The sequence below is a fragment of the Flavobacterium sp. PLA-DH12 genome (assembly GCF_059511845.1).
Genome location: NZ_JCAMPD010000001.1, coordinates 692,057 through 749,727 on the forward strand (window position 1 = coordinate 692,057; position 57,671 = coordinate 749,727).

A 57,671-nucleotide genomic window follows, 5' to 3' on the forward strand; every position below is an offset into this window, starting at 1 on the left:
TACTGCAGAATAACTCAAACTTTGGCTAGCGTACAAATTATTACTGTCATTAAATATATCCTGTGGTGTAACCGAAAGTCCGACATACGCCGCTAAACCTGTAACAGCAATAGTCAAGACACTTCTATTATCAAAATAATAAGCACAAAAGAAACTTACTATTGTTGGAATTAAAGTAGCCAACCCGTAGTGATCTCCAAAAGGTTTGTACTGAAATTGCAGATATCCGATAAAGATACAAGTTAGAATGTTTCCCGCCAAAACCAGATATTCTAAAACCGGATGCTCAAAAGTAACTTCGCCTTTCTGGAAACCTTTAGAATATTTAAAACAATAAAAAAAACAAACTGCAATAACTATTAAAAGCAATGATAGAATGGCGATATGTCCAATTGTATCAATATTTTCATAAATCAGAATTCCAATTCCTGAAGTAAATAACAATACTGACAAATAAAGAAATAGCTTTAATTCTGCATTTAACGAAAAGATATTTAGGTTTCGATAGGTCTTAACTTCTTCGAATTGATTTTCTGTAATCAAACCTTTCTCAAAAAGATCTAAGGTAGATTGTTCATTGAATTTTTTCATTGATATGTTTTAAACTGGCATATCAAATATATGTATTTAGCATGAAAATTCTGCTTTTAATTTTAAAACCTTTTTTTGTTTTCTAAAACATTATCACAGATTGTTTTGCAAATTATTGCTGTTAAAACAAAATTTACAATTCTAGATATCAAAAGTTTAAAACATAAATATTTAATAAATTAATTTGAAATTATTTTAATTCTTTTACATTTGTGCAATCGATTACATTAACTATTGAAACCACAAAAACCACGCTTAAAATGAAAACAAAACTTATTTTATTAGCATTGCTTCTGCCTTGCTCCTTTTTGTTTGCTCAAAATTATTACATGAGCGCTCCTGAAGGATTTGGTGCATCTGCAACTGGCGGAGGAACCGCAACTCCAGTCACTGTAACAAACCTGACTGATTTAACAGCAAAATTAAAATTAACTACTCCGCAAGTAATTTTGGTCTCAGGAACCATAAATTGCACTTACACCAGTCTTCAAGTAAATGACAAAACTATTATCGGACTTCCTGGTGCTCGTTTGGTTAATCTGGATCAAACTGCAGCCGGTTCAGGAATTTTAAATCTTAAACCAGGTTCAAATAATATTATCATAAGGAATTTAATTTTTGAAGGCCCAGGCGCTTACGATGTTGACGGACGTGATAATCTTACTTCAGAAGCGACTAATATCTGGGTCGACCATTGTGAATTTCAGGACGGAATGGACGGAAATTTCGACAACAAAGGCGCTGCTGATAACGTAACGGTTTCATGGTGTAAATTTATTTATCTGAAAGCACCAAAAGCTGGAGGATCTGGCGGTGCTGATGATCACCGTTTTTCTGACTTAGTAGGTTCTTCTAAAACCGATGCTCCTTCTGACGGACATTATAGCATTACTTTTAAAAACTGTTACTGGGCAGAAGGCTGTAAAGAAAGAATGCCAAGAGCCAGAAATGCTGAACTTCATATTTTAAATTGCTATTATAACACTTCTGTATCGGGTTCACTTGCAATTGGTTTAGGCGGTGGAAGCAATAATACAACTTGTTACGTAGAAGGGACTGATTTTGCTAAAATCGGAACTGCTTTTAAAAATTACGTGAGTACTGACGGTGGTACAATCGGAATTGCTTTTACAGATTGTTTGAATGCTCCAACCAATTCAGGAACAGCAGTAACAAAACCTTCATACACGTATAGCGTTTTGCCTATCGCTAATGTTGCGGGATATATTTCTAACGTTTCATGCGGTGCTGGTGCAACGCTTCAGGTTACCGCTCAAGGTGCCGTATCTACAAGCTGCAATAATTTAGGACTAAACGACAATGCAAATAATCTGGATTTGAAGTATTATCCATCAATTATAAATCGTTTGTTAAATATCGATTTTTCAAGTTCTGATAATGGTTTAGCTGAAGTGAATCTGTTTTCATCTAATGGATCAAAAATATATTCACATTCCCAAAATGTTTCTCCAGATGAAAAATTAGAATTAAACGTCGGAAATCTTGCAAAAGGCATTTATGTATGCAAAGTTCAAATAGACAACAGAAGCAAAACTTTTAAACTCGTAAAAAATTAAACCTTAAAAAAAGCAAAAGGTCATTGAAATAATCAATGACCTTTTGCTTTTTACTGCTTACTTTTTACAATTTCACGAAAACATTAAAAAGCAGCTTTCATTTTATCTTTAATCGCATCAAGACATAAATTATTAATACTGCCTTCATGCGTATGTTTTGTTTCTTTTGGAGATTTGTATGTTCCTGCTTCTAGTTGTTCAGCAACTGCTTTGTAAGCATCTCTAAACGGCATTCCTTCTACTACCATTTCGTTTAAAGTATCTACCGTAAACAAATAATCATATTTTTTATCTTCTAAAATATGATCTTTAACCGTAATATCTTTTATTGAAAATATAGCAATATCCAAACAAGCTTTCAAATTTTGAATCGCTGGAAATAAACCTTCTTTTAAAAGCTGTAAATCTCTATGATAACCACTTGGAAGATTATTCGTAATTAAAGTAATCTCGTAAGGAAGTGCTTGAATCTTATTGCATTTTCCTCTGATTAACTCGAAAACGTCTGGGTTTTTCTTATGAGGCATAATGCTTGAACCTGTTGTAAGATGTGCTGGAAGACCAATGAAATCGAAATTCTGACTCATATACAAACAAACATCCATCGCAAATTTTGATAATGTTCCTGCAACACTTGTCATCGCAAAAGCAACCGTTTTTTCTGCTTTTCCGCGGCTCATTTGTGCTGCAACGGCATTGTATTTTAAGGTTTCGAAGCCTAATTCTTTCGTTGTAAAGGTTCTGTTGATTGGGAAAGAACTTCCGTAACCTGCAGCAGAACCTAACGGATTTTGGTCTACAATTTTAGACGCAGCGTTCAACATTGTAATATCATCAATTAAACTTTCGGCGTAAGCAGAAAACCACATTCCGAAAGACGATGGCATTGCGATTTGTAAATGTGTATAACCTGGCAATAGTACATTTTGATGTTTTTCTGCCGATTCCATCAACAAATCAAACAAAGTTTTTACCTGCTCTTTGATTGCTTTTAATTCATCTTTTAAGTACAGATGAACATCGACTAAAACTTGATCGTTACGAGAACGTGCGGTGTGGATTTTCTTTCCTGCATCGCCTAGTTTTACTGTTAAAAGATATTCGATTTTAGAATGCACGTCTTCAAAACTGTCTTCGATTTCGAAATTTCCAACTACAATATCAGCGATAATTTCGTTTAATGCATCAACTAAAGATGTTGTTTCGTCAGCAGTTAATAAACCAATCTGTCCCAACATTTTGGCGTGCGCGATTGAACCTAAAGCATCGTATTTTGCTAAAACTAAATCCAGTTCACGATCGTTCCCTACTGTGAATTGTTCGATTTGTTTATCTGTTGGTATTCCTTTTTCCCAAAGTTTCATAGGTTATGTTTTTTTTCGCCACGAATTCACGAATTATTTTTTTCAAATCTTTACGATTATTTTTTTTCGAATTAATTCGAATTAATATCTTGTTCAAATAATAAAAAACAATTCGTGAATTCGTGGCGGTTTTTCTTTTCTTATAATTTAAAGAAATCGGTTAGTATTTTAATGTACAAATCGACTCCTTCTTCAATTTCATTTACAAAAATAAATTCGTCTGCTGAGTGCGAACGCAATGTTTCTCCTGGTCCTAATTTTAATGACTGACAGCTTAAAACTGATTGATCTGAAAGCGTTGGCGAACCATACGTTGTTCTTCCTAAAGCAATTCCTGCCTGAACTAAACCGTGCGAAACTGGAATAGAAGATGCGTTTAAATGCATTGATCTTGGCGTTACTTCGGCGTTTACATTTGCTTTTACAACTTCCAAAATTTCAGCATTTGTATAACGATCTGTTACACGAATATCTACTACCAAATCACATTCTGATGGCACGACATTGTGCTGTTTTCCTGCATTAATCTGTGTTACGGTCATTTTTACGGGACCTAAAACGTCAGATATTTTGTCGAATTTATAGTTTTTAAACCATTCCATTACTGGAATTGATTTGTATAATGCATTATCATCATTTTGATGTGCGGCGTGGCTTGCGGTTCCTTTTACTTTTACATCTAAAACTAAAAGACCTTTTTCTGCAACTGCTAATTGCATTAAAGTTGGCTCACCTACAATTGCGCAATCTAGTTCTGGTAAATGTTTTAAAACGCTGTTTAACCCATTTTTACCGCTACTTTCTTCTTCCGCAGAAGCTACAATTACAATATTGTGAGAAAGATTTTGATTTTCGTAGAAATGTACAAATGTCGCTAATAATGAAACTAAGCATCCACCAGCATCATTACTTCCTAATCCGAATAATTTACCATCTTTTTCAATCGCTTTAAACGGATCATTAGTATACGCCTGATTAGGACGTACGGTATCGTGATGTGAGTTTAGTAAAAGTGTTGGTTTGTTCTCGTCGAAATATTTGTTGAAAGCCCACACATTATTGTTTTCTCTCTTGAAAGGAATTTCATTCTGATTGAACCAATTTTCAATTAAAAGAGCCGTCTGATCTTCTTCACTTGAAAATGAAGGGGTTTCGATTAAGCTTTTTAATAAACTAATTGCTTCCTGAGTAAGCGTATCTATACTTTTCATAAGTTTGGTTTCTTTGCCGCTAAGGCTCGAAGTCACAAAGTTTTTAATAAAATCGTGACAATTTTAATTTGCGCAAATTTCTTAAATTAATATTTAAAAGTACTGCGCAGTTCTCTTTTTTTGCCACTAATTGCACGAATTTTCACAAATTATCTTTTTGTAACAGATTTAAAATCAAAATAAACTTTTTACTGTCTGTTTAAAATTATTTTCTCTTTTTTAAGCCAAAAAAAATTAGCGTTAATTTGTGTAATTCGTGGCTATATCTTTACAACGTAATCGTTGTATGCGGAATATCTGAATTTTCAAGCATTCTGTGATGTCCAATTTTAATTTTCTGCACACCTCTTGATAAACTATTGAAACAGTTATCCAGTTTTGGAATCATACCAGAATGGATTACTTTTTCTTCTTTCAGCTTATTGTATAAGGCTTCGTTGATTTCTGTTATTACAGATGAATCGTCTTCTGAATCTTGCAAAACACCTTGTTTTTCAAAACAATACGTTAGCGTCACATCAAAAAGTTCTGACAATGCAATTGATAATTCACTTGCAATAGTGTCGGCATTGGTGTTTAACAATTGTCCATTTTTATCGTGTGTAATCGCACAAAAAACAGGGACAACTCCAGCTTCTAACAACGTTGCTAGTAATTTGGTGTTGACTTGTTTTACATCGCCTACAAAACCGTAATCAATTGTTGGGTGATTTCTTTTTGTGGATTGAACTAAATTTCCATCTGCTCCAGAAAAACCGATCGTGTTATTGTCTTTTGCCTGCAATTGTGCCACAATATGTTTGTTGATTTGCCCAGCGTAAATCATGACCACAACATCAAGCATTGGAGCATCTGTAATTCGGCGTCCATCAATCATTTGCGGAACTAATCCAATACTCTGCGCCATCTTTGTAGCCGATTTTCCACCACCATGAACTAAAACTTTATAGCCTTCAATTTTAGAAAAATCGGTTAAAAATTGTTCTAATTCTGCTGGATTATCGATGATGTTTCCACCTATTTTTATTACGGTAACTTTCATGAGGTTCTAAGTTGCTAAGGTTCTAAGGTACTAAGGTTTTTGCTCATAGTTCCTTAGTATCTTAGAAACTTAGAACCTTAGCACCTCAAAAAATTATATTTTTTTAAGAATCTTTTGTAAAACTAATTGTGCTGAATACGTTCTGTTATTCGCTTGTTCAATTACGATTGAATTTTCTCCGTCAAGAACTTCGTCGCTTACAATAACGTTACGACGAACTGGAAGACAGTGCATGAATTTTCCGTTGTTGGTTAAAGCCATTTTTTCGGCCGTCACTGTCCAGTTTGGATCGCTGTTGGTTACTTTCCCGTAATCGTTAAAATTGCTCCAGTTTTTAACGTAAACGAAATCGGCATTTTCAAACGCTTTGTCTTGATCGTATTCGATTTTGCAGTCTTTTGTTATTTCCGGGCTCAATTCATAACCTTCCGGATGTGTGATTACAAAATCCATTTCTTTTTGCAACTGCATCATTTCTACGAAAGAATTGGCTACAGCCTGAGGCAAAGCTTTTGGGTGCGGTGCCCAAGAAAGAACCACTTTTGGTTTGTTTTTGTGTCTAGGTTTGAATTCTTCCATCGTAATAGCATCAGCTAATGATTGCAACGGATGACGAATAGCACTTTCCATATTTACAATCGGCACTGTAGCGTATTTCAAAAATCCTGAAATTACAGTTTCCTGATAATCTTTTTCTTTGTCTACCAAACCTGCAAAAGCACGAATCGCGATAATATCACAGTATTGAGAAACTACTTCTGCGGCTTCTTTTATGTGTTCTGAAGCCCCAGAATTCATAACCGCTCCGTCTTCAAATTCTAATGTCCATCCTTCATTGGTAAAATTCATTACCATAACGTTCATTCCCAAGTTCATTGCCGCTTTTTGAGTACTCAAACGCGTTCTTAAACTCGGATTGAAAAATAACATTCCAAGGGTTTTATTCTTTCCTAAACTTTGATTTTTCAGCGGATTTTTTTTGATTTTAATCGCTTGTTTTACCCATTTTGATAATGAGTTGATGTCTTTTATTGATATGTAGTTCATTTGTTTTCTTTATTAATTTAGATAATGTGATAATTAGAAAATTTGATAATTGTGCATTATCTAATTAACTAATTTTCTAATTGACTCATTAGATTATTTTAGTAAACGGAATTTCGTTGTTCAATGCTTTTAAAATAAAATTATCATTCAGTCCATTGACAATCCAGGTTTCGATATTGGCTGCTTTTGAAATTGCGGCTGCTTCTATTTTGGATTGCATTCCTCCTGTTCCGTGCGATGATTTTGAATCGCCGATTTCTTTCTCAAGCGATTTTAAATCATTAACCAACTTAATTGTTTCTGGAACTTCAGCATGAATAGAATCTTTAGTGTAAATTCCGTTTGTGTTGGTCGCAATAATTAGAATATCAACATTTAGCAGCACTGCCGTTAAAGCCGCTAATTTATCATTATCTCCAAACCGAATCTCATCTGTGGCAACAGTATCATTTTCGTTAATAATCGGAATGTAATTGTTTTTAACCAGTACATTAATCGTATTTACAATGTTCTTTTTGGTCTGCTCTTTTTCGAAATCAGAATAAGAAAGCAAACACTGTGAAGTATTTAAGCCTAAATCCTTAAAATTTTCATTGTAAATCCGCATTAAATGAGGCTGTCCGATAGAAGCTAAAGCCTGTTTTACAAAAACATCTTTATCTTGATTATCCAGCTTTACAAATTGTTTCGCTGCTGCAATTGCTCCTGAACTTACTATGATAAACTCATATTCGTCATTTAAAGCAGCAATCTGTATTCCAAGATCTTCAATCTTTCCCCGCGAAATATGATTGGTTTCTTTGGTTAAAGTATTGCTTCCTATTTTTAATAAAATCCGTTTCTTACCCATTTTTTTTAAAGCTGCTAAGGTTCTAAGATGCTGAGATTCTAAGTTTTTTTAATCTAAAATCTGAACTCTAAAATCTAAAATTATCTAATCTGTCCTTCTCCGTAAACGTACCATTTATTGGTTACGAGATGTTGAAGACCAATTGGACCGCGTTGATGCAATTTATCAGTACTTATTGCTAATTCTCCACCAAGACCAAATTGTCCACCATCTGTGAAACGAGTTGATGCATTTTGGTAAACTGCAGCGGCATCGATCGATTCCATAAATTGCTGTGCTACTTCATTATCTCTGGTAATAATTGCTGCAGAATGTCCTCCGCAGTACTTATTAATCATATCAATGGCATGTTCCTGAGAATCGATGGTTCCTATTACAATTTTATAATCTAGAAACTCTTCATACCAAATATCTTCGTTTTCGATCGTCTTGGTATTTTCGAAATACTCTAACGATTTATCTACAATAACTTCCACTTTTGCCTCAATTAAAGCTTCAATTAACATTGCTGTGAAACCTTCAAAATTTGGCAGTTTAGAATCTATTAAAACTTTATCTAAAGCGTTGCAAGCCGAAATTTTAGCTGTTTTAGCATTTAAAATTACTTTTAAAGCCAAATCTGTATCAGCATCTTTATGAACGTAAACAAAATTATTTCCGCGTCCGCTTACGATTACTGGGCAGGTTGCGTGCGCTTTTACAAATTCAATTAGCTTTTCTCCGCCTCTTGGAACAATTAAATCAACTTTTTGAGTTGGTTTTTCCAAGAATGTCTGAGTTTCTGTTCTGTTGTAATTCAGATATTCCACCCAGTCTTTTGAAACTCCGTTTTCTTCTAAAGCTTTATGCCAAAGACTTACGATTTTCAAATTTGATTTTAAAGACTCTTTTCCTCCTTTTAATAAAATCTTATTTCCGGATTTAAAAGCGATTCCGCCTGCTTCGATTGTAACGTCTGGACGAGATTCGTAAATAATTAAAATCGTTCCAAAAGCAGCAGTTTTATTGACCACTTTTATTCCATTATCATGAGTAAAATGAAAACGCTCAACACCAATGGGATCTTCCTGAGAAGCTAGTTGGTTTAATGATAAAATCATCTCGTCTACTTTTTTATCATCTACTTTTAAGCGTTCTTCCATCGCTAAATCTGAGCCGTCGTAATCGGCAAGATCTTCCTGATTGGTTAGGATTATCTCATTCCGTTCCTGCTCGACCAGCTTTGCCATAGATCGCAAAACCGCATTGCGTGTTTCAATTGATAATGGTTTCATAATTTCAAGTGGGTGGGTTGGTTGTTTTTTGGTTGTTTCTTTTTATCGAAACTTATTGATACCTAACAGGTTTTATAAACCTGTTAGGATAATTGTGTGTTTAGTTTTTTAATTCTTCTAAACTTTCTTTTAAAGCTTTTACAAACGTATCGATATCTGCTTTTTTCACAGTTAATGGCGGTAAAATTCTTAATAGATTTTTATTGTTGGCACTTCCTGTAAAAATGTGTTTTTCGATGATTAATTTCTTTCTTAAAGCTGCAACATCAAAATCAAACTCTACTCCAAGCATTAAGCCTTTTCCTTTTACTTGCTTGATTCCGTCAACTTCTTTGATTTTTTCTAAGAAATATTCATAAACTTCATTTACATTCTTTTGTAAATCCAGTTTTTCAATTACATCTAAAACTGCAATTCCTGCTGCACAAGACAAGTGGCTTCCGCCGAAAGTAGTTCCTAATAATCCGAAACTTGCTTCGAATTTTGGAGAAATTAAGATCGCTCCAACAGGAAAACCGTTCCCCATGCCTTTTGCAACTGAAATAATATCAGCGTTGATTCCGTGGTGTTGGAACGCGAAGAATTTACCGCTTCTTCCGTAGCCTGACTGTACTTCGTCTAAAATCAAAACAACATCATGTTTTTTACATGCTTTTTCTAAAGCTTGAAAAAACTCAGTTGTTCCTTGATCTAAACCTCCAACGCCCTGAATTCCTTCAATAATTACTGCTGTAACATCACCTTTAGCTAATTCAGCTTCTACTAATTCTATTTGGTTTAGAGGTAAAAAAGTTACTTCTTGCTGTGCATTTAATGGTGCTACGATTTTTTTGTTATCTGTAACAGCAACAGCTGCAGAAGTTCTTCCGTGGAAAGAATTATGAAAAGCCACAACTCTTGATCTTCCGTTGTGGAAAGAAGCTAGTTTTAAAGCATTTTCATTGGCTTCAGCACCAGAACTGCATAAAAACAATTCGTAATCTTCAAGACCAGAAAGTTTTCCTAATTTCTGTGCCAATTCTACCTGTAAAGGATTCTGAATGGCATTCGAATAAAAACCTAAGTTATCTATCTGATTCTTTAATTTTGCTACATAATCCGGCTGTGTGTGTCCGATAGAAATCACACCATGTCCGCTATATAAATCTAAATATTCTACTCCTTTGTCGTCAATAATTGTACAATCTACTGCTTTTACTGGAGTTATGTCGTATAATGGGTAAACGTTGAATAAGTTCATTTTTTGTTTTGTTTATTTTGTTTCAGGTTTTAACTTTTGTAGATGACACTATTTTAACCTGTTTTTTAATTCATTAATCTTTTCTTTTGCCGATTTTAAATATTCGAAATAAACTGTTCCGTAAATATTAAGTTCATTCGCTCTATTTTCTTCATTTAAAAGAGGAATCGCAAGCATTCTATGTTTCTCTGCAAATTCTAGATCTATAGAGATTGAATAAATAGATTCTCTTAAATAATCTTTCAAATTTAAAAGCAAATCTATCTGTGTAATCATCTTAAAATTAAGTATTTCAGTATTAGAAATGGTATTAAACTCCCTAATTTCTCCATTTGGCAATATTATTTTTTTTTTTTCTATTAAAAATGGAGTAATTAATTTATCAATTTTAAAGATTTCTATTTTTAACAAGTTTAAAGCTTTTTTACGTTGATGATATTCTTGATATTTTAAAGTTCCTATCGACGATCCAAATCCAAGAAAAACACCAAGTATCAATAAAATTATTTCATTTGTCATTTTTTTATTTTTATTAAACTTTAAGCACTATTGTAACTAAAAAAAACTTGAAACTTTAAACCTGAAACATTTTTTTTCTAAAATCCGCTTGGTTTCAAATGTAAACCTGTGGTTTCTTCTAAACCGAACATTAAATTCATGTTTTGAATTGCTTGTCCTGAAGCACCTTTGGTTAAGTTATCGATAATTGATGTTATGAGAACCCGGTTTCCTTTTTTCAATAAACTAATAATACATTTATTCGTTTGCACCACTTGTTTCATGTTGATGTTTGTTGTGGTAATGGTTACGAAAGGCTCATTTTTATAGAAATCTTCATATTTAGCAACCAATTGTTCCAAACTATCATCGCATAATGTATATAAGGTTGCAAAAATTCCTCTTGGAAAATCGCCTCTATTCGGAATAAAAAGCAATTCGCTGTCAAAATCATCCTGCAACTGAACTAGACTTTCTCCAATTTCACCTAAATGCTGGTGTTCAAAAGCTTTATAATGTGACATATTATTATTTCTCCAACTAAAATGAGAAGTTTCTGAAAGACTTACTCCTGCGCCTGTACTTCCCGTTGTAGCATTAATATGAACATCATTGTTTAACAAATTGTGTTCCGCTAAAGGCAATAAAGCCAACTGAATAGCCGTTGCAAAACAGCCCGGATTTGCAATATAATTTGTCTTTTTGATTTCAGCTTTATTGATTTCAGGTAATCCGTAAACGAAATCTTTCCCTTCAAAATGAGCGTCTTTATTCAATCTGAAATCATTTCCTAAATCAATGATTTTAGTATGACTCGCAAACTGATTTTCTTTCAAAAATGAAATCGATTTTCCATGTCCTAAACATAAGAAAACCACATTTACATTAGGATTTATTACATCAGTAAAATTCATTTCGATATCGCCCATCAAATCGTGGTGTGCCACAGAAAGTGGTTTTCCGGCATTTGTTGTACTGTAAACAAAATCGATGTTTACTTTTGGATGATACATTAAAATTCTGATGAGTTCTCCGGCCGTGTAGCCCGAACCACCAATAATTCCGACATTAATCATGATCTAATTTGTTTACAGATGAGAATATGTTTTGTGCATTTCCTAAAATCTTGATAAATCCTTTTGCATCGTCAGATGTCCAAGCATTGTTCATTTCGCCATATTGACCGAAACCTGTATTCATTAAATCATTTTCAGATTCAATTCCGTCAAGTGAGAAATGGTATGGTTTTAATGAAACTGTAACGGTTCCGTTTACTGTTTTTTGAGTGTCTTGCAAGAAAGTTTCAATGTTTCTCATAACTGGATCCAAAAACTGACCTTCGTGGAATAACATTCCGTACCAGTTTCCTAATTGTTCTTTCCAGTATTGTTGCCATTTCCCTAGCGTATGTTTCTCTAATAAATGGTGCGCTTTAATGATAATTAACGGAGCTGCAGCTTCAAAACCAACTCTTCCTTTAATTCCGATAATAGTATCTCCAACGTGAATATCTCTTCCAATTGCGTAAGCACTTGCGAGCTTTTCAAGAGCCACAATATTATTTGAAGGTTTATCTGTTTTTCCATTTAAACCAACTAATTCTCCTTGCTCAAAATGAAGCGTTACTTTTTCTTCACCTTCTTTTTGTAATTGTGATGGATAAGCTTCACTTGGCAATGGTTGACTTGAAGTTAAAGTTTCTTTTCCTCCAACACTTGTTCCCCAAAGTCCTTTATTAATAGAATATTGTGCTTTTTCCCAAGAATAGTGAACTCCGTTCTGAGCCAAATAATCAACCTCTTCTTGTCTTGAAAGTTTTAAATCTCTAATTGGAGTAATAATTTCGATTTCCGGAGCAATAGTTTGGAAAATCAAGTCGAAACGAATTTGGTCATTTCCAGCGCCTGTACTTCCGTGAGCGATTGCAGTTGCTCCTACTTTTTTTGCATATTTTATAGCTTCAATTGCTTGAAAAACACGTTCAGCACTTACTGATAATGGATATGTGTTATTTTTTAATACGTTTCCGAAAATCAAGTATTTGATAGCTTTATCGTAATATTTATCTAAAATTGTTAAGTTGGCGTGTTGCGCACTTCCTAACTCATAAGCTCTTTTTTCAATAGCTGTTAATTCTTCAGCAGAAAATCCTCCTGTGTCAACAAGAACAGTGTGAACTTCGTATCCTTTTTCATTTTTTAAATATTTCAAACAATACGAGGTATCTAATCCTCCGCTATAAGCTAATACTACTTTTTTCATTTTTTATAATTTTGGCTAATACTTTCGTATTTAGCAGTTTGAGATTTTTTCTAATTAATTTGACTTAAACAAACAATGACAATATTTTATTTAAAAATAAAGCTTGTTTTATTTTTCTAAGTCTGTTTAAGACAGCCTCATTAAAAGGATGTCTTGGCGGTGTTTTTTGTTTTTCTTTTGGGTCGTATAACATTCCTGTGCAAAGGCACATTTTGTTTTCTTTGCTTTGCAGAATATGATAGTTTGTACATGTTTTACAGCCTGCCCAAAAACTCGGATCGGTTGTCAATTCTGAAAACGGAACTGGCTTATAACCTAATTCAGAGTTAATTTTCATTACAGCCAAACCAGTTGTAATTCCAAATATTTTAGCATCTGGGAATCTCTTCAAAGAATATTCAAAAACTTTTGATTTTATTTTTTTGGCTAAACCATGACTTCTATAATCTGGATGTACAATTAATCCAGAATGCGCAACAAATTTTCCGTGCTGCCAGCTTTCTATGTAACAAAAACCTGCAAACTTTCCATCAGCCAAAGCAATCATTGCATCACCGTTTGCCATTTTTTTCTGAATGTACTCAGGAGTTCTTTTAGCAATCCCCGTGCCTCTTAGCAAGGCAGATGATTCTATCGTATCGCAGATTTCTTGTGCGTATTTGAAGTGTTCTTCCTGGGTAACAACAATAGAGATCTTCATTTCAATTATTGAAGTTAGAGTTAAAAATTAAAGCATATTGATTCGTTTGAAATCCAGAATTGAATCCAATAAAATTAAGCAAAATAGAAGTAACATTCTCAAAATCAAAAACTTGATCAAGAAAATTTACAAAATAATAAATACTTTTAGGATATGTTTGTCCAATGGACAAATTATGTGATTTCAAAATGAAAAATGGATATGAATAAATATACGGCTATAAAACTCAGTGAACACTATAGAGATAGTGTCCGTACTTCGGGAGAAGTAATCGGTGAGTTTGTCCGTGACAAAGAAGTTATATGCAAACTTATTTTATTCATCGGTGCAAAAGTACATTATTTTTTTATTTTCAAAACAAAAAATAAAAATTCTAACATTTTTTTTACGTTTTGTGAATATACTAAAAATACAAAACCCGATAATTAATTCTAATTATCGGGTTTTTAAGACATTAAACTTTTTAAATATTACTTTTTTGTAAATGGAATCACTTGCCCATTTCCTATAAGTATCAAATCGAAACCAGTTTTTGCCTCATTAAATTTAAGTTTTAAGCCAGCTCTAGCAGATTCGAATGTATCTTTTTCGTTTGCAACAGGCTCTAATGCAAACTTAGGATAGTTTGGAAGTTCTGCATTTAAAACACTATTTTTCTCTGTCAATTCAATTGTTAAAGGCGATTTTGCAGTAATGTAGTTTCCTATGTACGGATCTAAAATAATATCTTTTTCTACTTTACCTTTTCCTGCCGTCCAAACATTATTAGACGTATTGTTGTCTGGAAAAGCATTATCTGGATCTAAAGTGATGCTTTCGATTTCTTCAGTAGAATTGTGTTTGAAAGACCAAGAATTATTTCTTTGCCAAATTTCTACTGGCAAATTAACTCTTGTCACTTTTCCGCTTTTTGTTTTTACATCTAAAACAATTGGCATTGGCATTTTATCAAAGTTTTCAACTGTAATTACGGCACCTCTAGCTGGATCATTTTTTACATATTTCACAGAATTAACACCTTGGTCGAAACGCCAGTTGTTTACATACCAGCTTCTCCAGAACCAGCTTAAGTCTTCTCCTGCTACATTCTCCATAGATCTAAAGAAATCGTCAGGCTGCGGATGTTTGTATGCCCAACGTTGAATATAAGTTCTAAAAGCAGTATCAAAACGTTCTTTACCTAAAATTTGTTCTCTTAAAATTACTAAACCTGCACTTGGTTTAAAGTAGCACAACATACCAATATTAGCTTCCTTCATGTTGTCAGGAGAACTCATAATCGTTTCTAAGTCAGGTCTAGTAAAAGGTTCTGCCATATCATGCAAATTTGTTGGCGCTTCTTTATATTCACCATTGTTAAATGCAGCAGTACTTAATGAGTTAATGAAAGTATTAAATCCTTCATCCATCCAAGCAAACAATCTTTCGTTTGATCCCACGATCATTGGGAACCAGATATGACCAAATTCGTGATCTGTAACCCCCCAAAGATCTTGTCCTTTAGATTTCCATCCGCAGAAAACGATCCCAGGATATTCCATTCCTCCTTCATTCCCCGCAACGTTTGTAGCTACTGGATAAGGATATTCAAACCATTGCTTAGAATAATGCTCGATTGATGCTTTTACATATTCTGTTGAACGCCCGTAAGCACCTTGCCCAGCACTTTCAACAGGATAAGCAGATAATGCTAATGCTTTTTTACCACTAGGAAGATTAATTTTTGCTCCATCTAATATGAAAGCTGGAGATGATGCCCAAGAGAAATCACGTGCATTTTTAATTTTATAATGCCATGTTTTATCTGTTCCAGCATTTGAAGCTGCGTTTACTTCTTGTTCAGAACGAATCGTTACGGTTTTATCACTGTTTGCTGCATCTTTATATTTTTTGAAATGATCTGCAGAAAGCACTTCTTGACCATTTAATAATTCACCAGAAGCTACTACAAAGTGATTTCCTGGAACAGTTAATTTAACATCAAAATCACCGTATTCTAAGTAAAACTCAGATGCACCTAAATAAGGAGCTGTATTCCATCCTCTCACATCATCGTACACACACATACGTGGATACCATTGCGCAATTGTAAAGATTTTTCCGTTTTTGGTTTCTAAAACCCCCATTCTATCCGATCCTTCAAAAGGTGCGATGAAAGAGAACTCAATTTTAATTTTTACAGAAGCTCCTTTTGCAGCCAATTCCTGAGGAAGGAAAATCTGCATTCTAGTATCTGTAACTATATATTTAGCATCAACTTCTGTTTTGTTTTTTCCTCCAGAAATTACCTTTACAGATTTAATTTTATTTCCGCCATCAAAAACTTGTCCTTGAGCACCGTTACGGCTTCCTGTTAAAGGCACAACAGCGTTCCCTCTAGAATCTTCTTTAAATAAGTTCTGATCTAAATTCAACCAAAGAAAAGACAATTTATTAGGACTATTATTAGTATAAGTAATTTCATCTGTCCCTACAATCTCATTTGTAGTTCCATTTAATTTTGCCGTAATCTGGTAATCGGCTCTATTCTGCCAATATTCTATTCCTGGCTCACCGCTCGCAGTACGGGTTGATGTAGCATTTTTGGTGTAGAAATGAGGTCCAAAGGCATCATGGTAATTGTAATTGTTTACTGGATTTGCTGCTGGTGCTGACGGAGTTTGCTGCGCCCAAACTGAAGAAATCCCAAAAAATAAAGCCGCGGTTAAAATGGCTTTTGCAGATTGCTTTTTCATATTTTTTAGCTGTTTATGTAGCAAATTAATGAAAAAAAAAGCTATTTACAGAGATATTTCAAAACATAAATTCAATTTTAGCAAAATTTTACCAATAAAATAATTTAAGCCTTTTTCTTAAAAAAATAAATTTTATAAAATATATTTACATCTATCAAAAGAATATTCATTTTAGACTTAACAATGTGACTACAACTATTTCAAATTCTATATTAAAAGCTTCTATTAAACATGCTGGAGCCGAATTATTTTCTATAAAAGACAATCAAAATAGCGAATATATCTGGGAAGGCAATCCAGATTTTTGGGGCAAGCATTCGCCAGTACTTTTTCCAATTGTAGGAACTTTAAAAAATAACACTTACACAATCAATGAAAAAGAATACCATCTTCCGCGTCATGGTTTTGCGCGTGACATGGATTTTGAATTGATTGAACAAACAGAGAATAAAGCTGTTTTCTCTCTTAAATCTTCTGCAGAAACATTACAGAAATATCCTTTTGAGTTTGAATTACAACTTATTTATACACTTAATGAAAACGCATTAGAACTTGAATACAAAGTAATAAATAACGGAAAAGAAAAAATGCCTTTTTCAATTGGAGCGCATCCTGCTATTGCGCTTGCTGATCATTTTGAAAACTACTCTATTGAATTTGAAAAAGAGGAAAATTTAAAATATTATCTACTTGAAAACGATTTGATTTCTCCTAAGACCAAAGTTTTAGAAACAAAAAACAACTCGGTTCCTTTAAATTATGAGCTTTTCAAAAATGACGCTTTAATTTTCAAAACATTAGAATCCAAATCATTGACTATTCGCAACAACTCAAAACCGTATGTAAAAGTCAGCTATAATGATTTTCCAAGTTTAGGAATCTGGACTAAAGAAAATGCACCATTTATCTGCATTGAGCCTTGGCTAGGTTACTCAGACACTGATGAAAACACAGGCGACTTATACAAAAAAGAAGGAATTTTGATTCTCGATGGAAACAAAAGTTTCAGTGTAAAATTTAGTATTACTATATTATAACAAAACAAAATGTTAGATTTTAACTTTACTCCATTTCCAATAATAGAAACAGAACGTTTAATTTTAGACAGACTAACAGATAAAGATGTTCAGGAGGTCTTTGAATTACGCTCTAATCCTGAAAACATGAAATATATTCCTAGACCTCTGGCAAAAGATCATGAGGATGCTTTGGAGCTCATTAGAATGATTGATGAAAAAATTGATACTAATGAAGGAATAAACTGGAGTGTCCGATTTAAAAATGATTCTAAATTAATCGGAATTATTGGGTATTATAGAATGCAACCCGAAAATTACCGTGCTGAAATTGGTTATATTCTTTCACCCGATCATCATGGAAAAGGAATTGTCACAGAAGCAGTAAATCACCTGATTAAATACGGCTTTGAAGTTTTAAAGCTTCATTCAATTGAAGCCGTAATTGATCCAGAAAATTATGCCTCTGAAAAGGTATTGCAAAAATGTGGTTTTGTTAAAGAAGCTCATCTAAAAGAAGTAGAATTTTGGAACGGAAAATTTTTAGACAAGGTAATTTACTCATTATTAGAAAAGTAGGTTTTTATACTTGTTAAAAAAATCTTATAGCCAATAGTTATCTACCATTATACGTTATATTTGCGCTCAAAATCAGCAAAAAAAGTTGCTTTTGAATTCCAAAAATATCTTATGAAAAAATTATTCGCCCTAATTGTTCTTTTATTTTGTGTGCAAATGCAAAGTCAGACTTTTGTAAAATTTAATGGAGCTACGGCTTTATTGGCTATCCCGAACATCGGTATTGAAACCAGTATTGGAGAAAAAACAACTTTTAGTGCCGATGTAATGGCTTCTTTTTGGGAGTCTTTTAATGGCCATAGCCCTATGAAATTTATTACTGTTACTCCCGAAATTCGTTATCATTTTAAAGAAAAATACAATGGATTTTATGCGGGAGCTCATATAGGTGCAGATAAATATGACATCCAAAAATGGAATTATTGGGACACTAACATGTATGAGCATGGCTTCGGTTATAGAATTGGAGCTACAGTAGGTTATAATCTAAAATTAAGTGATAAATTTTTACTTGACTTTTTTGTAGGTGGTGGATGGCATCAAGGATTTTATCATGGATATTATAATGATGGAACTCCAGGAAGATATGAAAAAGCAGTGCACTGGAACAAAAGTGGCGAGTGGCTACCGTATCGTGGCGGAGTTATGATTTCATACAAATTATAAATCAGCTTAACTTAGGAAGTGTTTTGATGTAAAGCTCCTCTACTTTCTTACGAGCCCAATCTGTTTTTCTTAAAAAAGTAAGACTTGATTTTACACTTGGGCTTGAATTAAAGCATTTTATTGGAATTAATTCACCTAAAGTATCAAACCCATAATAATCGACTAAGGTTTCAACAATTTTTTGAAGTGTAATTCCGTGTAAAGGATCTTTGGATTGATTTTGCATCTTATACTTTTTTAATAATATCAAAAGACCGTACTTCAAAAAAGTACGGTCTTCTTTTTTGCAAAATTACTAAAAGAATTTTACGTTAATCAAATAAAGAATAAATTAGAATATAAATTTAAAACCTACAGAAATTGGGGTTGTTAAATTTGGAGCACTTCCACCCAATTCCGTATTATAATAAGAATCAACATTGGCAACATGTGCTAATCCAAAATTTGTAACAGTGGTTTTCTCTCCATTCTCTGGCTTTAGAGTTGTAGAAGTGAAGTTTACTAAATCATAAGAAAACTCAACTGAGAAATTCTTAGTTACAAAATAATCAAAACCTCCTGATACAGAAACTCCAACTTGATTTACTTTTAAGTCGCTTTCTTTTTCTTTTCCAGTGATAACAGGTATCGCAGCTTGTCCGAAGAAATATAAAGACCCCGCTACATTCCAATATTTTCTAACTAAAGGCTGAAAAACAAATAAATCTGTTTTAGCAAGTGTTTTAACATCTGTACTTCCTTGCGGATACCCATCTGATTTAATGTTAATATAACCTATTCCCGCACCTACAGCCACAGATGGGGTAATAAATGTCCCTACAATTGGGAGCACCGATAAATTAGTCCCTTTTACATCTCCACTTTTAGTTTGCTGATAACCAAACTGAGAAGTTGCAAACCAAGCTCCTTTTAGTCCTTGAGACGAATCTTGAGCTCTAGCAGTTAAACCGATTAATACCATACTCACTAATGTTACAATCTTTTTCATTTTATTTCGTTTTTTTTTAATTACAGGACAAACTTATATGTAAGCTTTCTGCTTAAGGCTGATTAAAATCATAGATTAAAAAAAAACTTTAATTATCTTTAACTGCCACATTTTTCAATTTTGTCTTACATTTGCAACCATGATAAAATCAGTCAATATACTTAACAAAAGAGCCCGATTCGATTATGAAATAATCGACACTTATACTGCTGGAATTGTTTTGGCGGGAACAGAAATTAAATCTATACGTCTAGGAAAAGCAAACATTACCGAAAGTTTTTGCGAATTCAGTGGCATGGAACTTTTTGCCATTAATACTTATATTGAAGAATATTCTTTTGGAAATCAATTCAATCATAAATCCAGAAGTGAAAGAAAATTGCTTTTAAATAAAAAAGAATTAAAAACGCTCCATAAAAATGTTCAGGCAAAAGGTTTAACGATTGTCCCTTTAAAGCTATTTACAAACGAAAAAGGTTTGGCTAAACTACAAATTGGCCTTTGTAAAGGGAAAAAGAATTATGATAAACGTGAATCTTTAAAAGAACAAGACACCAAACGTGATTTGGACCGTATTAAAAAAGCTTATAATTAAAACCAAATTTAATTTTCTCTAAATGATACATTTATAATATTTTATCGTTATTTTTATTACAAAATAATTTAACTGTAAAATATGAAAAAGTACTTAGTTTTGTTTTTCGCTATAGCAGCGTTTTCAAGTTGCGGCAGTAATACATCAATTGTAAACAGCTGGAGAGATCCAGATGTAACGATCACACAAGAACAATTTAAAAAAGTTTTGGTGGTAGCTTTAGTCAAAGATGAAGCTTCGAGACGAATTATTGAAAACAGAATTGCTGCTGGTAATCCGGTTTTTAAAACTTCATATCAGTATTTAAATGCAACCTCCCAATTAACGCAAGAACAAAAACTAAAGGTCTTACAAGACGAAAACTTTGATGGCGTAATCAGTATGCGTTTGGTCAGCAAAGAAAAAGAAGTTAATTATGTTCCCGGCACTTATACAGGAATGTATTATGGCGGTTTTGACGGAATGTATACAGGCATGTACGGATACGGCTTTGGAAACTGGTATGGCATGTACTCTCCAAACTTTTATGATCCGGGTTATTACCAAGAAACTACTTCTTACATGGTTGAAACCAATGTATTTTCATTAAAACAAAACAAATTAATTTGGACAGGAACTACAGAATCACAATATGTAACCGATCTAGGACAAACAGTAGACGCGATTATGCAGACTGTAGTAAAAGAAATGCGTAAAGATGGTTCTTTACCTCCTAAATAAAATGAAAAGAAAAGCAACGTAAAAATGTTGCTTTTTTTATGACTAGTTTTATGACTAGTTTTGTCAAGACTATAATTTTCATCAAAAATGAAATCACTTTTAAAAAATGCACGAGAACAAAAAGGTTTTAAAACCCGTGAATTGGCACAATTGGCCGGAATAGATCAGGCTTTAATCAGTAAATTTGAATCAGGAACACGAAAACCAACAAAAGAACAGATTTCAAAACTGGCTCAGCTTCTAGAAATTGATTATGAAACTTTAATGATTGTCTGGCTTAAAGAAAAGATTCTTTATGAAATTGGCGACGAAGAATTTGCCTTAAAAGCCTTAATTTTAGCTGAACAAGAAATTCAAAACAATAAAAAAGAAATCAACTCAGCATTAATATTTTCTATTCAAAATATCTTGGATGAGATTGAAGTCTTAAAAAATAAAATCCATTCTTTTAATCATTTTGAATTCCGTCAAATCTCAAAAACTTTAGAATTAGAATTTATATTTAAAAGTATTCATTTAAACAAGAATCCATTAACATTAGAAGAAACTAAACTAGTTTTAAATGAAGGATTGACCATTTCTGGAAAAAGTATGCAAAATCATCTTGAAGCTATTAATTTTCAAGAAGCAACATTCTACATTAAAGATCTAATTCAAAAGAAAATATCATTAAATGAAAAAGATTTTCTTTTGCTTCACACTTTTCTTTTTAAAGGATTTGAATTTGAAAGTTCTGGAAAATATATCAATGATGCACTTATTATACGCGAAATGAATTTATTTTTTAATTGGTATGAATCACAAAAAAACATTCTGCATCCCATAATTCTTGCTTCTGAAGCTCATCTAAAAATAGCTGAAATTAAGCCTTTTGAAAATGGAAATCTGCAAATGTCAAACTTAGCATTGAACTGGATTTTAATCCAACATAATTATACATACGTCACAATTGACGAAAATCAAAAAAGTATGGATGAATATTTTTCTATTTTAGAAGAAAGTCAGCTTAATAATGACAAATCAATTTTTATTAATTATATCATTCGAATTGAAAAAGAAAATCTAAAAAAAGCGATACAATTAATCGAAAAATAAAAAAGCCCAGCTAAACTGGGCTTTCTCATTAATTTTTATCTTCTAATAGAGGAACAAATCTAAATTCTCCAAACTCATGTTTTTCAAATTGAGTTTCGTTCTTTCTAATCAATAAAGTCATAATCTGAACATCTTCTCCTAACGGAATAACCAATCGCCCTCCTATTTTTAATTGTGCCATTAAAGGCTGTGGGATAAAAGGCGCACCTGCTGTAACTATAATACTGTCAAACGGCGCAAAATTTGGCAATCCTTTATATCCATCTCCAAATGTAACATGCTTAGGACGAATATTTAATTTTGGAAATAAGTTTGACGTTTTTTTAAACAATTCACTTTGTCTTTCAACAGTATATACTTTAGCCCCAAGCATAAACAAAACAGCAGTCTGATAACCAGAACCAGTCCCGATTTCAAGAACTTTATGATCTCTTTTTACTTCCAACAACTGCGATTGGAAAGCAACTGTGTATGGTTGTGAAATAGTTTGCCCTGCTCCAATAGGAAAAGCCTTATCTTGATAAGCATAATCTTCAAAACTTGAATTTAAAAAAAGGTGTCTCGGGATTTTTTTTATCGCATCCAGCACCGCTTTATCAGTAATTCCTTTTTGCTCTAAAGTAGTTACTAATTGATTACGAAGTCCTTGATGTTTGGCAGTGTCTTTCAAAATAGGTAGGTTTTATTTTCGCAAAAATAAGAAACAAAACAGGATTTCAAATATTGATTTTTAAATAATAAATTAATACAGTGGAAAGTCGAAAGCCGAAAGCCGAAAGTCATAATTTACAATTCACAACTCACAACTCACAATTCACTAAATTCTTTTTTACTTTCAACAAATAAATTCTATTTTTGTTTAAAATACATTCTCATGTTAAAAGTAGGAGTTTTAGGTGCTGGTCATCTTGGTAAAATACATTTACGCTTATTACAACAATCTGACAAATACGAATTAGTTGGATTTTACGACGAAAATCAAGAAAATGCCGAAAAAATCTCAAAAGAGTTTGGCTATAAAAACTTCAGTACAATTGCAAAACTCATTCACGCTGTTGATGTGATTGATATTGTAACTCCAACCCTTTCACACTATAAATGTGCTAAGGTTGCTATAAAATCAGGAAAACACATTTTTATAGAAAAACCAATTGCTAACACTGTAGAAGAAGCCGAAGAAATTATCGCTTTAGCAAATGAATACAATGTAAAAGGGCAAGTAGGTCACGTAGAGCGTTTTAATCCCGCTTTTATTGCTACGAAAAACATGATTGAAAATCCGATGTTTATAGAAACGCATCGTTTGGCAGAATTTAACCCGCGTGGTACAGACGTTCCTGTGGTTTTAGATTTAATGATTCATGATATTGATGCTATTTTAAGCGTTGTTAATTCAAAAGTAAAAGATATTCATGCAAGCGGTGTATCTGTAATTAGTGATACTCCAGATATTGCCAATGCTAGAATTGAATTTGAAAATGGCTGTGTTGCCAATTTAACTGCAAGCAGAATTTCTTTGAAAAACATGCGCAAATCACGTTTCTTTCAAAAAGACGCTTATATTTCTGTCGACTTTTTAGAAAAAAAATGTGAAGTAGTTCGTATGAAAGATGCCCCAGAAGTACCAGGAGATTTTGATATGATTCTTCAAAATGCTGAAGGAGTTAAAAAACAAATTTATTTCACTAATCCAGATGTTGAGCAAAACAATGCAATCTTAGATGAATTGAATTCGTTTGCAGACGCAATAAACAGCAATACAACTCCAGTTGTAACACTTGAACAAGCAACAGATGCATTACGTGTAGCGTATCAAATTATTGATTGTTTCAATAAATAGTTAAAAAAAATCAAAATACATAGCCACGAATTCACGAATTATTTGGTGAATTCGTGGCTAAATCATAAAAAAATATCTAGTATAAAATGAAAACAATAGCTGTAATTGGAGCAGGAACAATGGGTAACGGAATTGCTCATACCTTTGCACAAAGCGGTTTTACCGTAAAATTAATCGATGTTTCTGAAAAATCTTTAGACAAAGGAATGGCAACTATTGCTGCCAATTTGGATCGTATGTTATCTAAAGGTACAATAACTCAAGAAGATGTTACCAAAACTATAACTAACATCATAACTTATACTGATATTAAAGACGGTGTTGTAGGTGTTGATCTTGTTGTTGAAGCAGCAACTGAAAACGTTGAATTAAAACTAAATATTTTCAAGCAGTTAAACGAATATTGCTCTCACAATACGATTTTAGCAACAAACACGTCTTCTATCTCAATTACACAAATTGGAGCTGTTGTAGCACATCCTGAGCGTGTTATCGGGATGCATTTTATGAATCCCGTGCCGATTATGAAATTGGTCGAAATCATCCGTGGATACAATACAAGTGATGAAGTAACCAAAATCATCATGGATTTATCTGAAAAATTAGGTAAAGTTCCTGTTGAAGTAAATGATTATCCAGGTTTTGTGGCGAACAGAATTTTAATGCCAATGCTAAATGAAGCAATCGAAACGTTATACAATAAAGTTGCTGGAGTTTACGAAATCGATACGGTAATGAAATTAGGAATGGGACATCCTATGGGACCGCTTCAATTAGCCGATTTTATTGGTCTTGACGTTTGTCTTGCTATTCTAAATGTAATGTACGACGGATTCAAAAATCCTAAATATGCTCCTTGCCCGCTTTTAGTAAATATGGTTAGAGCCGGAAAACTAGGAGTTAAATCTGGAGAAGGTTTTTACGATTATAGCGAAAGCAAAAAAGCAGAGAAAATCTCGAAACAGTTTATATAAATCTAAATATTTAGCTTTTTAATGCAAGAATGTCGTTTTTGTAAAATAATAGAAGGAGATCGGTTTAATGAAGAAGTTATTTTTGAAAATGATTTATTTATAATTCTTACAGATAAATATCGACAAACAAGCATTGGTTCTATTTGTTTATTAATTCCGAAAAAACATTTCAAGAACATTTTAGAACTTTCTGTTGATCATTCTAAAGAGTTAATTCCAATTCTCAACAATATAAATTATGCCATGCAAAAGGCATACAATTGTAAAGGAATTAGGATATGGACAGCCATTAATAAAGAAGCGGGACAGTCAATATTTCATTGTCACATTCATATTATTCCTTGTAATTCTTTAAAAGATAGAATTATTGCTTCTTTTCCAGGCATTTATGACTGGAAAAGACGTATTTTACGATTAGGAAATCATAAATTAAATGCTAATAAAAACTTTGAATTAGCCGATAGATTGAGATCAGAAATGACAAAACAAGATTGTAATGAGCATTAAATCAAATTTACAAAATATAAAAAAAAGTTTACCTGAACACGTAACTCTCGTTGCCGTTTCAAAAACAAAACCTGTTTCAGACTTGATGCAGGCTTACGAAGCTGGACAGCGTATTTTTGGTGAAAACAAAATTCAGGAAATGACTGAAAAATGGGAACAAATGCCCAAAGACATTCAATGGCATATGATTGGTCATGTTCAGTCGAATAAAGTCAAATTTATGGCTCCGTTTGTGAGTTTGATTCATGGGGTTGATAGTTTGAAATTACTACAAGAAATCAACAAACAAGCTGTAAAAAACAATAGAACAATAGACTGTCTTCTTCAAATTTATATTGCTGAAGAAGAATCTAAATTTGGTTTGGACGAAAACGAATTAAATGAACTTTTAACTTCTGTGGGGTTTAAAGAGTTAAAAAATATTCGTATCTTAGGTTTAATGGGAATGGCAACATTCACAGAAGATCAAAACCAGATAAAAAAAGAATTTACCCATTTAAAATCGATTTTTGATTCAACGAAAAAACTGCAGGCCATTAACGATTTTAGCATCATATCTATGGGAATGTCTGGAGATTATAAGCTAGCTATAGAATGCGGAAGCACAATGGTAAGAATTGGAAGCAGCATTTTTGGCGGACGTTAATAACTGTTGTAAGGGTGCACTGCAATACGTAGAAAACTGAACACTAATTTCGATAATAATCGAAACTGAACACTGAACACATAATTTGTACGCAATACTTGACATAGAAACAACTGGAGGACAGTTTAATGAAGAGGGAATTACCGAAATCGCCATCTACAAATTTGATGGACATGAAGTAGTTGATCAATTCATAAGCCTTGTCAATCCTGAAATTCCAATCCAGCCTTTCGTTGTAAAACTGACTGGAATCAATAACGCTATGTTGCAGTCAGCACCGAAATTTTATGAAGTTGCAAAACGCATTATCGAAATTACTTCAGATTGCGTAATTGTTGCTCACAATGCTTCTTTCGATTATAGAATCCTTAGAACTGAATTTCGTCGTTTAGGTTACGATTTTGAAGCTAAAACACTTTGTACAGTTGAATTAGCCAAAAAACTAATTCCCGAACAGCCTTCATACAGTTTAGGAAAACTAGTCCGTGCACTTGGAATTCCAATGGCCGACAGACATCGTGCCAGCGGAGATGCTATGGCTACAACCAAGCTTTTTAAAATGCTTTTAGAAAAAGATGTCGAAAAAACTATCGTAAAAGATTTTATAAAACTCGAAGTCGAAAAAGGGATTTCTCCAAAATTTTTAGACATTCTAAGCCAAATGCCAACAAAAACTGGCGTTTATTATATCTATAACGAAAGTGGCACTTTAATCTACATTGGCAAAAGCCAAAACATCAAAAAAAGAGTTAATCAGCACTTTACTGGAGTTACCACTAAAAGCAAAAAGATTCAGGCAGAAGTTTTTACAATTACGTATGACGAAACTGGAAGCGAATTAATTGCACTTTTAAAAGAAAGTGAAGAAATAAAAATAAATCGTCCACGCTATAATCGTGCACAGCGAAAAACAATTTTTCAATATGCCTTATATGCCGAAAAAGATGCTCAAGGATATTTGAATTTAAAATTAGAAAAAGCCGACGGACGAAAAAAGGAAATAACTTCTTTTGCTTCACTTCAAGAAGGCAAAAATGCTCTTTTCAGGTATACTGCAAAATATCATTTGTGCCAAAAACTCACAGGATTATATCAGACCAAAAAAGAATGTTTTCAATATAAAATCAAAGAATGCGATGGCGCCTGTATTGGCGAAGTGACTCCAGAAGTTTATAATTTGAGAGTACAGCAATTCATTTCTGAAAACAGTTTCGAAAACAAAAGCATGATTCTTATAGATAGAGGCCGAAATGTAAATGAAAGAAGCGCTGTTTTGATCGAAAACGGAATTTACAAAGGTTACGCCTATTACGATCTTAATTATCAGATTACAAACATCGACATCTTAAAAAATATTATAACACCAATGCAGCACAACCGAGATGTAAAAAACATCATTCAGAATTACATTCGCAAGAGCAAGTCATTGAAAATACTGCATTTTTAACAAAACAAAACTTTGATTATCTTTAAGGATATGAAAAAGACAAAATCACAATACGAAATCTTCAGAGAAAAAGTCAAAATCGTTCTATATGGCACCAATACCATCTTAGGACGAATGTTCGATTTAGTATTGTTAGGTTTAATCTTATTGAGCGTTCTTTTAATAATGCTTGATACTGTTGAAGGCGTAAGTTCTAAATATCACGAACAATTACTACTCTGTGAATGGATAATTACCATATTCTTTACCATCGAATATGTATTAAGAATTATTTCAATCCAAAAACCAGTCAAATACATTTTCAGCTTTTACGGAATTATCGATTTACTTGCTGTTTTACCGATGTATCTGTCCATTTTTTTTCCTGGTGCAAGTATTTTATCAATCGTAAGAGCGTTGCGTTTTCTCCGATTATTCAAGATTCTGCATATTCCGCAAATCAATCATCAATCCCTACAACTAAAAGAAGCCATCGAAGCCAGCAAAGAAAAAATTCTAGTTTTTATCTATTTTGTCTTAATCAGCACCGTAATTATCGGTACAATCATGTATCTTGTTGAAGGCAGAGAATCTGGATTTACCAGTATTCCTATGGGAATCTACTGGACAATTGTTACGCTTACAACGGTTGGTTATGGAGATATTTCACCGCAAACGCCACTTGGACAATTTATCGCCGCTTTTGTTATGATTTTAGGTTACGGAATCATCGCCGTTCCAACCGGAATTGTAACCGCCGAATTTGCAAAAAGCAGTCTGAAAGGTAGTTTTGTAGGCACAAAAAAAACATGTAGAAAATGTCAGTCGCAAGTCCATTTCGGTAATGCAAAATATTGCTACGAATGCGGAACCGAACTGCCAAATAATTAATTATAGAAGCTAATCCAGCTGTACATTCCAACTCCTCCTTATATTTGTAATTTTTTAAGGCATAAAAGGAGCTTCCGTTGGTCGCTCTTTTACACCAAAAAAATTCAACAAATATAAGTCCGGGGTTTCCATTTCCATCTGGGCTAAAAAATATGAAATACCTAATCACCATTGTCGGACCAACAGCTATAGGCAAAACAGCCTTAAGTATTGCTTTGGCACAACATTTTAAATGCGAGATCGTTTCTTGCGACAGCCGTCAATTTTTCAAAGAAATGACCATTGGAACCGCAGTTCCCAATCAGGAAGAATTAAATTCGGCTAAGCATCATTTTATTCAAAACAAATCAATCTTCGAAAATTACACTGTTGGCGATTACGAAAAAGAAGCTTTAACTAAAATTGAAGAACTATTTCAAACCAATGATTTCGTTATTCTTATTGGCGGGTCAGGTTTATATGTAGATGCCATTTTAAAAGGGTTTGACGAGTTTCCTGAAATTGATCCAAAAGTTCGACATGAAGTAAATTTAAACTACGAAAAACTCGGAATCGAATATCTTCAGGAACAACTCAAAAATTTGGACCCAGAATATTATCAAAAAATAACTGTAGAAAATCCGCAGACTTTACAAAATCCACAGCGAATGATGCGTTTTGTTGAAGTTTGCATTGGAGCTCAAAAACCTTATTCTTCTTTTTTAAATCAGAAGAAAAATAATAGAAACTTCACTCCTATTCTAATCGGTTTAGATGCCGAAAGAGAAATCATTTACAGCAGAATCAACCAGCGTGTTGATATCATGATGAACGAAGGATTATTAAAAGAAGCCGAAGCACTTTATCCTAACAAAGCGTTAAATGCACTTCAAACGGTCGGTTATAGAGAATTATTTAGTTATTTTGACGAAGAATTCACTTTGCCTTTTGCGATAGAAGAAATCAAAAAAAACACACGAAGATTCTCGAAAAGACAATTAACGTGGTTCAAACGAAACGAAAACACCAAATGGTTTGATTATTCGACTGACAGAAATGAGATTATTCATTACATAGAAGAAAATCTAAAATCATCAATCTAAAATCTAAAATTAACAATGCCAATATCTCCCAATTTTACATCAGTTTTAAGCAAAGACTGGGAAATCAATTTTACACAATGTACGCCTACAGGTTTTTTAAAATATACCGATTTGTGTAATATTTTACAATTAACCGCAGCTGCACATTCAGAAGTTGGCGGAATCAGCTTTTACGATATGCAGGAATTCCATCAAGCTTGGGTTCTAAGCCGAATGCGCGTTGAAGTTCATGCTTTACCAAAATGGCAGGACGTTGTAACGGTAAAAACATGGATTAACAGTTTAGAAAATTCACGTTCAGTTCGTGCTTTGGAAATGTATGTAAACGGAAAAAAAATTGTAGGTTGCGAAACCTATTGGGCAGTTTTCAATACAAAAGCACGTAGGCCAGAAGCTTTAGCACTGCCTTTTGAACATTTCGAATTATTCCCAGAAAACAGAGCAACGGAAGAAGGTTTTTCTAAAATAAACATCAATCATGAAAAAGAAGCCGTTTTTGAAAAAACAGTCTATTTATCTGATTTAGACATTGTAAATCATGTAAATAATGTAAAATATCTGGAATGGTGTTTGGATCATGTTGATCCTAAAAGAATCATGAAACAAGAAGTAAAAAGCTTCGAAATGAATTTTATGAAAGAGCTTTCACTGCAAGATAATGTGGTTATTCACGAAAGCGAAGACGACGATCATACAACAGCAACATTCAGCATTACAAAAGGCGAAAAAACGTGCTTTGCTTTGGAATTGCATTGGAAGTAAGATTTCATTTATCTTAAAAACTTTACATATCTACTTTAAAAAAACAAAAAACGATGCAAATTGCATCGTTTTTTGTTTTTATCATTTCGATTTCTTTTTAGAACCTTTCTTAGATTTTTTCTCTTTCTTCTTTTTAAGCAAATCAATTTTATTCTCAATTCTCTTCTCAACATCTGAAATATCAGACTCATAATTAAATTGCAATAAATGAAGTTTGGCATTTTTAATCTCTTTTAATGCTTTCTTAAACTCATTTTGCGCTTCTAAAAGAATAGCTTTTTTGATATAAATTTCAGTTTTGTTGATTCCTTTCACCGTTAAGGCAAAATCAATCAACTTTTGAGCTTCTTCATAATCTTCATTTAAAATCAATGTTTTCAAATAATACGGATACACTTCAAGAGCATGAATATTAATCGATAAAGCTTGCTGAAAATAAGATTTCGCTTCTTCATAATTCATTAATTGTTCAGCCTGAATTCTTCCGTACAAACACAAAACCATTGTATTTTTGTCATCATAAGAAAAAGCATAATCTAAAGACTCTATTGTTCCTTCAAGCCAAAACGGATAATTATCCAAAGCCTGAAAAAGGTATTTATCAGTTGTTTTCATTTCTTAAATCGTTTTTTAATTTCTGACGAGTTCCTTTGTAGCTTTTCTCAACTTTATTCTTTTTAAAATCACTTCCCGTAAAAACTCTAATCGGATTTCCACGCTCTACATTGAGCTGGTTTTCCCATTGTTTTTCTACGTGACTTTTAAGCTGAACTAGTTTCTCGTCTTCTAGTTTTTTTAATAATCTTTCTGTTGCCAGTTTTTTGTTTTGGTGCTGCGAACGGCTATCCATTGCTACAACAGCAATTCCTGTTGGAATATGTGTCGCACGAATTGCCGAACTCACTTTGTTTACATGCTGACCGCCAGCACCTGAACTTCGCATCGCTTGATATTGAATGTCATTCTCTGAAACTGATGCATTTTTCTGTGGTTCAATTTCAAAAATTCCAATAAACCAGTTTTTGCGTTTGTGCATTTTCCTAAACTGGCTCTGACCAATCCATTGAATTGTTCCGACCCAAGATTTCATAAACTTATCGGTATTTTTTCCTTTTACAGAAATCGATGCAGTTTCAATCGTTCCGTTCTCTTCTCCTTTTTCTCTTTGGAGTAAAACGACATCTAAATCCTGATCTTGAGCTTCCTCCAAAACTTTTTTAAGCACTTGGGCAACAACCCAAGTGCATTCTGCAGGTCCGCGACCTGCTGTTATCTGAATTATTTTTTCCATAATCTTTTCTCTTTTTAACGGTCCATTCTAACAATCTTTGGCGTAAAAGTTCCCAGAACTTCAACCAAATCGGTTTGATTTGCCATTACTTTTGTAATGTCTTTGTACGCCATTGGTGCTTCATCAATATTTCCTCCAATCAAGGTTACCTCATTTGCTTTCAAAACCTTTTTAACTTCACTTTGTGTAAATGTACTTTTACATTTCGCTCTTGAAAACAAACGTCCCGCACCATGCGAAGCCGAATTTAAACTTTCAGAATTTCCTTTTCCTTTCACAATAAAACCGGGAGCAGTCATTGAGCCAGGAATAATTCCTAATTGTCCTTCTCCCGCCGGAGTTGCACCTTTTCTATGTACAATACATTCCTGACCGTTTACGATTTCTTTCCAAGCGAAATTGTGGTGATTTTCAATCGTTACTACCACTCTTTTTCCAATAGCTTTCGCAATTCTTCTGTGAATATCATCATGGCAAGCTTTTGCATATTCTCCAGCTAAATTCATCGCCAGCCAGTATTCCTGACCGTCATGCGTATTCAAATCCAGCCAAGCTAAATGCTGTACGTTTTTTGGCAGCGGACATTGTTTTGTTGCCAAATAAGTATAATGCTTCGCAATATTTGCGCCTAATCCGCGAGAACCACTATGGGAAAGAACCGCGAAATATTCACCTTTTTCTAATTTCCATTCGTTCTCAGGATTCTCTATTTTTGCGATTCCAAATTCTACAAAATGATTTCCTCCGCCTGAAGTTCCTAATTGTTTATAGGCTTTTGGCAAAAGATTTTTCAACAATGGAATATCTTGAAATCCACTATTGTAAAATACCTCATGATCAACTCTAGAAACATGAGTTTCATACATTCCAAATTTTGTATTATTTTTTAAAATTGCTTCCAATTGATCTTCTTTTCCTTTAAAATGAGAAGCTGGCAAATCAAAAATCGAAAGACTCATTCGACATCCAATGTCAACACCAACTCCATACGGAATCACGGCATTGTCAGTTGCCAGAACTCCCCCAATTGGCAATCCGTAACCAGAATGTGCATCTGGCATTAGAGCTCCTGCAATAGAAATTGGCAGTTTCAATGAATCATACAATTGAAATTTAGCCTGCTCATCGATTTCATTTTCTCCAAAAATTTTAAACGGCGCTCTAGTATTTTTCAGCTGATGCATTCTTACCTGAACCGGTTTAATTAAACCTTCTGCTACTTTTCCCCACGTTCCATTTCCTTCATATTTTTCAGGATGCAATAAAACGTCTTTTGCTTCTATTAGAATAGATTCTTTTTTTTCTCTTTTTCTATATCTGTTTATTTGCCCTAAGGCAATGTTTATTGAATTGTTCTTTGGAAAACCTAATTTAATCAGGTCTTTTCCAGATAATTTATTTCCCATGATTTATATCATTTCATCTGTATATTGCTGATACAATATATGTAGACTTTTATTTTTAATTGGACTTGTCTCTTTTGGGTTTTCTTTTTCATAGTAACTCCATTTACGAGAACTGCCGTGTATTAATCTGTTTGTTTTATCTCTAAGATTATGATTAACAATATAATTTTCAATAACTTGAATTTCACTTTCCAAATCCGAATCAACCATTTTTGTATGTGTTATCATATAAGGGCTAACACGAAGCACATATCGCCAAGGCTCATTAAATACATAATGAATTTTGTATCGTTTACAATTGCCACACCAACGCTCTCTTTTATAAAAATGTGTTTTTTCTTTTTCAGTCAATTCTAATTTTGAACTTTTCCATTCCCACTCTGAAAATTCTTTTACAGTTTGGAATTTCTCCACATAAACATGTTTCCTTTTTCTTTTTTTCTTTCTCTCAAAAGATTTTTCAGGAGAGAACTGCCAAGTATTTATTTTTTCTAATAATTCCTTGTAGAATGAAGCTTCACTTGATCTTGCAATGTCATCTCTTAATTTAAAGTTGCGTTGCCAGCCTTTTTGATAAGGAATTTCTAAAGGAACTAATGGTAAATCTCTACGCTTTTTCCAAAGTTGAACTTCAAGCTTTCTTAACTGAATTAAATGTTTTTCAAAATCTTCTTTTACTAATCTTTTTTTTCTTCTTTTACTTTTAAAACGAGCACACAAAGCATACTCATCTACAGTATAATTTTCCATAAAAAATTATCATGCATTAAATTAATAGCCAAACTAGGCTAACCATCTTATCCAAAAGGATAAATTTTAAAATCGCTTTTTCGGGAAAATTTTGAAGTGTCTAGAATAAAAAAAGCCCGAAACTTATTGTCTTCGGGCTTTTTTATATATCTAAAAATGTATTTCTAAGATTGAAATAGGCCACGAAGAACTGCTTCACCAAATCTGTTTGGTGTGAAGCTTTGTGATGTCAATGTAAGTACAAACATTTTTTCTTCGTTTTAAAGGGTTAATTATTTTTTTCGTGTGCAAATATTCAGAATTGTTTTTTGATTTTCCAAATTATTTTAAAGAAAATTCTTTAAAATAATTTTAAACCAGAAATAACGCAACAACCAAAATCAACATATTACTTTAGTATTCAAAACATTAGACTAATGAAAAATATTTCATTTTGTAGCAAAAAAAAAAGCCCTGATTTCTCAGAGCTTATATTTTTTTAGTGAATTCAATTATTCAGAAACTTTGCTTTTTACAACTAATCTGAAACCTTCACCGTGAATGTTCAAGATTTCAACATCTTCATCAGCTTTTAAGTATTTTCTCAATTTAGCGATGTAAACGTCCATACTTCTTGATGTGAAGTAATTGTCATCTCTCCAGATTTTAGTTAAAGCTAATTCTCTTGGCATTAAATCATTTTCATGAAGAATTAACATTTTAAGCAATTCATTCTCTTTTGGAGATAATTTTATTGGTTCTTCATCTTGGAAAGTCAAGAATCTTAATTTTGAATTTAAGTGGAATTTACCAATATTAAACTCAAACTGTACTTGTTCTGCTTTTGTATCTGCTGATTTTCTTTGAATAATTGCTTTAATTTTCATTAAAAGAACTTCAGAATCAAAAGGTTTATTTAAATAGTCATCAGCACCAGCTTTGTAACCTTTTAACACATCTTCTTTCATAGATTTTGCTGTTAAAAAGATAATTGGCACTTCACTGTTCTTCTCTCTAATTTCTTTGGCCAAAGTGTAACCATCTTTATAAGGCATCATTACATCCAAAATGCATAAATCATATACATCTTTCTTGAATTTCTCGAAACCTTCCATACCGTTTTTAGCTAAAGTAACTTCAAAGTCATTTAACATTAGATAATCTTTAAGAACCGCCCCAAAATTTAGGTCATCTTCTACTAAAAGTATTCTTTTGTTAGTATTTTCCATATTTTAATTTATTAATGGTATTTTTATTATAAAGGTGCTACCTTTTCCTTTTTCGCTTTCTACATATACTTGACCATTGTGATCCTCTACTATTCTTTTTACATAAGCCAATCCTAAACCATGCCCTTTTACATTATGAAGATCTCCGGTATGTTCTCTATAAAACTTCTCAAAAACTCGTTTTTGAGCTATCTTACTCATTCCTAGACCATGATCTTTTACTTTTATCAGAATCATGTCTTTCACATTTTCTGTAAAAATCTCAATCTTTGGAGTATCTGGAGAATATTTTATTGCATTTTCTAAAATATTAACCAGTACGTTTGTAAAATGAACTTCGTTAATTAAAACTGTTGTTCTGGCTGCATTGTAATGTTTTTCGACAGTTCCTTGTCTGTCTTCTAAAATTAGATTAACGTGCTCAATTGCATCATCTATTATATCTGTAACTACTGTAGGCTCTTTTGTAATATCAAGCTCTCTTTTTTCTAATTTAGAAATACGCAATACATTTTCAACCTGAGCGTGCATTCTTTTATTTTCATCCCGAATCATTTGAAGATAACGATAAACTTTTTCTTTATCTTCAATAACCTTAGGACTTCTAATAGCATCTAAAGCTAGGTTTATTGTAGCAATCGGAGTTTTAAACTCGTGCGTCATGTTATTAATGAAATCTGTTTTAATTTCAGAAATATGTTTCTGACGCAATAGTTGATTTAATGCACTCGTATAGGCTACAATTATAATCAAAGTAAAAACTATCGATAAAATAGTAATACTTAATAACTCGGACAATAAGAACTTCTTTTTATGAGGAAAAGTAACTGAGAGTTCATATTTGCTATTTCCTTCATTGTCTGTATAAATCGGAATGCTATAAGTAGCTTCTTTATCGTAATGAAATCCGTCAGATTTTATTTTTGTTGGATTGCCACTGCTGTATATTCCGAATTCAAATTTGGTTTTTACACCATATTCTTCAAGTTCTTTCTTCAATAATTTACTCAGCTTATCTTTTGTAATCCTGCCTTCAATTGGAGTCAAAGAAGCGATGTCTTTATATTGAATTTGCTGTTGAACTTTATTTAATATATCTAAACTCCCTGATTTTTCAATTTTAAGATCAGGAATAATACTTTGTCCTAAGCTATTATTATCAATTCCATTGTTATTATTATAAACTTCAGTTACCCTTTTGGAACTAAAATTTTTAAAACGCTCGCTGCTGAATTTTTTGTTAAAAACTGAACCATTAATATCATAATCTTCAGATGTCAATGTATTCGAATAAACAATTGTTTTGTTTGTTTTAGTATTTCTTTGAACATAAAATACTTGCAACAAATCTTCTTTTTTTGGAATTTTACCCGTACTATCTTTAATACGGTTGTATTTGTCGTAGAAACTGTACTCTTCTTGTTGTTCCAGCTTATCTGCAACATTTCCAATTACTTGAGTAACGTGGTATTTAAACTGCTCTTCATTATTTTTGAACGAAGAATTGAACCAAAACACTTGTACCAGAATTATCCCTATTAAGGACAGACTCATCAATAAAACAAGTATTCTAAAAAATAATTTATTCATCGAAACAAAATTAATATTTTAACAATATACTAAATAATACATTAACCAAATATTAACATTTAAGACTGTTTTTGTTTTATATTTAAAATTTTAAGAATTTTAACAACTTCTTCTTTAGCATTTTTAAGATTATTGTTATTAATCACGAAATTGCTCTTAGAAATTCGTTTTTCATCATCCCACTGCATTTTCATTCTACTTAAAACTTGTTCTCTCGTGGTTTTATCTCGTTTTATAACTCGTTCAATTCTCACCTCCTCTGGAGCGGTAACGGTTATAATTACGTCGCATTCTTTGTAACGGCCACTTTCAAATAGAATAGCCGCTTCGTAAATCACATAATCATAATCTTCATGCTTTTTCAACCAAACTTCAAAATCCAGTTTTACAGCTGGATGAACAATAGCATTTAATTTTGCCAATTGCTCTTTATCATTAAAAACAACCTGTGCTAATTTGGCACGATTTAAAACTTCACCATCAAAAATGTTGCCACCAAAAGTAGATTTTACTTCTTCAACGATATTTTTTGACTGCATTACTCTTTTTGCACCGTCATCAGCAATATAAACAGGAACCCCCATTTCTTCAAAATAGTTTGCTACAGTAGTTTTACCGCTGCCAATTCCTCCTGTAAGACCAATAACTTTTGTCATTCTTATAATTTAAAAAACATACGTGGAAAAGCTTCCTGTGGTTTCTTCTTTAGTAAAATCACTTTTACAAATGACTTTAAAAATCCAGTTCCGTAACCATAAAATTGTTTCCACACAGCTATTACAGATAGATACCCAATTTTGATGCTTTTGTTTTGAACACTAGCTGTAAGAAAAATTATAACGAAATATACGAAATATAATTGTAATAAAATATCGATATTGAAAATTAACAATAAAAAAGCTAATAATAATCCTAATATAAAAAGGGTTGGAAAGAAAAAAGTAAGCTTATTATGTTCTGGATACCAACTGTTTAAAATTGGTCGTGCAATACCAAATTTATTAACCTGAATAGAGAATTTCTCCCAGTCAATTCTTCTTTTATGGTATACGTAAGCCTCTTTAAACAGCCTAGTTTCAAATCCGAGATTCCATAAACGAATAGATAAATCTGGATCTTCTCCTGGGTGAATGTTCCCAAAACCTTTTGAAGCCTCAAAAGCTTTTTTAGAAATCCCCATATTAAAACTACGAGGCTGGAACTTATTAATTTTCTCAGAACCTCCTCTAATTCCTCCTGTTGTAAGGAATGAAGTCATAGCAAAATTGATAGCTTTTTGAATATCAGAAAAACTATCAAGCGCTTTATCTGGCCCTCCAAAACAATCCACATAATTTGCATCTAATTCTTTACGGACTTCTGTCAAATATTGTGAAGGAATAATACAATCTGAATCAAAAATGATAAAGTAATCACCTCTGGCTCTCTGCATCCCGAAATTTCTAGAATCGCCTGGACCAGAATTCTCTTTGAAGTAATATGATATATTTAATTTTCCTTGATAATTCATCACCACATCTCGACATGGAATTGAAGATCCATCTTCGACAAGAACAATTTCAAAAGCTTCATTATAATCAGATTTTGAGAGACTTTCTAAAAGCTCATCAACTTCATCTGGACGATTATACACGGGTATAATTAAAGAAAAAATCATAGCAGAATGCGCGTTATTAAAGGGTATATTTTTATTGTTTCAAAATTTTAACAAAGATATGGTATATTAACAAAAAAACCATCAACTTTTGGCTGATGGTTTTTCGTTTACTAGTAGTAAAATATGTTATTTGATACTTTCAATCTCAACAACTTCGTTTGTATCTGCGTTGTAATCAACACCAGGTACTTCAAATCCGAATAAATTTAAGAAATCACTTCTATATCCAGCTAAATCTCCAATTTCAGGTAATGTTTCTGTTGTAGCTTCCAACCACAATTTAGCCACTTTTTCCTGAACATCTTCACGCATTTCCCAATCATCAATTCTGATTCGTCCTTTTTCATCAACAGGAACCTCAGAACCATTGTATAATCTGTCTTGGAATAAACGCTGGATTTGCTCAATACAGCCTTCATGAATTCCTTCTTCTTTCATAATTTTATATAAAAGAGAAATATATAATGGAATTACTGGAATTGCAGAACTTGCTTGAGTAACTAAAGCCTTATTTACAGAAACATAAGCTTTTCCTCCGATAGATTCTAAAGAATCTGAAATAGTAAATGCTGTAGCTTCTAAATGATCTTTTGCACGACCGATAGTTCCTTTACGGTAAACTGCTTCTGTTAATGATGGTCCAATATAAGAATAAGCAACTGTTGTAGCACCTTCAGCTAATAAATTTTCAGCTTTCAAAGCATCAATCCACATTGCCCAGTCTTCTCCACCCATAACAGCAACAGTATTTTCAATATCTTCCTCATTTGCTGGAGCGATTGAAACATCTGAAACTTTTCCTGTGTGAAAATCAACTGTTTTATTTGTAAATGTTTGTCCGATCGGTTTTAAAACTGAACGGTGTGTAACACCTGTATTTGGATTAGTTCTTACTGGAGAAGCTAAACTATAAATTATAAGATCTACTTGCCCTAAATCTGCTTTGATTAAATCTAAAGTTTCTCTTTTAATTTCGTTTGAAAATGCATCTCCATTGATACTTTTTGCATACAAACCTGCTTTATGAGCCTCTTTTTCGAATGCTGCAGAATTATACCATCCTGGAGAAGCTGTTTTTCCTTCAACTGGTGGTTTTTCAAAAAATACACCAATTGTAGATGCACCAGAACCAAAAGCACTAGTAATTCTTGAAGCTAATCCGAAACCTGTAGAAGCACCAATTACTAAAACTTTTTTAGCACCAGCGATTTCTCCTTTAGATTTTACGTACTCGATTTGATTTTTTACATTTTGTTCAGCTCCCGTTGGATGGGCAGTCAAACAAATAAATCCTCTCATTCTAGGTTCTATAATCATATTCTTTATTTTTCTATTTTAATTTGTTTTTTTTTCAAAAAGAGCTTCTAAAACTATTTTATAATTTTCTGAATGTTTTCACGTACCGTCAAGATATCGACATCTTTTTCTTTACATTCAATTTTATTGCCGTTGTATTTTTCGATTAAAAGATTCAAATCTTCGCAATTTCTAATAAAATTAGTTTCTTTTTTATCCACATCAAAAACAACACCTTTTAACCTATTCAAGTTTGCGCCTATTGTGCCTCCAACTGCTCCTCCACTACCATAAGCAAACGCTTTTGACCAAGAATTTGCAAACAATCCTTCTAGATAGAAAAACTTGCCATCATTCATAACTCTATGATAAGAATTCGGATTATCTCCATCTTGATTTTTATCTTCTTTTACAGAAAATTTATGAAAATATTTTTGCTGTATGTAAAGACTGCCATTATAACTAATGGCAAAAAAATCAGTAATTTTCACATCAGTTCTTGTCCAAGCAAAAAAGACTTGGTCTGAAAGAAATGTTCTATCAAGAGTTTTATAACCAACTACTGTTTTTCTTATTATGCCATCTCCCATGTTGATTGCGTTCTTTTCTACAAAATCTTCATAGGTTCTATAAACGCCTTCTGGAAAATCTTTTGCTATATAAGATTTGGCTTCCCCATTATTAGCCACAGCTACTTCATTTGAAGTCTGATCCTGCGCGCTAATCTTGCTAACAAATAGGCAAAGAAAAAATAAAACATGTATTTTTTTAATCATATTCCCTCCTGTTTATACTAATTTGGTTAGTGGCAAATATAATTTAATTATTTAATTTAATAATTCTTTTGCATGATTTAATGCCGAATCAGAGATGTTTGCACCCGATAACATTTGAGCTATTTCGGTAACTCTTTCGTTATGAGCCAAAAGTTTTAACTCCGATTGTGTGTCGTCTCCAATTGTAGATTTAGAAACTTTAAAATGAGAATCTCCTTTTGCCGCAATTTGAGGTAAATGTGTAATGGCAAAAATCTGCATTGTATTACTCATTTCTTTCATGATTTCTCCCATTCTAATTGCAATTTCTCCTGAAACCCCTGTATCAATCTCATCAAAAATCAATGTAGGCAATTTAGAGTATTTAGCCAAAATGGCTTTTACAGCCAGCATAATACGAGACATCTCTCCTCCTGAAGCTACTTTTTTCAGCAAGCCAAAATCGGTTCCTTTATTTGCAGAAAACAAGAATTGCAGTTCGTCTTTTCCGTTTTGAAAATACGTTTCAGAAGGCAATAATTCCATATTAAAACGAGCATTTGGCATTCCTAATGTTTCTAAAATTGAAATTAGCTGTTCTGATAATCTCGGAATCGCATTTATTCTATTTTCATGGATTTTAGATGCATAATTATCCAACTCAGTTGCTTTTTCACCTATAATATTAGATAAAGAAGCAATTTCTTCATCCATATTATCCAACTCTAATAAAGAATTCCCTAAGTCTGATTGAATCTGAAGAAGTTCATCTACAGAGCTTGCTTGGTGCTTTTTCTGTAAATTATAAATCAATTGCAATTTTTGATTTATTAACTCCAGCTGCACAGGATCATTTAACAATTTCTCAGAGCAATTTTGCAATTCTTTAGAAACGTCATCAAATTCTATCGTTAAGCTTGTAATTCTCTCGAATAAATTTTGATATTCTGATGAAAACGGAGCTACTTTTTGCAATGCATTTTTAATTTCATTTAAATTATGAAAAACACCAAACTGCTCTTCATTTGCAATTGACAATGATTTATCTAGAGATTCTTTGATAATCTCAACATTATTCAATTTTTCGTAGTCCTCTTCTAATTCTTCTTGTTCACCAGATTTTAATTGCGCCGAAACCAATTCATTGAGCAAAAATGTATGGTATTCCTGCTCTTTTCCTGCATCGCTTTGTTTTTTTAGCAACGCATTTAATTTCGCTTTATCGGCTTTATAAGATTTTAGTAATTTTTGATATTCAACAATTATTTCTGCATTATTAGCAATAGCATCAATAATTTTAAATTGCACATTCTCATCTGACAATTCCTGTGTTTGTTGCTGCGAATGAATATCAATTAAGTACAAGCTTAAATCTTGCAATTCTTGAAGATTTACAGGGCTGTCATTTATAAAAGCACGAGATTTACCTGAAGGTAAAATTTCACGTCTAATAATAGTTTCGTCTTCATAATCTAAATCATTGGCTTCAAAAAAGTCTTTCAGATTATATTTTCCAATTTCAAATTGTGCTTCAATAACACATTTTTCTTCTTTATTTTTTAACGAAGTGAGATCAGCCCTTTTGCCCAGAACAAGACCAATAGCTCCTAAAATGATTGACTTTCCCGCACCTGTTTCACCTGTAATTATAGAAAAACCTTTAGAAAAATCTATGGCTAGTTTTTCAATAAGAGCATAATTTTTAATTGACAGCGATGTAATCATAGGGCAATTTTGTAAAAATAAGAGTTAAAGAGTTTTAAGGGAATTATAAAAACGAAAACGAGATTAATATTTAATCTGCGACCATTTAGTAGAGTTTAACGGAGAAACCTTATTTAAGACATCTGTTAAATCTGTAATTGGAATACTTGGTCCGCCAGAAAAAATAGAGACAATTTCGTCTGATTTTGCATCGAAGAAAACTCGGGTAATAAAAGCATTTGGTTTCACCGAATTTAATTTTCCAATTAACAGCAAAGCATTTTTTATTTTCTCCTTTGCCGCTTTCTGATCCATAGTCATGGCATCCAATCCTGTATGATAAGCATAAGTTGTCTGACGTAAATCGCTATATGTTGGCGCAATCATATCGTTAATTAAATAATACCTATTTTGAAGTCCATCAGATTGATTCCAGCCTTTAAACCCGCCTTGCTGCGCCACATTTGCAATATTTTGGGCAGTTTGAAGATATGGATTTCCTGCGCCCATTTGAAAAGTATCGGCGTCCATACCTAAAATTAGATAACAGTAAAAAGATACAACAGAAACTAAATTTGAGTCGTAGGTATTTGGGTTAAACAATAATGGCTCGTATTCTGTATATCTGAAATTAAAATCTTTATCATTGTAATTTAAAACAGGAGAAGAATAAGTTGAATTAAAAATCAATCTGGAAGATTGAACCTGAATGGTTCCTGTGAATTGATCTGAACTATTTGATGATAATGTAATGTACATCGAACAGTTTATTCTTTCGTTTTGTTTCAAAACAGATCCCGTCCAGTCTGTTTTATTTACAAATTCAGACAAAGAAGTTTGAAGTGTTTTAAAAACCTGATTATTCGGATTTGTTAGTCGTTCTGTATTAATAGTTACTGTACAATTTAGCTGTTGAGCTTGTACAAAACCAAAGCCTAAAAATACTAATAGTGTAACTATTTTATTCATAATCGTCTAGATATTTAATTTTACAAAACATAATTCGTTTCCAATTTATGTTTTCGGCGTATATTCTAAATTATGATTTTGAAAAATGCAGAATAACTTTATTCAAAATATCAGCCGCTACAGATTCTTTTGATTTCAATTCCATTGGTTCTATTTCAAAATTTTTATCAATAAAAGTTACTTTATTGGTATCTTTTTTAAAACCGGCACCTTTATCTTGTAAGGAATTTAAAACAATCAAATCTAAGTTTTTTTTCTGAATTTTCAACTTAGCATTTTCAATTTCATTTTCAGTCTCCAATGCAAAACCAATTAAAAACTGATTTTTTTTGATAGCACCCAAAGAAGACAATATATCTTTTGTCTTTTCCAGTTCGATCGAAAACTCTTCTGTATTTTTCTTAATCTTTTGATCTGCTACAAATTTCGGTCTGTAATCTGCAACAGCTGCGGCCGCAATTGCGGCATCAACTTCATTAAAATACAGATGGCAAGCATCATACATTTCTTGAGCAGAAACAACATCAACCACTTTTATCAAACTATTTTTAGTCTTAAAATGAGTCGGACCTGCAATTAAAAATACTTCTGCTCCTAAGTTTGCCGCTTCATTAGCAATATCAAATCCCATTTTTCCAGAAGAATGATTTCCAATAAAACGTACAGGGTCTATCGCTTCGTATGTCGGACCGGCCGTAACTAGTATCTTTTTTCCTTTCAAAGGCAGTTTACTCTCCAAATCGGCTTCTAGAAAAGCAACAATATTCTCAGGTTCAGCCATTCGGCCTTCTCCAGACAAACCACTTGCCAATTCTCCGCTTTCAGCAGGAATCATAATATTTCCATACTGCTTTAACGCAGCAAAACTCGATAAAGTTGAAGGGTGTTTATACATATCCAAGTCCATTGCAGGTGCAAAATAGACTGGACATTTTGCCGATAAATAGGCCGAAATTAAAAGATTATCACAGTTTCCCGTTGCCATTTTAGATAAAGTATTGGCAGTCGCAGGCGCAACCAACATTAAATCGGCCCAAAGCCCTAATTCAACGTGATTATTCCAAACTTCATCTTCATCATCTTGATTAAAGAAACTTGAATGTACTGGATTTTTTGATAAGGTTGATAATGTAAGTGGGGTTACAAAATCCTTAGAAGCAGGTGTCATGATCACTTGGACATGTGCACCTGCTTTTATAAAAAGTCGTACTAAAGTGGCTGTTTTATAGGCTGCAATTCCACCGGAAACACCCAGTAAAATCTTTTTCCCGTTTAAAACTGACATTGTACTATTATTTGTTTGAACTTCTGTGGTAAGTTTTACCGTCTAACCATTCTTGAACAGCTAAAGCGTGTGGTTTTGGTAATTTTTCGTAAAATTTAGAAACTTCAATTTGTTCTTTATTTTCAAAAACTTCCTCTAGACTATCATTGTAAGTAGCAAACTCTTCTAATTTTTCAGTCAATTCTTTTTTAATCTCTGAATTAATTTGATTTGCTCTTTTAGCCATAATGGTAATTGCCTCATACACATTTCCTGTTGGCTCTTCAATAACTGTTTTATTGTAAGTTATTGTGTTTACAGGAGCATTCGTCTTTTTTAAATCCATGACTTTATTTTATTTAGTAAATTTTTGTAAATCTGTTTCAACTCTGGCATTCATCTCGTCTGCCTTTTCTTTATACTTTGTATCGCTTTTAAATTTCATCAAATTAGCATAAGCCGCTTGTGCAACATGTAAACGTTCTTCCATTTTTGAAGGAATACTATTAATTGCCAATTGATATGCTGAATCATATTTATAAAACAATGCATCTTCTTTTAAAGGTGTTCCAGGAAAATCAGCGATAAAATTATCAAAAGCAATTAATGCCGATTTATAATCTGAAATGGTATTATATCCTTTAGCGTTTTCGTATGCTTTTTTCTCTAATTTACCATTCAGCTTTTGTACAGCCTCATTTGCCTGAGGGATGTATTCTGAATTTGGATAATTATCAATAAAAGCTTGCAATTTTTCTAATGCCTTTACAGTATCTGCTTGATCTAAACTGTAAACTGGCGACAACTTAGAATAGCTATAAGCTCCTAAGAAAGCAGCTTCCTGCACTTTTTCACTTCGCGGATAACCTGAAACAAACGCTTCAAACTGATAGCCAGCCAAATAGTATTGTTTTGTTTTATAATACGATTGCGAAAACATGTAAAACAGCTTTTCTGCCTGAGGTTTTCCTCGGTAAGAAGTTGCTAATTGCTCAAAAAGACGAATCGCTTTTGTGTATTTACCGGCATCATACATTTTTGTTGCCATTTCAAATTTTGCTGCAACATCTTCATTTTTCAATGCTTTTTGATATTCTCCACAAGAATAAAAAAGAGTTACAACAATTAATAGCGATAGTATTTTTTTCATTTTCTTACTGTTATTACAATCTCAGACAATTAATTATGCCAAAGTGAAATCGCACCGAAGTTTCGGTGGCAAATTTAGTTATTAATTTAGCTACTGCAAAATAATTTTTTAGTATCTTAAAATACTAACACTTTAACAATTATTTAATGCTGTTTTTTACAAAGTCATTTAGTCTTGCTGCTAGAGCATCATCAACAGAAACCAATGGCAAACGAACAGTATTCTCAGCAATCCCAAGGGCTTGGAAGATTTGTTTGATTCCCGCTGGATTTCCTTGCTCAAAAATCATATCAATACTGTCTGACAAAAAGTAATGTGTTTTGTAAGCGTCCGTTGCTTTTTTATTCAATCCTAAACGAATCATTTCTGAAAATTCTTTAGGAAAACCTTGCCCGATTACCGAAATAACGCCAGCTCCTCCCGCTAAAACGATCGGCAATGCCAGCATATCATCTCCAGAAATCACTAAGAAATCTTTTGGAGCATTTTTAATAATCTGCATAGCCTGAGCCATATCTCCAGCAGCTTCTTTAATAGCTACGACATTTTTAAAATCATTAGCCAAACGTACCACTGTTGAAGGAAGCATATTACTTGCCGTTCTTCCTGGAACGTTATATAGGATTACTGGAACTGGAGAAGCTTCAGCAATTGCTTTAAAGTGCTGATAAATTCCTTCCTGAGTTGGTTTATTATAATAAGGTGAAACAGATAATATCGCTTCAAAAGCAGAAAAATCTCTTGTTTTCAACTCCTCTACAATCTGCATAGTATTATTACCTCCCACTCCTAAAACTAGAGGCAATCTTCCTTTATTCACATCGATTACAGTCTTTATAACCAATTCTTTCTCTTCTGCTGTAAGGGTTGCATTTTCTGCTGTTGTTCCCATTACAACAAGATACTCCACTCCACCATCTATAGAAAAGTTTACAACTCTCTGTAAAGCTTCAATGTCAACTGAAAAATCTTTTTTAAATGGCGTCACAAGTGCAACACCAGTACCTATCAATGATTGCATATTAATTATTATAATTTATTTTATATTTTTTAAATACCTAAACAATTCTGAAATGAATAGTTTATAGCTCCCTAATTCTGTATTAATCATCAAACGGTTTAATTTTTGATCTACAGCCGAAAATCCGACTTTAAATTTAGCTTTTGACTTGTTTGTGATGGACATCAAAAAGACATTTTCAACATCGTAATAACTCAGCAAAAGATCAAATTCTGATTTTACAAATTCATTTAAATATTCTTCTATAATTTCACCTTTCCAATTGATATGTTTTTTACCAAAAGTCGGACGAAAATAGGTTTCTTTTTCCTTAATTCTTTCTCTGTAGGCAAGAACTTTTATATTTTCTAAAGCAATTCTGTGGAGCGTTAACTCCTTAATTAGTGCTTCTGAATTTTCAAAAGTGCTTTCATCTATCAATAAACCAATTGTTTGAACGTTTTTAGCTAATACTCCGCTTTTTTCATTATTTAAATTAACATTTAATGATTTTTTTACAAAAAATTCCTTTATATAATTTAAAAACATAGTACTTTTACTAGATTACAAAATTAATTATTTAAGTTGCATTTAAAATGGTAAAACTAAAAAAGTATAACGGATTTTTAAAACTTTTTGTTATATTCTTAACACTTTTTTCAATCTCTTCTTGTAGCACTAAAAACTACAATTTAACTAAAATTGAAGGAAAACAACTTCCAGTTACCGAAAAGACTGGAGAAACTGCTGAAATTGAAAACTTTATTAAACCTTATCGCGATCATATTAACAAGGATCTAGACAATGTATTGGCGTATTGCCCTGAAACTCTTGACAAAAGCACTGGAAAGTGGCAAACTGGCATTGGAAGCTTAATGGCAGATGTTTGCGTGCAGAGAGGAAACATTGTTTTTAACGCTAGAGAAAAAAAAGATATTGATATATGTCTTTTAAATCATGGCGGTATTCGCGCTATTTTGCCAAAAGGAAATGTTACAACCAGAACAGCTTTTGAAATTATGCCTTTTGAAAACAGTTTGGTTGTTTTAGCTTTAAAGGGCGATCAGATCTTAGAAATTGCGGCTTACATTATTAAGGAGAAAAAACCTCAGCCATTGTCTGGAATGACTTTTACTATTACAAAAGATAATAAAGCAAAAGATCTCATGGTACAAGGCAAACCGCTTGATCTAAACAAAACGTATTACGTTGCTACAAACGATTATTTGGCAAATGGAGGAGACAGCATGACTTTCTTTGCAAAAAGTACTCAAAAGTTTGATTTAAATTACAAATTAAGAGATGTACTGATTGATTATTTTAAAGAAGTAGACACAGTGGTTGCTCCTAAAAATATCAGAATTACAGAAGAATAAAAAGGGTTCGCCACGAATTACACAAATTCGCACAAATTAAAAAATTCTTTAAAAAAAATAATTCGTGTTAATTCGTGAAATTAGTGGCTAGAAAAAAAACATTAAACTACATAGCCTCTGGCAAAAAATATATAAAATGAAAAGAAGAGAGTTTATCGAAAAAACAGCAGCGAGTACTGCCCTATTAAGTTTAGGATTGTCTTTGAGCAGTTTTGAAAGTAACGATATTAAGCATCTAACAATTCTACATACTAATGATGTGCATAGCCACATTGATCCTTTTCCTGCTGATGATCCCCGCAATCCGAATAAAGGAGGCGTTTCTCGCCGTGCAACATTAATTGAAGCTATCCGTAAAGAGAACCCAAATGTTCTTTTATTGGATGCTGGAGATATTTTTCAAGGAACACCATATTTCAATTATTATGGAGGTGAATTGGAATTTAAATTGATGAGCATGATGAAATATGATGCTTCAACAATTGGAAATCATGATTTTGACAATGGTCTTGACGGATTATACGCTCAGCTTCCGCATGCAACTTTTGACTTTATCAACTCTAACTACGATTTTAAAAACACGGTTATGGACGGGCATGTTAAACCGTACAAAATCTTTAATAAAAACGGAATTAAAGTTGGAGTTTTTGGTGTCGGAATTGAACTTCAAGGTTTAGTAGATAAAAAATTATACCTTGAAACAGTTTACAACAATCCTGTTGAAGTTGCTCAGGACATGACGAAATTTTTAAAACAAGAACAAAAATGTGATTTGGTAATTTGTCTTTCGCATTTAGGCTACAAATACAAAGACGAGCCAAGTAAAATAAGTGATTTGACATTTGCTACACAAACTCAAGATATTGATTTGATTATTGGCGGTCATACGCATACTTTCTTAGACAAACCTACAATCGTAAAGAATAAAGCAGGAAAAGATGTACTGGTAAATCAAGTGGGATGCTACGGAATTAATTTAGGTCGTATCGATTTCTATTTTGATAAAGACAAAGCACACACAAACCAAAGCGCAACTATTGTTGTATAGTCTTTCTTTGAATTCTAGCTTTTTCTAAAAAGTACTCTACCATAAAGAAATAAGCTAGAATTTGAGTTGTATCTCGTATTAGGACTAGAACAACCGAATACGAGAAATACTCATTAAAAATGTAAAAGATATCAGAGAAAATATAGCTTATTGCCATTAGCGACATCAGCAAAGCCATGTGTGTTCCTTTTGTAATGTAACTAACGAAGCAAAAATAACTCAGTACGCTCAAAACAATTCCGTATACAGTATAAAGCATAATAAATTTTCTCATGCTGTCAAGCTGTAAGCTTAAAACAGAGATTAACAAGTAGACAATAAAAACAACTACGATAGAAATAGGCAAAATATCCCTTTTGGTTAATTTTATTCTCTCGTGTTCCCGAATAAATATGGTCACGATTAAAACATAAACAATCAGAAAACTCAGTACTCCTCCTATTTCAGAGCTTTCAATATCCATCAAGTCATAAACCTGGCCAACAAAACAGAAGAAAAAAATTAAACCTTCTGTTTTTTTTATTTCGAACTCACTGCTGATTAGATAATAAATAAAAATCGCAGGAAGAACAATTGCTTTTGCGTATGTCGCAAAAAAATCCTGTCCTGTCCAATCAAAAATGATGGTACAGAACAATGCCAGAAAGAACAAAATTAATGATGGTTTATTAGGCTTCATTCAATTTGTTTATAAAATCTTCTTCAGACAATATGGTAATATTTAATTTTGTTGCTTTTTCCAGTTTTGCTGGTCCCATATTATCTCCCGCCACTACAAAATCTGTTTTTGCAGAAATTGAGCTTCCTACTTTTCCTCCGTTATCTTCGATGGCTTTCTTTAGTTCGTCTCTAGAAAATTGACTAAAAACGCCAGAAACCACAAAAGTTTTTCCAACAAATTTATCAGTAGCATTTGGGTTTACTTTTTCTTCAATTTCAAATTGAATTCCATAACTTTTTAAACGTTCAATAATTTTTTTATTTTCTTCATTTTCGAAGAATTCGATAACACTTTTAGCAATTCTTTCTCCAATTTCATCAACTAAAACCAAATCCATCAGCGAAGCCTGGCTCAAAGCATCGATATTTTTATAATGTTTTGCTAGTTTTTTAGCCACAGTTTCTCCTACAAAACGAATTCCAAGTGCAAACAAAACACTTTCAAACGGAATTTCTTTTGATTTCTGAACTCCATTTACCAAGTTTTCTGCCGATTTCTGAGCCATTCTTTCTAAATGCAGAATGTCTTCTACTTTCAACTCGTATAAATCAGCATAATTGTGCACTAATCCATTTTTAAACAATAAAGCAACAGTTTCTCCTCCAAGCCCTTCGATATCCATCGCTTTTCTTGAAATGTAATGCTGGATTCTTCCAATAATCTGCGGAGGACATCCGTAAAAATTAGGACAATAATGATTCGCTTCTCCTTCGTTTCTAATCAATTCCGTTTGGCATTCAGGACAATGCGTGATATAATGCGTTTTTTCCGAATCTTCTGGACGCTTGTCTAAATCAACCGCTATAATTTTTGGTATAATCTCTCCTCCTTTTTCAACAAAAACAGTATCATTTATTCTGATATCTAATTTTTCAATCTGATCGGCATTGTGAAGAGAAGCTCTTTTTACAATAGTTCCTGCAAGCTGCACAGGTTCTAAATTGGCAACTGGCGTTATAGCTCCGGTTCTTCCAACTTGATACGAAATTGATTTTAATTTGGTTGAAACCTGTTCTGATTTGAATTTATAAGCAATTGCCCAGCGTGGAGATTTTGCAGTATAGCCTAATTCTTCCTGATGCTGAATGCTATTTACTTTGATAACCACACCATCTGTTTCGTATGGAAGATTATGACGGTGAACATCCCAATAGTCAATGAAGTCAAAAACTTCTTGCATGTTATTGACTAATTTTGCCTCTTTTGGCACTTTAAAGCCCCAGCTTCTAGCCAGTTCTAATCCTTCAAATTGTGTTTTAAAAGGCAGATTGTTTCCTGTTACAAAATAAAGCAAACACTCAAGCGGACGCTTAGCAACCTCAGCGCTATCTTGTAGTTTTAAACTTCCTGAAGCCGTATTTCTTGGATTTGAATATGGAGTTTCTCCAATTTCGATTAATTCATGGTTCATCTTTTCAAAACCAGCAAATGGAAGAATAATTTCTCCTCGAATATCAAACTTATCTGGATAATTTCCTTTTAAATGCAAAGGAACTGATTTTATCGTTTTAATATTGGTTGTTACCTCATCTCCCTGAAAACCATCTCCGCGGGTTAATGCCTGAACTAATTTTCCGTTTTCGTATGTAATGCTTATTGAAGCTCCATCATATTTTAATTCACAAGTATACTGCAAACTAACATTTCCTAAAACTTTCTGAATACGGTTTTCCCAATCTAAAAGATCTTCTTTAGAATAAGAATTATCTAAAGAATACATTCTGTATTGATGTGCAACTGTTTTAAAGTTTTTGGTTACAGTTCCGCCTACTCTTTGCGTTGGTGAGTTTTCGTCAAAAAATTCTGGATGCTTGTTTTCTAAATCCTGAAGTTCTTTCAGCTTAATATCAAAATCGTAGTCTGAAATTGTAGCATTGTCTAGCACATAATAATTATAGTTGTGCTGATTAAGTTCATTTCGTAATGTTTGAATGGTCTCTTGAATGCTCATAAATAGTAAAATATTGCAGATTATTGTGATGAAAAACTGAATATCAAAATTAGAATTTATTTTTGTTCAAATGCAGAAAAAATAAAAGTTTTAGAAAATCAAAAATCAGACTGCAAATTCATGCAGCCTGATTCTCTCCTTGTCCATTATTCTTAAAAAAGAATTAAAAAAACCAACTTCCAAATGGTTTCGACGTTTTTATATTTTAAACTGAAAATCAATATCTTACAGCGAAAATATAAAATTATTTTTGAATAATGATAAAGTCTGAACGTCTATTTAACAAATGTTCTTCTTCGGTACATTTTACCCCATTTTTACATTTATTAATTAAACGAGTCTCTCCATACCCAATGGCACTTTCAATTCGAGAAGCATCTATGCCTTGCGAAAGGATATAATCTCGTGTCGATTTTGCCCTATTGTCTGAAAGTTTTAAATTATATGCATCTTTTCCGCGTGAATCTGTGTGAGATTCAATTTTGATTCTGATGTTTGGAAATTTCTGCATTATAAATACAACCTTAGCTAATTCTTCTACAGCTTTTGGAGTAATATCGAATTTGTCGTAGTCAAAATAAATTGGGTTAACATCTACTTTTTCTACTCCTTGTTTTTTCACAACCAAATCGTCGTAATTGCTTAATTCAAAGTTTACATCTTTTATTTCGCCACCATTTTGATCTGTTGTTTCTACAGTTTTGTCATCACTACTGTAATTTGGTTTTGCTGCAATCATTTTGATTACTTTGTTACAAGGAACTTCAATCGCATACTTACCGTCGAAATTTGTTTTGGTTTCACCTAAAACTTCGCTAAAAGAGTTGTACGCCATTATGGTAACATCGGTCAAAGGCTTTTTGGTTTTATGATCGATAGCCATTCCAGATATACTTTGGTTACAAATTGGTTTTCCTTTTACAAAAGAATAGATATCATCATCACCTTTTCCTCCTGCTCGATTTGAAGAAAAATAGCCATAAGCATCTGTTTTGTCAATTATAAAAGAAAAATCGTCTTTATTGCTATTGATAGGCGCTCCAAGGTTTTTTGGCACTGAAAAAGTTCCGTCTGCCTGAAGCTTACTTTCGTATACATCCAGATCTCCCCAGCCATAATGTCCATCAGAAGAAAAGTACAAGACTCCGTTTTGGAAGAATGGAAAAACTTCATTACCAATTGTATTGATATTTGGCCCTAAATTCTGAGGCGAACTCATAGTCCCATCTGCCGCAATTTTTACCATATAAAGATCAGTTTCACCTTGCCCTCCAGGCATATCTGAAGCAAAGAAAAGCAGTCGTCCGTCTTCACTTAATGCTGGATGCCCTACGGAATAATCATCACTATCAAAAAATACTTTCTCTGGATTTTCTAATTTATTATTAACGATCGAGCCTTTAACAATCTGGAAATTATTGACTCTCGCTTCATCAACAACCAATTTGTTTTTCTTTACAATATTGGTTGAATAATAAATTGTTTTTCCCTGATTATCAAAACTTGCCGTAGCTTCATGATATTTTGTCATTATATTCGGCAGAAAAACTGTTTCGTTAAATAAACTTCCATCTGCTGGATTTCTTTCTGCGATATACAGGTTAAGAAAGGGCTGGTTGTTCCAAGTATACAATTTTTCGCTAAACTTTGTGGTATCGCGAGCCGATGTAAATACTACATTGTCTTTAAAAAATGTAGCTCCAAAGTCTGATTTACTCGTATTAATATCTAAATTTTTAATGGTATATAAAGGTTTTGCCTTTGCTACGCTGTCCATATATTTCTTTTGGGCAACATATCGGTTAATCTCTGCTTTATCACCTTTTTTATCTAAATATTCTTTTGTCATTTTATCTGCTTCATCATAATCCATAACTGCTTTCATGGATTGAATGTAACGCAAATAGTAAATATCAGTCAGATTATTTCCTTGCACTTCATATAATTTTCTGTACCATTTAAGTGCATTTCTAGAATCGGAAATAAAATAGTAGGAATCTGCCGCATTCTTCAAAGTCTGCGCTGATGGATCTTTTATGTTTTGCAAACACTCTTCATAAGCTTTGGAAGCATCCAAATAAGAAAAGCTTCTAAATAGAGCATCAGCTTTCTTCAAATTAGTTTTTTGAGCGAAACTAAACGTAACGCTCAAAATTAAACATAGGATATATAGTTTTCTCATAAGTTTTATTTTTAGAAGAATCGAGGAGATTTAATTTTACTTTGTTTTTGCACAAATTGATAACGCAAGATGAATTCGTGTGAACCATCATTGTATTTGTTCAATTGGCTTACAGTGTAATCAAAAGCATATCCAAGAAAGAAACTTGGTGAAATTTGAAAACCTGCCAGTATGCTTATCGAATCATCTGTTCGATATGCTCCCCCTATAACAAACTTTTCCTGAATCATGAAATTTGCCGATATATCTGCGGTAAGCGGAGCACCACTTACTGCTTTTACTAAAAATGCTGGTTTAAATTTCAAATTTGGATTCAAATCAAAAACATAACCTCCCATTAAATAGTAATGCATACGATCATAATCAATAGATTCACGAACATCGTCATAGTAATCATTCTGAATAAAACTTGGAATCGAAAATCCTACATACCATTTATCTGTATAATAGTAAATCCCTGCTCCTACAGCTAATTTCATCTGATTGTTAATGTTCTGATTTAATAAAACATCATCATTATCATAATATCTTCCTTTAGACCAATCGATGTTTAACATTCTTGTTCCTGCTTTAATACCAAAAGCCAATCTTTTTTCATAACCAAGAGGCAATGAATAAGAAAAGTTTCCATCAAGATATAGTTCGTTGGAAGGTCCAATTTTATCATTTACAATGCTTAAACCCAATCCAAGTTTTTCATTTCTAAGTGGCGAATGAATGGAGAATGATTGTGTTTCTGGTGCACCAGGCATTCCTACCCATTGAGAACGATATAAAAGTGCTGCTTCTATGGTTCCGGTAGATCCAGCATACGCTGGATTTACCGCCATAGTGTTATACATATACTGTGTATATTCGGGATCTTGCTGTGCCGAAGCGCAAACCGTAATAAAAGAACATATTAAAATGAAATATGTTTCTAATGATTTTATATATAGTTTCATAACGATACTTATTTAGTTTAATTAATTAGATGATTAATAGAAGTGGGTTATCTCATGATAGACAACCAGCCTTTTTTAACCGTTCCATCTCCAATGGTTATCACATAAAAATAAGTACCTGTTGGCAGCATATCTCCTCTATTAATTACACCGGATACATTTGCTGTTCCGTTCCAATCATTTTCATAATGTGCTTTACTATACACTAATGCTCCATATCTGTTGAACACTTTCAACTCGTTGTTTGGATAAGACTCAATACAGTCTATTCTGAACAAATCGTTTTTACCATCATTATTTGGAGTAAACTCATTGTAAACAGTTAAACAAATTGGTTCTAATGTAACTGAAGCTGAATTGTTTGATGCATCAACATCTAGTGGAGTTGAAGTTTCTACAGTTGCGACACTTGTATAAGTGCCATTTGGTAAAACTTCTGCCACTATTGTCAATACTACACTCTGACCTGCATTAAGCGTTGGTATTGTCCAAAGCTGTGTTGCCGGATCGTATGTTCCTGATGTTGCAGATGAACTCACTAATTGTAAACCGCTAGGAAGTAAATCACTAACAAGAGTGTTGATAAAATCTCCTTCACCAACATTATTTACAGTTATAGTAAATGTTACTTGATCACCAAAATTTGGAGTTGGATTATCAACTGTATGAGTAATCGTTAGATCTGAACAGCTTGCTACAGTAACATTTAGAGTTTTTATAGTTCTCTCATCACAATTATTAACATAAGCCACCGTTACAGTTCCTGGTCCAATATCTGACCAAGAAACGGTTACAGATCCGTCATTTGTACCTCCGCCAGAAACAATTGTACCTCCGTTAATAGTCCATACATAATTAGATTTTCCATTTGCAATTGAATATGTTACTCCTTTGAATACACATGGAGTATCATCTGTTGAAGCAATTTGAACTGCAGCATCATTTTCGAATGCAATTGTAATTCCTAGTCTTGGTCCGTTATCACAACCATTAAATGTATTGGTTAACGCTCCAGCATAATAAGTAGTTGCTGTAAGTGGAGTTGTATTAGCCAATGGTGTTCCACCAGTTGCTGATGCATACCAAACTACATTTGTTTCGTTTACCAAAATATTAGCCAATGTTGGCACAGCAGATAAACAGAAAGTTTGTGTTGTTCTTGGTGTTGTTATCACGCTTGGTGAATTTACATTTACTACAACAGCCAATCTAGCTGGATTTTCGCAACCAATCGTGCTTGAAACTGCACCATAATATGTACCTGCTACAAGTGCTGTTGTTGGCGGAATCGCTGTTCCTCCTGTTGCTGTGCTATACCAAATAACATTTGCTTCATTTACTTGAATGTTTTCCACTGTTGGCGAATTTAAAGTACAGAAGTTTTGTGTTGTGTTAGCTGTAGTCGGTGTCGCGCTTGGATTAACTACGGTAACAGTTACCTGAAGACGAGTTGAACTTTCGCAGCCTATTCCGTCTACAATACTTCCAAAATATATTCCAGAAGCAAGAGCTGTTCCCGCAGGAATTGCTGTTCCTCCTGTGGCAGTTGTAAACCAAGTTACATTGCTTTCATTTACTTGAATGTTTGAAATCGTTGGCGCATTTACAGAACAGAAAGTCTGTGCTGTATTGTTTGTTGTTGGATTTGCTGGATTACCAACCGTTACAGCCACTTGCAATCTGACACTGCTTTCACATCCTGTTGCTAGATCTTTAATTGCTCCAAAGTAAGTTGTCGTTGTTAAAGCATCTGTTGCGGCTAAAGCAGTTCCTCCTATTTGTGCTGTATACCAAACTACATTGCTTTCATTCACTTGAAGATTGGCAACAGTCGGATTTGTTCCCGAACAGAAATTTTGTGCTGTACTATTTGTTGTTGGCGTTGCAGGATCAGTTACATTCACATCAACTGGTAATCTCGTAGCGCTTTCACATCTAGTTAACGGATCTGAAATTGCCGCAAAATACTGGCCTGTGGTTAAAGCTGTTGTTGACGGAATTACTGTTCCACCTGTTAAAGCCGTGTACCAAACAATATTTGCCTGATTGAACTGAACACTAGCAAACGTTGGTACATTAACCAAACAGAAGTTTTGTGTTCCTGCTGTCACTAAAGTCGGTGTTCCCGGATCGCTTACAATTACATCAACTGTCAATCTTGAAGCACTTTCACAGCCTGTCGCTGGATCTGAGATCGCTGCAAAATACTGTCCTGTCGTCAGAGCTGTAGTAGATGGAATCAATGTTCCGCCTGTTAATGCTGTATACCAAACAATGTTAGCTTCATTAGTCTGGATGCTTGCAAACGTAGGAGCATTTGCCAAACAGAAGTTTTGTGTTCCCGCAGTCACCAATGTTGGAGTTCCTGGATCATTTACAATTACATCAACTGTTAATCTCGCGGTACTTTCGCAGCCTGTCGCTGGGTCGGAGATTGCTGCAAAATATTGGCCTGTTGTCAGAGCTGTTGTAGATGGAATCAATGTTCCGCCTGTTATAGCTGTATACCAAACTATATTTGCTTCATTTGTCTGAATGCTTGCAAATGTTGGAAGATCTTCTTTACAGAAATTTTGCACTCCTGCTGTCGCCAAAGTCGGTGTTCCTGGATCAGTTACATTCACATCAACTGGTAATCTCGTAGCGCTTTCACATCTAGTTAACGGATCTGAAATTGCCGCAAAATACTGGCCCGTGGTTAAAGCTGTTGTTGACGGAATTACTGTTCCGCCTGTTAAAGCTGTATACCAAACAATATTTGCCTGATTGAACTGAACACTAGCAAACGTTGGTACATTAACCAAACAGAAGTTTTGTGTTCCTGCTGTCACTAAAGTCGGTGTTCCCGGATCGCTTACAATTACATCAACTGTCAATCTTGAAGCACTTTCACAGCCTGTCGCTGGATCTGAGATCGCTGCAAAATACTGTCCTGTCGTCAGAGCTGTAGTAGATGGAATCAATGTTCCGCCTGTTAATGCTGTATACCAAACAATGTTAGCTTCATTAGTCTGGATGCTTGCAAACGTAGGAGCATTTGCCAAACAGAAGTTTTGTGTTCCCGCAGTCACCAATGTTGGAGTTCCTGGATCATTTACAATTACATCAACTGTTAATCTCGCGGTACTTTCGCAGCCTGTCGCTGGGTCGGAGATTGCTGCAAAATATTGGCCTGTTGTCAGAGCTGTTGTAGATGGAATCAATGTTCCGCCTGTTATAGCTGTATACCAA

56 protein-coding genes (2 of these 56 running past the window's edge) are annotated in these 57,671 nt (G+C 33.2%); 18 read left to right on the forward strand and 38 right to left on the reverse strand.

Going from position 1 to position 57,671, the window contains the following annotated elements; all coding sequences use genetic code 11:
• Window positions 1-591, reverse strand: the 5' portion of a protein-coding gene (locus AC5ZCW_RS02915) for a DUF2157 domain-containing protein (protein WP_496117810.1). 411 nt of this gene lie to the left of the window's left edge; only the first 591 of its 1,002 coding nucleotides appear in the window; its start codon is at window positions 589-591; the stop codon falls past the left edge of the window.
• Window positions 592-851: 260 nt separating this feature from the next.
• Here AC5ZCW_RS02915 and AC5ZCW_RS02920 point away from each other — a divergent pair, with 260 nt between their 5' ends.
• Entirely contained in the window at window positions 852-2,168 is a 1,317-nt protein-coding gene (locus AC5ZCW_RS02920; RefSeq protein ID WP_496117812.1) for a pectate lyase family protein, read from the forward strand.
• Between the two features lie 83 nt (window positions 2,169-2,251).
• Here AC5ZCW_RS02920 and argH read toward each other — a convergent pair whose 3' ends face one another.
• The 11 genes from argH to AC5ZCW_RS02975 all read right to left on the reverse strand — a co-directional run bounded on the left by argH (window position 2,252) and on the right by AC5ZCW_RS02975 (window position 13,656).
• The gene (gene argH / locus AC5ZCW_RS02925) at window positions 2,252-3,532 is read right to left on the reverse strand and encodes an argininosuccinate lyase (protein ID WP_343543323.1); all 1,281 of its coding nucleotides are present in this window, start codon (window positions 3,530-3,532) and stop codon (window positions 2,252-2,254) included.
• Between the two features lie 140 nt (window positions 3,533-3,672).
• The gene (locus AC5ZCW_RS02930; protein WP_395412455.1) at window positions 3,673-4,743 is read right to left on the reverse strand and encodes a M20 family metallo-hydrolase; all 1,071 of its coding nucleotides are present in this window, start codon (window positions 4,741-4,743) and stop codon (window positions 3,673-3,675) included.
• Between the two features lie 268 nt (window positions 4,744-5,011).
• Window positions 5,012-5,785 (reverse strand): acetylglutamate kinase, encoded by a 774-nt coding sequence (gene argB, locus AC5ZCW_RS02935; protein ID WP_496117814.1) that lies wholly within the window; start codon window positions 5,783-5,785, stop codon window positions 5,012-5,014.
• Between the two features lie 93 nt (window positions 5,786-5,878).
• Window positions 5,879-6,832 carry an N-acetylornithine carbamoyltransferase gene (locus AC5ZCW_RS02940; protein WP_496117816.1) on the reverse strand — a complete coding sequence of 318 codons (954 nt, stop codon included), beginning with the start codon at window positions 6,830-6,832 and terminating at the stop codon, window positions 5,879-5,881.
• Between the two features lie 88 nt (window positions 6,833-6,920).
• A complete protein-coding gene (proB, locus tag AC5ZCW_RS02945) occupies window positions 6,921-7,682 on the reverse strand; it encodes a glutamate 5-kinase (RefSeq protein ID WP_496117818.1) in 762 nt (253 codons plus the stop codon).
• 80 nt (window positions 7,683-7,762) lie between these two features.
• Window positions 7,763-8,956, reverse strand: a complete 1,194-nt coding sequence (locus AC5ZCW_RS02950) for a glutamate-5-semialdehyde dehydrogenase (RefSeq protein WP_496117820.1) — start codon at window positions 8,954-8,956, stop codon at window positions 7,763-7,765.
• Window positions 8,957-9,056: 100 nt separating this feature from the next.
• Window positions 9,057-10,196 (reverse strand): aspartate aminotransferase family protein, encoded by a 1,140-nt coding sequence (locus AC5ZCW_RS02955; RefSeq protein WP_496117822.1) that lies wholly within the window; start codon window positions 10,194-10,196, stop codon window positions 9,057-9,059.
• 48 nt (window positions 10,197-10,244) lie between these two features.
• Entirely contained in the window at window positions 10,245-10,715 is a 471-nt protein-coding gene (locus tag AC5ZCW_RS02960; RefSeq protein WP_496117824.1) for a hypothetical protein, read from the reverse strand.
• Window positions 10,716-10,792: 77 nt separating this feature from the next.
• The gene (gene argC, locus AC5ZCW_RS02965) at window positions 10,793-11,770 is read right to left on the reverse strand and encodes an N-acetyl-gamma-glutamyl-phosphate reductase (RefSeq protein ID WP_496117826.1); all 978 of its coding nucleotides are present in this window, start codon (window positions 11,768-11,770) and stop codon (window positions 10,793-10,795) included.
• Window positions 11,763-12,956 carry an argininosuccinate synthase gene (locus AC5ZCW_RS02970; protein ID WP_073409232.1) on the reverse strand — a complete coding sequence of 398 codons (1,194 nt, stop codon included), beginning with the start codon at window positions 12,954-12,956 and terminating at the stop codon, window positions 11,763-11,765. The genes argC and AC5ZCW_RS02970 overlap by 8 nt, the downstream gene beginning before the upstream one ends.
• Before the next feature lie 64 nt (window positions 12,957-13,020).
• A complete protein-coding gene (locus tag AC5ZCW_RS02975) occupies window positions 13,021-13,656 on the reverse strand; it encodes a GNAT family N-acetyltransferase (RefSeq protein WP_111423417.1) in 636 nt (211 codons plus the stop codon).
• A gap of 201 nt (window positions 13,657-13,857) precedes the next feature.
• Here AC5ZCW_RS02975 and AC5ZCW_RS02980 point away from each other — a divergent pair, with 201 nt between their 5' ends.
• Window positions 13,858-14,085 (forward strand): hypothetical protein, encoded by a 228-nt coding sequence (locus tag AC5ZCW_RS02980; RefSeq protein ID WP_343543336.1) that lies wholly within the window; start codon window positions 13,858-13,860, stop codon window positions 14,083-14,085.
• A gap of 41 nt (window positions 14,086-14,126) precedes the next feature.
• On the opposite strand, the gene AC5ZCW_RS02985 is transcribed toward AC5ZCW_RS02980, so the two are convergent.
• Window positions 14,127-16,391, reverse strand: coding sequence for a M1 family metallopeptidase (locus AC5ZCW_RS02985; protein WP_496117829.1), 2,265 nt, complete (start codon window positions 16,389-16,391; stop codon window positions 14,127-14,129).
• 185 nt (window positions 16,392-16,576) lie between these two features.
• Between AC5ZCW_RS02985 and AC5ZCW_RS02990 the strand changes: the two genes are divergently transcribed.
• The 3 genes from AC5ZCW_RS02990 to AC5ZCW_RS03000 all read left to right on the forward strand — a co-directional run bounded on the left by AC5ZCW_RS02990 (window position 16,577) and on the right by AC5ZCW_RS03000 (window position 18,652).
• Window positions 16,577-17,428, forward strand: a complete 852-nt coding sequence (locus tag AC5ZCW_RS02990; protein ID WP_496117831.1) for an aldose 1-epimerase family protein — start codon at window positions 16,577-16,579, stop codon at window positions 17,426-17,428.
• 9 nt (window positions 17,429-17,437) lie between these two features.
• Window positions 17,438-17,986 carry a GNAT family N-acetyltransferase gene (locus AC5ZCW_RS02995; RefSeq protein ID WP_343543340.1) on the forward strand — a complete coding sequence of 183 codons (549 nt, stop codon included), beginning with the start codon at window positions 17,438-17,440 and terminating at the stop codon, window positions 17,984-17,986.
• Between the two features lie 111 nt (window positions 17,987-18,097).
• The gene (locus AC5ZCW_RS03000; protein ID WP_343543341.1) at window positions 18,098-18,652 is read left to right on the forward strand and encodes a DUF3575 domain-containing protein; all 555 of its coding nucleotides are present in this window, start codon (window positions 18,098-18,100) and stop codon (window positions 18,650-18,652) included.
• A gap of 1 nt (window position 18,653) precedes the next feature.
• Here the strand turns inward: AC5ZCW_RS03000 and AC5ZCW_RS03005 are convergent, their stop codons facing one another.
• Complete coding sequence (locus AC5ZCW_RS03005) at window positions 18,654-18,878, reverse strand: VF530 family protein (protein ID WP_343543343.1); 225 nt, start codon at window positions 18,876-18,878, stop codon at window positions 18,654-18,656.
• 105 nt (window positions 18,879-18,983) lie between these two features.
• The gene (locus AC5ZCW_RS03010; RefSeq protein WP_343543345.1) at window positions 18,984-19,640 is read right to left on the reverse strand and encodes a hypothetical protein; all 657 of its coding nucleotides are present in this window, start codon (window positions 19,638-19,640) and stop codon (window positions 18,984-18,986) included.
• A gap of 139 nt (window positions 19,641-19,779) precedes the next feature.
• Between AC5ZCW_RS03010 and smpB the strand changes: the two genes are divergently transcribed.
• The 3 genes from smpB to AC5ZCW_RS03025 all read left to right on the forward strand — a co-directional run bounded on the left by smpB (window position 19,780) and on the right by AC5ZCW_RS03025 (window position 22,050).
• On the forward strand, window positions 19,780-20,235 hold the full coding sequence (gene smpB / locus AC5ZCW_RS03015) for an SsrA-binding protein SmpB (protein ID WP_177209986.1): 456 nt from the start codon (window positions 19,780-19,782) through the stop codon (window positions 20,233-20,235).
• Window positions 20,236-20,316: 81 nt separating this feature from the next.
• A complete protein-coding gene (locus AC5ZCW_RS03020) occupies window positions 20,317-20,955 on the forward strand; it encodes a putative periplasmic lipoprotein (RefSeq protein WP_281632192.1) in 639 nt (212 codons plus the stop codon).
• Between the two features lie 87 nt (window positions 20,956-21,042).
• Window positions 21,043-22,050 carry a helix-turn-helix domain-containing protein gene (locus AC5ZCW_RS03025; protein WP_496117835.1) on the forward strand — a complete coding sequence of 336 codons (1,008 nt, stop codon included), beginning with the start codon at window positions 21,043-21,045 and terminating at the stop codon, window positions 22,048-22,050.
• Between the two features lie 28 nt (window positions 22,051-22,078).
• On the opposite strand, the gene AC5ZCW_RS03030 is transcribed toward AC5ZCW_RS03025, so the two are convergent.
• Window positions 22,079-22,720, reverse strand: coding sequence for a protein-L-isoaspartate(D-aspartate) O-methyltransferase (locus AC5ZCW_RS03030; protein ID WP_496117837.1), 642 nt, complete (start codon window positions 22,718-22,720; stop codon window positions 22,079-22,081).
• A 204-nt stretch (window positions 22,721-22,924) separates the two neighbouring features.
• Between AC5ZCW_RS03030 and AC5ZCW_RS03035 the strand changes: the two genes are divergently transcribed.
• The 8 genes from AC5ZCW_RS03035 (at window position 22,925) to AC5ZCW_RS03070 (ending at window position 30,178) form a co-directional block, all read left to right on the forward strand.
• Entirely contained in the window at window positions 22,925-23,890 is a 966-nt protein-coding gene (locus tag AC5ZCW_RS03035) for a Gfo/Idh/MocA family protein (protein WP_496117839.1), read from the forward strand.
• Between the two features lie 86 nt (window positions 23,891-23,976).
• Window positions 23,977-24,864 (forward strand): 3-hydroxyacyl-CoA dehydrogenase family protein, encoded by an 888-nt coding sequence (locus tag AC5ZCW_RS03040; RefSeq protein ID WP_177209990.1) that lies wholly within the window; start codon window positions 23,977-23,979, stop codon window positions 24,862-24,864.
• Window positions 24,865-24,885: 21 nt separating this feature from the next.
• Window positions 24,886-25,371 carry an HIT family protein gene (locus AC5ZCW_RS03045; protein ID WP_496117841.1) on the forward strand — a complete coding sequence of 162 codons (486 nt, stop codon included), beginning with the start codon at window positions 24,886-24,888 and terminating at the stop codon, window positions 25,369-25,371.
• Window positions 25,361-26,017: a YggS family pyridoxal phosphate-dependent enzyme gene (locus AC5ZCW_RS03050; protein ID WP_496117843.1), complete on the forward strand. Its 657-nt coding sequence runs from the start codon at window positions 25,361-25,363 to the stop codon at window positions 26,015-26,017. Before AC5ZCW_RS03045 ends, AC5ZCW_RS03050 begins: the two co-directional genes overlap by 11 nt.
• Window positions 26,018-26,102: 85 nt before the next feature.
• Window positions 26,103-27,464, forward strand: coding sequence for an exonuclease domain-containing protein (locus AC5ZCW_RS03055; protein ID WP_496117845.1), 1,362 nt, complete (start codon window positions 26,103-26,105; stop codon window positions 27,462-27,464).
• Between the two features lie 30 nt (window positions 27,465-27,494).
• Window positions 27,495-28,334, forward strand: a complete 840-nt coding sequence (locus AC5ZCW_RS03060; protein WP_496117847.1) for an ion transporter — start codon at window positions 27,495-27,497, stop codon at window positions 28,332-28,334.
• Window positions 28,335-28,486: 152 nt separating this feature from the next.
• Entirely contained in the window at window positions 28,487-29,416 is a 930-nt protein-coding gene (gene miaA, locus AC5ZCW_RS03065; protein WP_496117849.1) for a tRNA (adenosine(37)-N6)-dimethylallyltransferase MiaA, read from the forward strand.
• 15 nt (window positions 29,417-29,431) lie between these two features.
• Window positions 29,432-30,178, forward strand: a complete 747-nt coding sequence (locus AC5ZCW_RS03070; protein ID WP_496117851.1) for an acyl-[acyl-carrier-protein] thioesterase — start codon at window positions 29,432-29,434, stop codon at window positions 30,176-30,178.
• A gap of 81 nt (window positions 30,179-30,259) precedes the next feature.
• On the opposite strand, the gene AC5ZCW_RS03075 is transcribed toward AC5ZCW_RS03070, so the two are convergent.
• From AC5ZCW_RS03075 to AC5ZCW_RS03155, 17 genes are all read right to left on the reverse strand, one after another.
• Window positions 30,260-30,793 carry a hypothetical protein gene (locus tag AC5ZCW_RS03075; RefSeq protein ID WP_496117853.1) on the reverse strand — a complete coding sequence of 178 codons (534 nt, stop codon included), beginning with the start codon at window positions 30,791-30,793 and terminating at the stop codon, window positions 30,260-30,262.
• Window positions 30,780-31,469 (reverse strand): peptide chain release factor H, encoded by a 690-nt coding sequence (prfH, locus tag AC5ZCW_RS03080; protein WP_496117855.1) that lies wholly within the window; start codon window positions 31,467-31,469, stop codon window positions 30,780-30,782. The genes AC5ZCW_RS03075 and prfH overlap by 14 nt, the downstream gene beginning before the upstream one ends.
• 14 nt (window positions 31,470-31,483) lie before the next feature.
• On the reverse strand, window positions 31,484-32,875 hold the full coding sequence (locus tag AC5ZCW_RS03085; protein WP_496117857.1) for an RtcB family protein: 1,392 nt from the start codon (window positions 32,873-32,875) through the stop codon (window positions 31,484-31,486).
• A 3-nt stretch (window positions 32,876-32,878) separates the two neighbouring features.
• On the reverse strand, window positions 32,879-33,625 hold the full coding sequence (locus AC5ZCW_RS03090) for a hypothetical protein (RefSeq protein ID WP_496117859.1): 747 nt from the start codon (window positions 33,623-33,625) through the stop codon (window positions 32,879-32,881).
• 491 nt (window positions 33,626-34,116) lie between these two features.
• Entirely contained in the window at window positions 34,117-34,833 is a 717-nt protein-coding gene (locus AC5ZCW_RS03095; RefSeq protein ID WP_008463080.1) for a response regulator transcription factor, read from the reverse strand.
• A 3-nt stretch (window positions 34,834-34,836) separates the two neighbouring features.
• The gene (locus AC5ZCW_RS03100) at window positions 34,837-36,423 is read right to left on the reverse strand and encodes a sensor histidine kinase (RefSeq protein WP_496117861.1); all 1,587 of its coding nucleotides are present in this window, start codon (window positions 36,421-36,423) and stop codon (window positions 34,837-34,839) included.
• A 59-nt stretch (window positions 36,424-36,482) separates the two neighbouring features.
• The gene (coaE, locus tag AC5ZCW_RS03105) at window positions 36,483-37,079 is read right to left on the reverse strand and encodes a dephospho-CoA kinase (protein ID WP_496117863.1); all 597 of its coding nucleotides are present in this window, start codon (window positions 37,077-37,079) and stop codon (window positions 36,483-36,485) included.
• A 2-nt stretch (window positions 37,080-37,081) separates the two neighbouring features.
• The gene (locus AC5ZCW_RS03110) at window positions 37,082-38,080 is read right to left on the reverse strand and encodes a glycosyltransferase family 2 protein (RefSeq protein WP_496117865.1); all 999 of its coding nucleotides are present in this window, start codon (window positions 38,078-38,080) and stop codon (window positions 37,082-37,084) included.
• Window positions 38,081-38,206: 126 nt separating this feature from the next.
• The gene (gene fabV / locus AC5ZCW_RS03115; RefSeq protein ID WP_177210004.1) at window positions 38,207-39,397 is read right to left on the reverse strand and encodes an enoyl-ACP reductase FabV; all 1,191 of its coding nucleotides are present in this window, start codon (window positions 39,395-39,397) and stop codon (window positions 38,207-38,209) included.
• Window positions 39,398-39,450: 53 nt separating this feature from the next.
• Window positions 39,451-40,152, reverse strand: coding sequence for a hypothetical protein (locus AC5ZCW_RS03120; RefSeq protein WP_496117867.1), 702 nt, complete (start codon window positions 40,150-40,152; stop codon window positions 39,451-39,453).
• Between the two features lie 51 nt (window positions 40,153-40,203).
• Window positions 40,204-41,856 carry a DNA repair protein RecN gene (gene recN, locus AC5ZCW_RS03125; protein WP_496117869.1) on the reverse strand — a complete coding sequence of 551 codons (1,653 nt, stop codon included), beginning with the start codon at window positions 41,854-41,856 and terminating at the stop codon, window positions 40,204-40,206.
• A gap of 63 nt (window positions 41,857-41,919) precedes the next feature.
• Entirely contained in the window at window positions 41,920-42,804 is an 885-nt protein-coding gene (porD, locus tag AC5ZCW_RS03130) for a type IX secretion system protein PorD (protein WP_496117871.1), read from the reverse strand.
• A 70-nt stretch (window positions 42,805-42,874) separates the two neighbouring features.
• The gene (gene coaBC, locus AC5ZCW_RS03135; protein WP_496117873.1) at window positions 42,875-44,089 is read right to left on the reverse strand and encodes a bifunctional phosphopantothenoylcysteine decarboxylase/phosphopantothenate--cysteine ligase CoaBC; all 1,215 of its coding nucleotides are present in this window, start codon (window positions 44,087-44,089) and stop codon (window positions 42,875-42,877) included.
• Window positions 44,090-44,096: 7 nt separating this feature from the next.
• Window positions 44,097-44,414 (reverse strand): DNA-directed RNA polymerase subunit omega, encoded by a 318-nt coding sequence (locus tag AC5ZCW_RS03140; protein ID WP_008463064.1) that lies wholly within the window; start codon window positions 44,412-44,414, stop codon window positions 44,097-44,099.
• 9 nt (window positions 44,415-44,423) lie between these two features.
• Complete coding sequence (locus AC5ZCW_RS03145) at window positions 44,424-45,218, reverse strand: outer membrane protein assembly factor BamD (protein ID WP_281632172.1); 795 nt, start codon at window positions 45,216-45,218, stop codon at window positions 44,424-44,426.
• Window positions 45,219-45,357: 139 nt separating this feature from the next.
• A complete protein-coding gene (gene dapA / locus AC5ZCW_RS03150; RefSeq protein ID WP_496117877.1) occupies window positions 45,358-46,239 on the reverse strand; it encodes a 4-hydroxy-tetrahydrodipicolinate synthase in 882 nt (293 codons plus the stop codon).
• 15 nt (window positions 46,240-46,254) lie between these two features.
• Window positions 46,255-46,767: a DUF6913 domain-containing protein gene (locus AC5ZCW_RS03155; RefSeq protein ID WP_496117879.1), complete on the reverse strand. Its 513-nt coding sequence runs from the start codon at window positions 46,765-46,767 to the stop codon at window positions 46,255-46,257.
• A 47-nt stretch (window positions 46,768-46,814) separates the two neighbouring features.
• On the opposite strand from AC5ZCW_RS03155, the gene AC5ZCW_RS03160 reads away from it, so the two are divergent.
• Window positions 46,815-47,594 (forward strand): 5'-nucleotidase C-terminal domain-containing protein, encoded by a 780-nt coding sequence (locus AC5ZCW_RS03160; RefSeq protein WP_343543383.1) that lies wholly within the window; start codon window positions 46,815-46,817, stop codon window positions 47,592-47,594.
• Window positions 47,595-47,730: 136 nt separating this feature from the next.
• Complete coding sequence (locus AC5ZCW_RS03165) at window positions 47,731-48,642, forward strand: bifunctional metallophosphatase/5'-nucleotidase (protein WP_496117881.1); 912 nt, start codon at window positions 47,731-47,733, stop codon at window positions 48,640-48,642.
• On the opposite strand, the gene AC5ZCW_RS03170 is transcribed toward AC5ZCW_RS03165, so the two are convergent.
• From AC5ZCW_RS03170 to AC5ZCW_RS03190, 5 genes are all read right to left on the reverse strand, one after another.
• On the reverse strand, window positions 48,629-49,321 hold the full coding sequence (locus AC5ZCW_RS03170) for a hypothetical protein (protein ID WP_281632168.1): 693 nt from the start codon (window positions 49,319-49,321) through the stop codon (window positions 48,629-48,631). The genes AC5ZCW_RS03165 and AC5ZCW_RS03170 overlap by 14 nt on opposite strands.
• Window positions 49,311-51,314, reverse strand: coding sequence for an NAD-dependent DNA ligase LigA (gene ligA / locus AC5ZCW_RS03175; RefSeq protein WP_496117882.1), 2,004 nt, complete (start codon window positions 51,312-51,314; stop codon window positions 49,311-49,313). The genes AC5ZCW_RS03170 and ligA overlap by 11 nt, the downstream gene beginning before the upstream one ends.
• Before the next feature lie 244 nt (window positions 51,315-51,558).
• Window positions 51,559-53,496, reverse strand: coding sequence for an OmpA family protein (locus AC5ZCW_RS03180; RefSeq protein WP_496117883.1), 1,938 nt, complete (start codon window positions 53,494-53,496; stop codon window positions 51,559-51,561).
• Window positions 53,497-53,507: 11 nt separating this feature from the next.
• Complete coding sequence (locus AC5ZCW_RS03185; RefSeq protein ID WP_343543387.1) at window positions 53,508-54,440, reverse strand: PorP/SprF family type IX secretion system membrane protein; 933 nt, start codon at window positions 54,438-54,440, stop codon at window positions 53,508-53,510.
• 47 nt (window positions 54,441-54,487) lie between these two features.
• Window positions 54,488-57,671, reverse strand: partial view of an Ig-like domain-containing protein gene (locus AC5ZCW_RS03190; RefSeq protein ID WP_496117884.1) — the 3' portion only. 7,223 nt of this gene lie beyond the right edge of the window; 3,184 of the gene's 10,407 nt are visible here — the last part of the coding sequence; the start codon falls outside the window, past its right edge; the stop codon is at window positions 54,488-54,490.

Bases quoted from the DNA above. Each gene is read 5' to 3' on its own strand.
- AC5ZCW_RS02920 (WP_496117812.1), top strand. From the start codon at position 852: ATGAAAACAAAACTTATTTTATTAGCATTGCTTCTGCCTTGCTCCTTT.
- argH (WP_343543323.1), bottom strand. From the start codon at position 3,532: ATGAAACTTTGGGAAAAAGGAATACCAACAGATAAACAAATCGAACAA.
- AC5ZCW_RS02930 (WP_395412455.1), bottom strand. From the start codon at position 4,743: ATGAAAAGTATAGATACGCTTACTCAGGAAGCAATTAGTTTATTAAAA.
- argB (WP_496117814.1), bottom strand. From the start codon at position 5,785: ATGAAAGTTACCGTAATAAAAATAGGTGGAAACATCATCGATAATCCA.
- AC5ZCW_RS02940 (WP_496117816.1), bottom strand. From the start codon at position 6,832: ATGAACTACATATCAATAAAAGACATCAACTCATTATCAAAATGGGTA.
- proB (WP_496117818.1), bottom strand. From the start codon at position 7,682: ATGGGTAAGAAACGGATTTTATTAAAAATAGGAAGCAATACTTTAACC.
- AC5ZCW_RS02950 (WP_496117820.1), bottom strand. From the start codon at position 8,956: ATGAAACCATTATCAATTGAAACACGCAATGCGGTTTTGCGATCTATG.
- AC5ZCW_RS02955 (WP_496117822.1), bottom strand. From the start codon at position 10,196: ATGAACTTATTCAACGTTTACCCATTATACGACATAACTCCAGTAAAA.
- AC5ZCW_RS02960 (WP_496117824.1), bottom strand. From the start codon at position 10,715: ATGACAAATGAAATAATTTTATTGATACTTGGTGTTTTTCTTGGATTT.
- argC (WP_496117826.1), bottom strand. From the start codon at position 11,770: ATGATTAATGTCGGAATTATTGGTGGTTCGGGCTACACGGCCGGAGAA.
- AC5ZCW_RS02970 (WP_073409232.1), bottom strand. From the start codon at position 12,956: ATGAAAAAAGTAGTATTAGCTTATAGCGGAGGATTAGATACCTCGTAT.
- AC5ZCW_RS02975 (WP_111423417.1), bottom strand. From the start codon at position 13,656: ATGAAGATCTCTATTGTTGTTACCCAGGAAGAACACTTCAAATACGCA.
- AC5ZCW_RS02980 (WP_343543336.1), top strand. From the start codon at position 13,858: ATGAATAAATATACGGCTATAAAACTCAGTGAACACTATAGAGATAGT.
- AC5ZCW_RS02985 (WP_496117829.1), bottom strand. From the start codon at position 16,391: ATGAAAAAGCAATCTGCAAAAGCCATTTTAACCGCGGCTTTATTTTTT.
- AC5ZCW_RS02995 (WP_343543340.1), top strand. From the start codon at position 17,438: ATGTTAGATTTTAACTTTACTCCATTTCCAATAATAGAAACAGAACGT.
- AC5ZCW_RS03000 (WP_343543341.1), top strand. From the start codon at position 18,098: ATGAAAAAATTATTCGCCCTAATTGTTCTTTTATTTTGTGTGCAAATG.
- AC5ZCW_RS03005 (WP_343543343.1), bottom strand. From the start codon at position 18,878: ATGCAAAATCAATCCAAAGATCCTTTACACGGAATTACACTTCAAAAA.
- AC5ZCW_RS03010 (WP_343543345.1), bottom strand. From the start codon at position 19,640: ATGAAAAAGATTGTAACATTAGTGAGTATGGTATTAATCGGTTTAACT.
- smpB (WP_177209986.1), top strand. From the start codon at position 19,780: ATGATAAAATCAGTCAATATACTTAACAAAAGAGCCCGATTCGATTAT.
- AC5ZCW_RS03020 (WP_281632192.1), top strand. From the start codon at position 20,317: ATGAAAAAGTACTTAGTTTTGTTTTTCGCTATAGCAGCGTTTTCAAGT.
- AC5ZCW_RS03025 (WP_496117835.1), top strand. From the start codon at position 21,043: ATGAAATCACTTTTAAAAAATGCACGAGAACAAAAAGGTTTTAAAACC.
- AC5ZCW_RS03035 (WP_496117839.1), top strand. From the start codon at position 22,925: ATGTTAAAAGTAGGAGTTTTAGGTGCTGGTCATCTTGGTAAAATACAT.
- AC5ZCW_RS03040 (WP_177209990.1), top strand. From the start codon at position 23,977: ATGAAAACAATAGCTGTAATTGGAGCAGGAACAATGGGTAACGGAATT.
- AC5ZCW_RS03045 (WP_496117841.1), top strand. From the start codon at position 24,886: ATGCAAGAATGTCGTTTTTGTAAAATAATAGAAGGAGATCGGTTTAAT.
- AC5ZCW_RS03050 (WP_496117843.1), top strand. From the start codon at position 25,361: ATGAGCATTAAATCAAATTTACAAAATATAAAAAAAAGTTTACCTGAA.
- AC5ZCW_RS03060 (WP_496117847.1), top strand. From the start codon at position 27,495: ATGAAAAAGACAAAATCACAATACGAAATCTTCAGAGAAAAAGTCAAA.
- miaA (WP_496117849.1), top strand. From the start codon at position 28,487: ATGAAATACCTAATCACCATTGTCGGACCAACAGCTATAGGCAAAACA.
- AC5ZCW_RS03070 (WP_496117851.1), top strand. From the start codon at position 29,432: ATGCCAATATCTCCCAATTTTACATCAGTTTTAAGCAAAGACTGGGAA.
- AC5ZCW_RS03075 (WP_496117853.1), bottom strand. From the start codon at position 30,793: ATGAAAACAACTGATAAATACCTTTTTCAGGCTTTGGATAATTATCCG.
- prfH (WP_496117855.1), bottom strand. From the start codon at position 31,469: ATGGAAAAAATAATTCAGATAACAGCAGGTCGCGGACCTGCAGAATGC.
- AC5ZCW_RS03085 (WP_496117857.1), bottom strand. From the start codon at position 32,875: ATGGGAAATAAATTATCTGGAAAAGACCTGATTAAATTAGGTTTTCCA.
- AC5ZCW_RS03090 (WP_496117859.1), bottom strand. From the start codon at position 33,625: ATGGAAAATTATACTGTAGATGAGTATGCTTTGTGTGCTCGTTTTAAA.
- AC5ZCW_RS03095 (WP_008463080.1), bottom strand. From the start codon at position 34,833: ATGGAAAATACTAACAAAAGAATACTTTTAGTAGAAGATGACCTAAAT.
- AC5ZCW_RS03100 (WP_496117861.1), bottom strand. From the start codon at position 36,423: ATGAATAAATTATTTTTTAGAATACTTGTTTTATTGATGAGTCTGTCC.
- coaE (WP_496117863.1), bottom strand. From the start codon at position 37,079: ATGACAAAAGTTATTGGTCTTACAGGAGGAATTGGCAGCGGTAAAACT.
- AC5ZCW_RS03110 (WP_496117865.1), bottom strand. From the start codon at position 38,080: ATGATTTTTTCTTTAATTATACCCGTGTATAATCGTCCAGATGAAGTT.
- fabV (WP_177210004.1), bottom strand. From the start codon at position 39,397: ATGATTATAGAACCTAGAATGAGAGGATTTATTTGTTTGACTGCCCAT.
- AC5ZCW_RS03120 (WP_496117867.1), bottom strand. From the start codon at position 40,152: ATGATTAAAAAAATACATGTTTTATTTTTTCTTTGCCTATTTGTTAGC.
- recN (WP_496117869.1), bottom strand. From the start codon at position 41,856: ATGATTACATCGCTGTCAATTAAAAATTATGCTCTTATTGAAAAACTA.
- porD (WP_496117871.1), bottom strand. From the start codon at position 42,804: ATGAATAAAATAGTTACACTATTAGTATTTTTAGGCTTTGGTTTTGTA.
- coaBC (WP_496117873.1), bottom strand. From the start codon at position 44,089: ATGTCAGTTTTAAACGGGAAAAAGATTTTACTGGGTGTTTCCGGTGGA.
- AC5ZCW_RS03140 (WP_008463064.1), bottom strand. From the start codon at position 44,414: ATGGATTTAAAAAAGACGAATGCTCCTGTAAACACAATAACTTACAAT.
- AC5ZCW_RS03145 (WP_281632172.1), bottom strand. From the start codon at position 45,218: ATGAAAAAAATACTATCGCTATTAATTGTTGTAACTCTTTTTTATTCT.
- dapA (WP_496117877.1), bottom strand. From the start codon at position 46,239: ATGCAATCATTGATAGGTACTGGTGTTGCACTTGTGACGCCATTTAAA.
- AC5ZCW_RS03155 (WP_496117879.1), bottom strand. From the start codon at position 46,767: ATGTTTTTAAATTATATAAAGGAATTTTTTGTAAAAAAATCATTAAAT.
- AC5ZCW_RS03160 (WP_343543383.1), top strand. From the start codon at position 46,815: ATGGTAAAACTAAAAAAGTATAACGGATTTTTAAAACTTTTTGTTATA.
- AC5ZCW_RS03165 (WP_496117881.1), top strand. From the start codon at position 47,731: ATGAAAAGAAGAGAGTTTATCGAAAAAACAGCAGCGAGTACTGCCCTA.
- AC5ZCW_RS03170 (WP_281632168.1), bottom strand. From the start codon at position 49,321: ATGAAGCCTAATAAACCATCATTAATTTTGTTCTTTCTGGCATTGTTC.
- ligA (WP_496117882.1), bottom strand. From the start codon at position 51,314: ATGAGCATTCAAGAGACCATTCAAACATTACGAAATGAACTTAATCAG.
- AC5ZCW_RS03180 (WP_496117883.1), bottom strand. From the start codon at position 53,496: ATGAGAAAACTATATATCCTATGTTTAATTTTGAGCGTTACGTTTAGT.
- AC5ZCW_RS03185 (WP_343543387.1), bottom strand. From the start codon at position 54,440: ATGAAACTATATATAAAATCATTAGAAACATATTTCATTTTAATATGT.